Here is a 57,671-nt window from a genome sequence, read left to right as displayed (position 1 = left end):
GAGCAGGCGGCCGTATGGTCGTATCCGCTTCGCGAGGGCGACGACGAGGAAGTGATCTTTAACATGGTTAACGCTCTGCTGCTTCGCGTTCACCAGTCCGGTCATCTGGCCGAGCTGAGCCCGCGCCGCCGCGAGCTGGTGAAGGAAGCGCTAGATTATTATAAAACCATTCGCGGCGATATCCGCGAAGCGCTGCCGGTATGGCCGCTTGGCCTGCCGGCGCATGGCGACGACTGGCTGTCGCTGGGCTTGCGCCGCGGCGACAAGCTGTACCTCGCCGTATGGCGCATCGGCGGCGAGTCGAGCGAGCTCGCTCTGCCGCTGCCGGAGCTCAGCGGCAAGCCGCTTGCTGCGCGCTGCGCGTACCCGGCAGCCGCGGGCGACACCGGCTGCAGCTGGGACGCCGCTGCAGGCGAGCTGCGCGTGACGCTGCCAAGCCCGCGCACCGCGCGCTTGTTCGAGCTGACGCTGGGCTAAGCCCCGCCAGCTTGGATTAAAGATTAGGCCACGGGCTAGTCCCGTGGCCTTTTTCTCGTTCAATAGCTAGTTAGTCGAAGACCGCCATCCGCCTAAGTAGCACGTTGTGCACTGGAGTAGTGCGGGTCCACCAGGTAAGTAGCTAGTTAGTTGAAGTACCGCCATCCGCCAATATAGCACTTTGTGCACTGGAGTAGTGCGTGTCCGCCAAGCAGCTAGTTAGTTGAAGTACCGCCGCCGTCCGCCTACGTTGCACGAAATGCATCATAAAGGCGCAACGCGACCCAGTAACCGAAATATCCTGCACGAAATGCAGGATATACGAGAAAATCTGCCCCGATAAGCTCGAATCGGGGCTATATCCTGCATTCTATGCAGGATAACTCGCACAGCCAGCCCTAGATGGACCAATATGCTGCATTTCGTGCAGCATAAATTAATAGGCCAGCTATGGGTGAGAGAGAAGGGGAGAGATTGAAATGGCGCGTCTCCGCCAAGTAGCTAGTTATTTGAAGCAGCCTCAATCCATATCTGCTTCAGGTGGACAAGGAATCGGTGAGGTTACAGATGCTCAATAGCCCGGTCGTTCAGCTCGTAATATCGAATCTGGACGCCGCGCTCGATCGGCTTCAGCATTCCTTTTGCAGATAGCGACTGCAGTCTTTTGCGCGCGGTGCGGAAGCTGACACGGAAATGATCGGATAAATCCTTGGGGCCGACACGTCCTCCCGTGTGAAAAGCAAACCGAAGAATGTCTCTCTCGGCCGATGGGAATAAAAGGCTCCCGGCGTTGTGCCGGCCTCGAATCATATGCGTACCGAGAACATGCTTCAACAGCATGATGCATATCTCCGGACGGTTCTGCACATCGTCGAAGGAGAAGTGAATCATCTTCCACCCCATTCCCGTGAGGAATGTATCCCGATTCAAGGAGTAGCTGAATTTCTCGCGGTCCATATCTTTCACATGGCTTTGGAAGCCGTCGCACTCGATAGCAAACATGCCTTGTGGGGGTAAATAAGCGAAGTCTACGAATTGCGATTTGCGATTCCAATCGTAAACCTCATATTCGGGATGCAAATGCTCGAAGCTGCCGAATAGCGGCCACCACACATTCTGGAGGAACAGCTTCTCGGCGAAGTTATGCCCTCGGGCCAACCTCCCCTTCCGTTCCCCCGTCCTTCCTTCCATATGAGTCTCCATAAATCGCCGATGCGCTTCTTCATACTCATCGTTAACCGTCATACACCTAACCTCCCCGAAAAATAAAAAAGAACGCCCCAATGCTGCCATAATGGCTAATGGCTTGGGACGTTCTTCGTCTGAAGATTAGTGTAGCATAGCTTTTTTGGGTTTAACAGTCTCATCCTATTGGCTTACAGGATATAATGCCCAAAATGCAGCATATAGGTCCATTTCGCGAATGCGGGGCAACTTATCCTGCACAGAATGCAGGATATAGCCCTAATTTGCACGTATCGGGGCTGCATTTCCCTGATATCCTGCATTTCGTGCAACGTAGGCGGGCGACGAGGTCATCAACTAACTGGCTACTGGACGGTGATCCATCATGATGATGCACAACGTGCAACCGTAGGCGGATATCTGCACTTCAACCACTCCAACTCATCCCCAATAGCCGGCCTCTTAACGATATAATGCCCAAAATGCAGCATATAAGCCCATTTCGCGCATGCGGGGCAACTTATCCTGCACAGAATGCAGGATATAGCCCTAATTTGCACGTATCGGGGCTGCATTTCCCTGATATCCTGCATTTCGTGCAGGATATTCCGGGTTACTGGGCTGCCTAGCACCTTTATGTGCATTTCGTGCAACGTAGGCGGAGGGCGGTAGCAGCACTCAACTAAATAGCTACTAGGCGGTGATCGCCGTATAGTGCATTTCGTGCAACCGTAGGCGGATATCGGGACTTCAACCACTCCAACTCATCCCCAATAACTGGCCTCTTATCGATATAATGCCCAAAATGCAGCATATAGGTCCATTTCGCGCATGCGGGGCAACTTATCCTGCACAGAATGCAGGATATAGCCCTAATTTGCACGGATCGGGGCTGCATTTCCCTGATATCCTGCATTTCGTGCAGGATATTCCGGGTTACTGGGCTGCCTAGCACCTTTATAGTGCATTTCTTGCAACATAGCGGACGACGAGGTCATCAACTAACTAGCTACAAGGCGGTGACCCGTCGTATGATGCACAACGTGCAACCGTAGGCGGATATCTGCACTTCAACCACTCCAACTCATCCCCAATAGCCGGCCTCTTAACGATATACTGCCCAAAATGCAGCATATAAGCCCATTTCGCGCATGCGGGGCAACTTATCTTGCACAGAATGCAGGATGTAGCCCTAATTTGCACGGATCGGGGCTGCATTTCCCTGATATCCTGCATTTCGTGCAGGATATTCCGAGTTACTGGGCTGCCTAGCACCTTTATCGTGCATTTCGTGTAACGTAGGCGGAGGGCGGTAGCAGCACTCAACTCACCTTAGCTACAAGGCGGTGACCCGCCGTATGGACGGACGGCGGCACCGCCGCCGAGAAGTGTCACCGAGCCCTGAGCGCCAATCGCCGCCATGGCACTTTGCGCCGGGAGGCGCGCGAGGTGCAGGGACTAGAAGGAGGCAATGATAGCCAACCTAATAAAAAACAGCAGTGCGATCCCCTCAAGGAGGGAATCAACACTGCTGCAGGCCACGCATACAACAAGCTTAGTCCAATACCGCCGTAATATGCTCTTTCGTAATCGCCCAGTGGGACGCGGACCATACTTTTGCTTTTTTGTCCAAATAGATGATTTGCGGCGATTCGTGCTTCACCGAAGTGTCTTCCGCGATTTGCAGCGATACAGGGCGGGACTCGATTACTTTAACGAGTACATAATCAGCGTCTTCGCGCGGGCTGCCGTTCAAATATTCGTTGAACTCGCGGTACGCGTTGGCGCTTACCGGGCAAGTTGTGCTGTGTTTGAAAATAACGGTTGGACGGTCGCTCGAAGCCTCGAACGTTTCGTTCCAGCCTTCCATAGAATCAATCTCGCGATATTGTGCCATAGGATTATACACTCCTTTTTATTGTAAATAGGTTTTTATTAGATACTTATTTCTGTATTATACCCCCGGACACGCAAAAAGTCATGCGCGCACAAGCAAGCTTCATGTATAATCAAATGCTGAAAGCAATCGTTAGGAACCTAAACCATTAACTATGTTTACCTCCGGGTATGAAGGAGTGCAGCCATCATGTCGGATCAAACGATCATCCGATTCGAGCAAGTGACAAAGCTATACGACGATCAGACGACCGTCTTGAGCGAAGTCAGCTTCGAGATTGAAAGAGGCAAATTCTATACGCTGCTTGGCCCGTCGGGCTGCGGCAAAACCACGATTCTTCGGCTGATCGCCGGGTTCATCGAACCGTCCAAGGGTCAGATCTATTTCAACGGCAAGGTGATTAACCGGATTCCGCCGAACGAACGCCAAGTGAACACCGTCTTCCAGGACTACGCGCTGTTCCCTCATCTTAACGTGTTCGAAAATGTCGCCTTTGGCCTTCGCATCAAGAAGCTGAAGAACGCGGCGATCACGGCCAAGGTAAAAGAAGCGCTTCGCTTCGTCAACCTGGAAGGCTACGAGACGCGCAATATCAGCGAAATGTCCGGCGGCCAGCGCCAGCGCGTCGCGATTGCCCGCGCCATCGTGAACGAGCCGGAAGTAATCCTGCTGGACGAGCCTCTCTCCGCGCTGGACCTGAAGCTCCGCACCGAGATGCAATACGAGCTTCGCGAGCTGCAGCGCCGTCTTGGCATTACGTTTATTTTCGTCACCCATGACCAGGAAGAGGCCCTCGCGATGTCCGACGAGATCTTTGTCCTGAACCAGGGCAAGATCGAGCAGTCAGGCACGCCAAACGATATTTACGATGAGCCGATTAACCGGTTCGTGGCCGATTTTATCGGGGAATCCAACATTGTGCCCGGCCGCATGAAACAGGACTTCGAGGTTGAATTCGCGGGCCGTGCGTTTGAATGCGTCGACCAAGGCCTTAACCCGAACGAGCCGGTGGAGATCGTCATCCGTCCGGAGGACCTCGAAATTACGACACTGGAGCAAGGCAAGCTGCAAGTGCGCGTCGACTCTCAGCTGTTCCGCGGCGTTCACTACGAGATCTCCTGCTACGATGAAGCGGGCAATGAATGGCTTGTCCACTCCACGAAAAAAGCAGCCGTAGGCGAGCAAATCGGCTTGTACTTTGATCCGGAAGCGATTCACGTCATGCGCTTCGGCGAGACGGAGGAAGAATTCGATAAGCGTCTGGACGCGTACAGCGAGGGTCAAGATGAGAACTAATACGCGCAACTTTTATCTCATTCCGTATCTCCTGTGGATCGCGCTGTTCGTTATTACGCCAATCGTGCTGGTCGTGTACTACTCCTTCTTCGACGTAGAGGGGAACTTCACGTTCGGTAACTACGAGAAGTTTTTCACGCCGGTCTATATGAAGATGACGCTCAGCTCGTTCTGGTACGCTTTTCTGATTACCGCGTTCTCGCTCCTGGTTGCCTATCCGGCAGCCTACCTGCTGACGCGAACCAAGCATAAGCAGCTATGGCTGCTGCTGATCATCCTGCCAAGCTGGATCAATCTGCTGCTCAAGGCTTATGCTTTCCTTGGCCTCTTCGGCACATACGGCGCGGTAAACGGGATGCTCAAATTCATCGGCATCGGTACGCAGCAGATCCTGTTCACCGATTTCAGCTTTATCTTCGTATCGGTCTATATCTTTATCCCGTTTATGATCCTGCCGATCTTCAACTCGCTGGAGGAGATGAATCCTTCGCTGGTGTTCGCGGCACGGGATCTTGGGGCATCGCCGTGGACGGCGTTCCGCCGGGTTATCTTCCCGCTGACGCTGAGCGGCGTGAAGTCCGGCTGCCAGGCGGTCTTTATCCCCGCGCTGTCGCTCTTTATGATTACGCGCCTTATCGCGGGCAATCGGGTGATTACGCTCGGTACGGCGATTGAGCAGCATTTTCTCGTGACCCAGGACTGGGGCATGGGCGCTACGATCGCGGTGTTTCTCATTATCGCGATGGCGGTTATTATGCTGCTCACGGGCAGCAGAAAGAGAGGGCTGCAGAATGAAAACCGCAAAGCTGTCTAATGTGTACCTGATCGCCGTATTTATCATTCTGTACGCGCCGATCTTCTATCTGATCTTCTATTCGTTCAACAGCGGGGGAGCGATGCGCGACTTCGAAGGCTTTACGTTCGAGTGGTACCAGGAGGTCTTCGCGGATACGCGGCTGCTCATTATCGTGCTGAACACGTTTGTTATCGCGCTCTTGTCGTCGGCTATCTCGGTTATTTTCGGCATTGCTGGCGCTTTAGCCATACATTACGTAAGAAGACGCCAGCCGAAAAACGCGCTGCTGTCGCTCAATAACGTGCTGATCGTCAGCCCGGACGTCATTATCGGCGCTTCGTTCTTAATCATGTTTACCATTATCGGCATTAAGCTTGGCTTCGTGTCCGTGCTGCTGTCGCATATCGCGTTCAGCGTGCCGATCGTCGTCATTATGATTCTGCCGAAGCTGCAGGAGATGAGCCCAACGCTGATCGACGCGGCCCGCGACCTTGGGGCAAGCAGCTGGCATGTGCTGACGCGAGTTATTATTCCGTTTATCAAGCCTGGCATCTTCGCCGGATTCTTTATGGCGTTAACGTATTCGCTGGACGATTTCGCGGTGACCTTCTTCGTGACGGGCAACGGCTTCTCCACCTTATCGGTCGAGATCTACTCGCGGGCCCGCCAAGGGATTGCGCTCTCCATCAATGCGCTGTCGACTCTGATCTTCCTGTTCACCATTCTGCTGGTGATCGGCTACTACTTCATCAACCAGCGGAATAACCGGACTTCGGCGCGATCGGAGGGACGGGGATGAAATCTTTAGTTCAGACGTTTATCGCCGTGCTGATCGTTTCCTTCGGACTCATGTACCTGACCTCCTACCTCAATTCGAGCGCGGGCTATACGGGCAAGGATACGCTGACGATCTACAACTGGGGCGATTACATCGATCCGGAGCTGCTGGATGAATTCCAGAAGGAGACGGGCATCAAGGTGATTTACCAGACTTTCGATTCCAACGAAGCCATGATGACCAAGATCGAGCAAGGGGGCACGACGTTCGACGTCAGTATTCCTTCGGAATATGCTATTGACAAAATGAAAGAGGAAAATCTTCTCATTCCGCTCGACAAGAGCAAGCTGCCGAATCTGAAGTATATCGATCCAAGCTTCCTTAACCTGAGCTTTGATCCGGATAACAAGTACTCGATTCCTTACTTCTGGGGAACGGTTGGAATTGTCTACAATCCCGATCTGACCGACCTTAAGTTCCATAGCTGGGATGACCTCTGGGATCCAAGCCTGAAGAATCAGATTCTGCTGCTCGACGGGGCTCGCGAGGTCATCGGAATGGGGCTGAACAGCCTTCATTATTCGCTGAACGATACGAATGAAGAGCATCTGCAGGCGGCCAAGGCGAAGCTTGGCACGCTGACTCCGAACGTGAAGGCGATCGTGGGCGACGAGATCAAGCTGCTGCTCGCGAACGAAGAGGCGGCGGTGGGCCTTGTATGGTCCGGCGACGCGTCGGAGATTATGAGCGAGAACGAGAAGCTTGATTACGTCGTGCCGGAGGAAGGCTCGAACCTGTGGTTCGATAACATGGTCATTCCGAAGACGGCGAAGAACATCGAAGGCGCGCACAAGTTCATTAACTTCATGCTCGATCCGGAGCATGCCGCGCAGAATGCCGAGTATGTCGGTTACTCTACGCCTAACGCCAAGGCGCTTGAATATTTGCCGGAGGAAATCTCGGGCGACAAACGTTTCTACCCGGACAAAGAGCTGACCGAAAAGCTTGAGGTTTACAAGAATCTCGGCAAAAAAATGCTCGTGCACTATAACGAATTATTTCTAGAATTTAAGATGCATCGCAAGTAAAATTTTACATTTATTGGTATAACCGTGCTGACGATCGACCAGAGTCTCTTATTTGTGACAGAATAGGACCTCTATCGGCGGATGGCACGGTTTTTATTTTGTCGATTGGGAGAAGGAAATTTAATTTCCAGCGTTAAATATCGACTGAAAACGCTACCAAACTGGGAGAATATCCCGTAAAACTAGTACAAACCGATCATTTTTTGTCGAAAACTAGGAAATATTGCGAAAGTGCTGATTCGCCAGTTCTATTCTGCTATAATGAGCATCAAGTATTTTCCTAGGTACATTTTAGCAATTGCAAGCATATAGGCACAGATTTCCCAAGGATCCCTATGGCGGAAACGACCAATTTTGGAATCCTATTAACAGAAATGGGTATCGAATTGGCAATCAACTAGAGGGTAGGGCGCTCACTCTAGTCATTTTGTCGCGTTATTAGTGTCTATATATACCAGTATCTGGTATAGGATTACAAGAGTTACATACTGTCACAACTATCAAACTATGAGGTGAACTTACGAAATGACGATCAAAAAGAAGCTTATCGTATCCACAATCGCAGCAAGCATGGCGGCAACCGCATTCGCAGGTATTCCGTTGAGCAGCAAGGGATTGGCAGAAAAGCTGGGATTTAATAATACGGCTTACGCGGCTGCTGCATTCCCAAATACAGATATCGTGAACTATGCTAACAAACTGTATGCCGCACTTGATTCGGTTGATGGCGGACTTGAGGCCGTGCGTGCACTGCGTACGAAATTTGCAGCGTTAGATGAAACTGATTTGAAATATATTGCTGTTCCAATTACAAGCGAAGTTAATCTTAAACTTGGCGCAGATTTCTCGTCTGAGGATAAAGATGCGGTAGCGGGCCTGGTTTCGGATATCATCGCCTTCACTTACGATCCGAACCTGACGGAGCTTGAGACTATTCGCAATACGAAAGCATACCGGGACGTTCTGTTGGAGCTGGCTGCTGGCGCAGGCTTGAAAACGGAAGAACTGGAAGCCTTGACAGTTGATGATGTTGCTGAATACTTCTTGGCTTTCCAAGAAAAACTCATTGGCTTAATTGAGGACTTGGGCGCGGATAATCTGACAGAGCTGCTGCTTGTGCTGAATGACGATACGAAGAGAGCCGAGTTAATCGAAGAGGCCTTTACAGCTTTGAAGTCCGAAGGGCTTCTGGTTCAGAAGATTTTGTCCGGGTACCACATAACTCCATTGGACCTAAGCATTGTGGTTCAGCGTGTGCAAGAGAAAGTAGGAAAAGATGCTATTCTTAGCGCAGGTGCTGCTTTGTACTTGGCTATCCAGAAAATGAACGAAACGACTTCCCCTGGCGGTGGCGGCGTTATCGGCGGCGGAGAAGAGACACCTACGGTTGAAATTCCGAAGGATGTTACAGCACTCATCGACGACATCAAGAAAAAGCTTGCAAATGCAACGGACGCTGAGAAAGCGGCAATCCTTGCAGAAGCGGTTCAAAAAGCAACTGCGCTCGTAACGAAGCTGTCGACATTTGATCTGTCTAGCGACGTGAAAGTATCGAACGGTCAAGCTTCCGTGCAAGTAAGCAGCTCGTCCGTATTGTCCGCTATCGCGGGTATCGGCGAGATCCTGAAGAACGTGAAAGCACTGGCTCCTGGCGTTACGGTTCCGGCACCTGTTCTGAACCTTAACCTGGGCAATGTTGCGCAAGACGGTGTGAAGATCGGTCTCAACGATGCCGTTATCCAAGAAGCAATCAAAGCGGGTCTTGGCGGCATTAACCTGACGGTTAACGGCCTGAGCGCAACGCTTCCGGTTGGCGGTCAATTCAACGGTCCGGTTGACTTCAACATCAACAAATCGAAAGCTGATTCCTCGACAACCGGCGAACGGAAAGCAGCTTCCGACGTTTATAGCTTTGGCCTGACGATTGGCGGCAAAACGGTAACTTCGTTCGAACAGCCGGTTAAGGTTTCCATTCCTCTCGGTAACGTAGACGGCGTGGACAAAGAGCTTCTGTCGCTCGCGAAGATCGTTGACGGCAAGCTTGTATTCCAAGGCGGTACGGTAGAAGGCAACCTGATTGTGGAGCATCGCGATACGTTCTCCCAATACGTTGTTGTTGAGAACAAAGTAAGCTTCACGGACATCGCTTCCGTAGAGTCGTGGGCTGGCCGTGCAATTGAAGTAATCGCTGCGAAAGGCGCCATCGAAGGCAAGAAAGCCGGCGTATTCGCTCCGAAAGATAACGTAACCCGTGCAGAGTTCGCAAAAATGCTGACTCGCGCTCTTGATATCGATAACAGCTCCGCGAAAGAAAGCTTTGCGGACGTGAAGGATACGGACTGGTCCGCACCTTATATCGGCGCAGCGGCTAAGCTTGGCATTATCCAAGGCCGTTCGGCTTCGAAGTTCGATCCTAATGCGCAAATCACTCGCGCAGAGATGGCGACTATGATTGCTCGCGCATTGAAAGTAACGAAAGGTGCTCAAGACGTAACGGACGTGACTGCAGCACTGGAAGGCTTCAAAGATGCTGGCTCGATCAGCGCTTCCCTGAAAGCCGGCGTAGCCTTCGCTTCGAAGAACGGCATCGTAATCGGCAACAACGGCAAATTCTCGCCGAATGCTTCCGCAACTCGCGCTGAAGCTGCGGTTATGATCTACCGTGCAGTAAACTTTAAGTAATGAATAGGGCTTATGACCTTCCTCTCAGATGCAGCAGTTGGGAGGAAGGTATTTTTTCGCTAATTTATAACAAAAGTTGGTTTATTTACAAAATTTGTCTACAAAGTTTAGGTCTAACGTAATACAATCATCATAGGCAACTAGGCATTCAGGAGGGGGCTAATAGTGTCCGAGGAACTAGACTTAAGAGAGTACTTCCTTATCGTGAGGAAGAGATTGCTGCTTATTGTTATTTTTGTACTTGTATGTACCGTTGCATCGGGTGTGTACACCAAGATATTCAAGGACCCCATCTACGAGGCATCTACCAAGATCGTCGTGAACCGCACGAATGAGTCCTTAGCCGTGGGAGCATTGGACATTAACGCAATCAACTCCAACATCAAGATGATCGAAACCTATAAAGAAGTCATTAAGACGCCGGCGATTCTTGGAAAGGTTGCTGAGAAGTATCCGCAGCTGGGCTTATCCGCCAAGGAACTGGCCAAGAAGATCAAGGTTAGCTCTGTAAACGACACGCAGGTTATGACTCTGGCTGTACAGGACGTCTCCTATCGCCAGGCCGCTGAGATCGTTAATGCCATCTCGATTGTCTTTCAACAGGAAATTCCTAATATTTTTCAAGTTCAGAACGTATCCATCCTGAACGAAGCGATATTGGATGACCAGCCTGCACCGGTATCGCCGAATGTCACGCTGAACATTATCATCGCTTTTGTCGTGTCCCTTATGATTGCGGTTGGTATTGCGTTCCTGCTGGAATACATGGACGACACGATTAAGACGGAAGCCGATGTCGAGCGTTATCTGGGTCAGCCAACTCTGGCCATGGTTGCGAGGGTGGAAGCAAGCGAATTCCAGACGGGATCTTCACGAGCAGAGAACAGACAAAAGGCAGGAGGGCTGGAGAATGTCACAATCGGAGAATAAACGCCGCCTGATTACCGTCGCCAACCCGCGTTCGCCGGTATCGGAGACATACCGTACGCTTCGGACGAATATCGAGTTCGCTGCGATTGATTCCGCCATGCAGGTCATTATGGTATCTTCTGCAGGACCAGGCGAAGGCAAGTCTACAACCATTGCCAATCTGTCCGTAGCCTTTAGCCAGTCCGACCGCAAGGTTGTTCTGATTGATGCCGATATGCGCAAGCCAACGGCTCATAAGACGTTCCAGATCTCGAACCGGTTCGGCTTGTCGTCCGTCATCTCCCAGCAAAGCACCCTGCAAGAGGTTATCCAAACGACGGATGTTCCGAATCTGGACGTTATTACAGCGGGACCGATTCCTCCGAATCCGGCAGAGATGCTGGCATCGAAGCGGATGACGGCCCTGTTGGATGAGCTTCGTACGATGTACGACATCGTTCTGGTGGATACGCCGCCACTCTTGGCCGTAACGGATGCGCAGATTGCGGCAACGAAGAGCGACGGGGTTGTTCTTGTTGTCGATCAAGGCCGGGTGAAGCGCCAGTTCGCGCAGAAGGCGATTCAGAATCTGCAGAACGTCAATGCCCGCATTCTTGGCGTCGTACTCAATAACGTGAAGCGCCGGTCGAATGAAGAGGCTTATTACTACTACTATAGTGCTGATGTGAAGTAGGGAGAGCGGCTACAACCACCGCTCAAGGTAAAGTCTGCTGCACCTTTATCACTGCAGGCACTCGGTCACGCTGTGGGTTTTACAAGCAAACCTTAGGCATTATTGCCAGGGGTGTGATGTGAGGAGGGGTTAAATGCCCCTAATTTATAACTAAATGTTCGAGCTATGTTTTTCTGCCGAAGAAAGACATAGCTCGTATATTTATACGCAACAGTTATCCAATATCCACCACATACATAGACAAAAAATAGAGAGAGAAAAAGAAAGAAAAGAGAGGGAACAAAACATGACGAAAGTGAAAAAGGCCATTATCCCGGCCGCAGGCCTTGGAACCCGGTTCCTGCCCGCGACCAAAGCGATGCCCAAGGAAATGCTGCCGATTGTAGACAAGCCCACGATTCAGTACATCGTGGAAGAGGCAGTCTCATCGGGAATCGAGGACATTATTATTGTGACCGGCAAGGGCAAACGAGCAATCGAAGATCACTTCGACAGCGCCTTTGAACTGGAGCACAATCTGATGGAGAAGGGCAAGCTTAAGCTGCTCGACGAAGTGCAGAAGTCCTCGAGAGTCGATATTCATTATATCCGCCAGAAGGAAGCGAAGGGTCTTGGGCATGCCGTATGGTGTGCGCGCAACTTTATCGGAGACGAGCCGTTTGCCGTGCTTCTTGGAGATGACATTGTGGATTCCAAGGTTCCATGCACGAAGCAGCTGATGGACCAGTTCGAACAGACGGGCAAGTCGGTTATTGGCGTGAAGCCGGTTCCCATGAATGAGACCGAACGTTATGGCATTGTGGAATACAGCGAGAAGAACGGGCTGTTAAGCTTGGTAGATCGTTTTATCGAAAAGCCGGCACCGGGAACAACGGAATCGAATCTTGCGATTATGGGCCGTTATGTTCTCACTCCGGATATTTTCAAGTTCCTGTCCAAGCAAGAGAAGGGTGCCGGCGGCGAGATTCAATTGACGGACGCCATCCAGAAGCTCAATGAGTCACAAGGCGTGTACGCCTATGAGTTCGAAGGCAGACGATACGATGTAGGCGAGAAGCTAGGTTTTATTACGACAACGCTTGACTATGCCTTGCGTAATGAGTCCCTTAAGGGACCGCTGCTGGAGGCTATGAAGGGAATTTTAGAGCGGGAGCTTATCCATAAATTCAAGTAAACAGGGGGAGACAACAGCATGGCGTTATCGCCTCTTCGGAAAGAATCCGAGATGACTATAGACAGCCATTTATCTATTGCTCAACGTGTTCAAGCCAAGACAAGAAGCACGAAACGCACTTATCTGATGATCAAGCGCATGATGGATCTGGTTGGCGCGGCATGCGGGATCCTATTATTATCCCCGTTGCTGCTGGTAATTACCCTGCTGATTAAGCTGGAGAATCCGAAAGCACCGGTGTTCTTCTATCAGACACGGGTAGGCATTAATGAGAAGAAATTCCGGATGTACAAATTCCGGTCCATGGTCCCGAACGCCGAGGACTTATTGAAGGACCTCTTACATAAGAATGAGATAGAAGGTGCCATGTTCAAGATGAAACATGACCCGAGAATTACAACCGTTGGAAGATTTATCCGACGGACCAGCATTGACGAGCTTCCTCAACTGTGGAACGTCGTTCGCGGCGAGATGTCGCTTGTTGGCCCGCGTCCGCCTCTTCCAAGAGAGGTAAATGAATACAGCAGCTATGATAAACTCCGCCTTCGCGTGAAGCCAGGCTGTACCGGACTGTGGCAGGTAAGCGGCCGGAATGAGCTGAGCTTCAAGGAAATGGTGGAGCTGGATCTTGAGTATATAGAGAAACGAACTGTGTTATTTGATCTGCAGATTATCGCAAAGACTGCTAAAGCGATGGTTGGATCGGATGACGCATATTAGGAGAAGGAGTGGATAGAGAGTGGAACTCAATTCGAAGATTTTTGTAGCAGGACACAGAGGACTAGTAGGATCTGCTATTCTAAGAGCTCTTGAAGAGAAGGGTTATACCAATCTGGTCTATCGCACCCGTGCTGAACTCGATCTGCTCGACAGAGATCGGGTTCTTTCTTTCTTCGAGGAGGAAGGTATTGATTATGTATTCCTGGCAGCAGCCAAGGTTGGCGGCATAGTCGCTAACAATGAGTATCCGGCAGATTTCATCCGCGACAATATTATGATTCAGACGAATGTTATCGATGCCGCATACCGCAACCAGGTGAAGAAGCTGCTATTCCTGGGATCAACTTGTATCTATCCGAAGTTCGCGCCTCAGCCGATGAAGGAAGAATACCTGCTGACAGGCGTACTTGAACCTACCAATGAGCCTTACGCCATCGCGAAGATCGCTGGCATTACAATGTGCCAATCCTACAACCGTCAATACGGAACGAAATACATCTCGGTTATGCCAACCAATATGTATGGACCTAACGATAACTTTGATCTTAAGACCTCGCATGTGCTTCCTGCGCTTATTCGCAAATTCCATGAAGCGAAGGTGAATCACTCTCCTGAGGTGGAAGTATGGGGAACGGGAACACCTCGCAGAGAATTCCTTCACTCCGACGATCTGGCCGATGCTTGTCTCTTCTTGATGAATACCTACGAAGAGAATGAGATCGTGAATATCGGCGTTGGTGAAGATAACTCCATCAAAGAGTTAGCTTATATGATTAAGGATGTAGTGGGCTATGAGGGCGAGGTTGTATTTAATACATCCGCTCCGGACGGTACGCCACGTAAGCTTGTAGACGTCACGAAGATTAACGGACTGGGCTGGAAGGCAACGATTCCTCTTGAAGAGGGAATTAGAGCCGTTTACGAAACCTTTCAGAATGAATATCTGGTACGGCAATAAGATTACAAAGAGAGATTATAGGGAGTGGAAACGATGGTTAAGCGCGCATTAATAACAGGTGTAACAGGACAAGACGGTTCCTATTTGGCAGAGTTCTTATTGGAGAAAGGTTACGAGGTTCACGGTGTTATCCGCCGCAGCTCCTCCTATAACCAAGAACGTCTGGAAGATCTTCTTACAGAAGAAGAGGCAAGATCTATTCTTAACAACCAGAACTTCCATCTTCATTATGGCGATGTTACCGATGCTCTTAACATTACACGCTTAATCGGTGAGATCCAGCCGGATGAGATTTATAATCTCGCTGCACAATCGCATGTACGCGTATCCTTCGATATGCCTGGCTATACACTTGATGTTGACGGCAAAGGAACACTGAATATTCTTGAAGCAGTCAAATTCCTTGGCCTTACAGAGAAGACTCGCGTATACCAGGCTTCCACTTCCGAGCTTTACGGGAAGGTTCAAGAAGTCCCTCAGAAAGAAACAACTCCATTCTATCCTCGCTCTCCTTATGGCGTTGCGAAGATTTATGGCTTCTGGATTACGAAGAATTATCGCGAATCCTATAATATGTTCGCGGTTAATGGCATTCTGTTCAATCATGAGTCTGAACGCCGTGGTGAAACATTTGTTACCCGGAAGATTACTCTTGCTGCAGCACGCATTGCAAAAGGCAAACAGCAGAAGCTGATGCTTGGTAACCTGGATTCCTTACGTGACTGGGGTTATGCCAAGGATTATGTAGAATGCATGTGGCTGATCCTTCAACATGATAAACCGGAGGATTTTGTTATCGCTACAGGCGAAATGCACTCGGTACGAGAGTTTGTGGAGTTGGCCTTTAAGCATGTAGGCATCCAGATTGAATGGCAAGGTAACGGCGTAGAAGAGAAGGGCATTAATACGAAGACAGGTGAAGTAATTGTTGAAGTCGATCCTACCTTCTTCAGACCGGCCGAAGTGGATCAATTGCTGGGCGATCCAACTAAAGCCAGAACGTTATTGGGCTGGAACCCTACGAAGACTTCCTTCGAAGAGCTCGTAAGCGTAATGGTGAAATACGACATGGCCAAAGTAAGCTCCGAAGAAGGCAGCAGAAAGATGTTCGATGGGGTGCTAGTGTAGAGCATGACAACCGAACCGAATATAAAGAAGAAGCTGCTTATCTATGCTCATTATTATCACCCGGACGTTGCATCAACCGGCCAGATTCTGAAGGAGCTGGCCGAAGGGATGCTTGATCCCTTTGACATAACGGTTATTTGCGTTGTTCCTTCTTATACAGGTAGCGTAGCTGCGGAGTATAAAACCAAGATGTTCTACTATGAAGAGATTAACGGTGTGAAGGTGCTGCGAATCCGCGTACCGGAATTCAGCAAGAACAATAAGATGAGCCGAATCAAGAACATTCTGGCGTACTTTGTTGGGGCCATGCTGGCTACTTTCAAGGTAGGTAAGATGGATTACGTGTATTCTATCTCGCAGCCGCCTGTCCTTGGCGGACTTATTGGGGTATGGGGCAAGTGGATGAAGCGGGCCAAGTATATCTATAACATTCAAGACTTCAATCCCGAGCAGACGATGGCAGTTGGATACAGCAAGAACAAGCTAATACTGAATGCCATGTTGTGGTTCGATAAATTCAGCTGCAAATGCTCGGATAAAGTCATTGTAGTTGGCCGAGATATGGTGGAAACCGTGAAACAACGTTTTAAGGGTAAGAGGGTTCCGAATCATTCCTTTATTAATAACTGGATTGATGAGAAGGAAATCTATCCATTACCAGATGATCATGAACAAGTGGTTGCTTTTAAGAAGCAGTATGGCTTAGAGAACAAATTCGTCATTATGTACTCAGGCAATATTGGCCTGTACTACGACCTTGAGAATATTATGCATGTCATTAAGGAGTTTAAAGAACAGGATGATATTGTATTTGCTTTTATCGGCGAAGGTTCAGTCTTGAGTAACTTGGTTGACTATAAAGAAGAGCATGATCTCAAGAATGTAACCTTTATTCCTTATCAGAAAAAGTCAGATTTAATCTACAGTCTGAATGCTGGAGATATTCACTGGTGTATTAATGCTAAAGGAATAAAAGGAGTATCCGTTCCTAGCAAATTATATGGAGTGTTAGCGGCAGGTAAACCGATAATAGGTGTTCTAGAAGAAGGTTCTGAAGCAAGGATGATTATTGAAGAAATAGGATGCGGGTTTGTAACAGAACCGGGTAACTACAGTGAGGTTGCAAGAATAATTCAGAGATTAATAGATGAAAAACAAATTGTAAGTTCAATGGGAGCCAGAAATAGAGAGTATTTGGTTAACAACCTGGCCAGGGATGTTTCTGTGAAAAAGTATATTAAAGAGATCTTGGATTGTTAAATGCTGTATAGTCATTATTTTAATGATTGGGGCAAAGAAAATGGGGAATATGGCTGACATAACCGCAATAATTCTTACTAAGAACGAAGAGATAAATATTAGAGACTGTATTTTATCTATTAAAAAGGTTTGTAAAAGAATTGTAGTAATTGACAGTTTCAGTACTGACCGAACTATTGAAATCGCTGAAAGCCTTGGAGCTGAAGTCTATCAAAATAAATTTATTAATTATGCCAAACAGTATATATACGGTGTTGAGGTTGCGAATATTCAAACTGTTTGGACCCTGCGCATTGATGCGGATGAGAGATTGACGACTGAATCTGCAGCTGAACTTGCTAGTATTGCTGATATGAACATGAATACAGATATTAACGGCATCGTGTTGCGATTTAAGAAAAATTTTCTTGGAAGAGATTTATATCATGGTGGAGTTTATCCATGGAAGAAGATGAATGCATATAAGACTAGATATGGGTCTATTGAGGATAGATCCATGGATGAACATATTGTTCTTTCCCAAGGCAAGGTAGTTCATATGAAAAAAGATTCATTACATTATGACTTTAAGAATATCGAGTATTGGATAAATAAACACAATTGGTATTCGTCCAGGGAAACGGTAGATTATTTTGATAATCTTAATGAAAGTAAAAGTAAAACTGATTTGGATTTAAAAACTTGGTTTAAAATGAAATTCTACTATAAGCTTCCAATGGGTGTTAGAGCCAGACTCTATTACGTATATCGTTATTATGTACGGCTAGGATTTTTAGATGGAAAAGAAGGACAAATTTACGCTTTCTTACAAGCTTATTGGTACAGGTATTTAGTTGATGTAAAAATATTCGAATGCGAGAAAATGGAAACGAGATATGAGGGTGTTGGGGAACTTAAATGAGAAATACCCCGTTAAAAGGTAATGATATGCCAATAAGACTGGGGATTTTTAAATGATAAAAGTATTAGTTGTTGTTAAAACCTTAGAGGTTAACGGAGTAAGCAATGTGATAATGACTTATTCTAGAAATATAAATAGAGAATTAATTGAAATGGGATTTGCAACAAGTGAACACATAGCTGAGTCCTTTAAGTCTGAGATTAATAATAATGGTGATAAATTATTTGTTATAAATAATAGGGATTCAAACCCAATCAAATACATTTATAAATTAGCATCAATTGTTAGAAGAAATAAGTATGATATTGTTCATGTTCACGGTAATAGTGCTCTTATTACAATGGAACTTCTAGCTGCAATGCTTGGGGGAGCAAAGGTGAGGATCGCACATAGTCATAATACCACGTGCAATCACCTACAACTCGACAAGATGTTAAGACCACTTTTTAATCTATGCTACACTAAAGGAATAGCTTGTGGTCGAGCTGCTGGGGAATGGATGTTCAGAAAAAGGAAATTTACAACGATACATAATGGGATTGATTTGGGAGAATTCACTTTTTCTGAGAAAAGTAGAGACGAAATAAGATCTCAACTTGGACTTCAAGGAAAAATGGTGATTGGTCATGTTGGTGCTTTTAATTATCAAAAGAATCATGAGTTTTTAATTGAACTATTTCAAAAACACTTGAACATCAAGAAAGATTCTACATTGCTCTTAGTTGGAGACGGTCAACTTCGTGAAGAGATGGAAGACAAGGTGAGAAAGAAAGGTATTGAGGATAAAGTTGTTTTTTATGGTATTTCTAATGATGTTAAAAGCTTAATGATGGCAATGGATGTGTTTGTTCTTCCTTCAAGATTTGAAGGCTTACCTTGTGTTCTAGTAGAAGCTCAAGCCCTTGGATTGTCATGTATTGTTAGTGATGCAGTTTCTCAAGAAGCTGCATTAACGGATAACATAGCTTTCTTACCTTTAGCAGCAGACTTGGATGAATGGTGTGATAGAATAATTAATTTCAAAATTCCGGATAGACAAGTTGGATCTCAAATTGCACATGCTCAATTAGCTGATAAAGGTTATGACATAGAAATTAGCACTAAAGCACTAGAGGCGATATATTCAAATACTACTAAAAAAGTGGAGTGGGGAGCACAGTGAGTAATAATGTATACAAATGTTACGAATAAAAAAATAGCCTTTGTTGTTGGTAGGCTTGGGGGCGGTGGAGCTGAAAGAGTATTAATGCTTTTAGCAGATGCATTTCATGAGCACAGCTATGATGTAACGATAGTTGCATATACAGAATATCAACAAGAGTATTCAACTAATTGCAAGATTGTAAAATTAAATCCAACGGATACAGCTTTGAGTAAGTTTCAACAAGTAGCTGTCTTAAGAAAGGCCTTAAAGGAAATTGATGCGGATGTGGTTATATCTTTTGAATATCCACTAAATATGAAGACAATTTTGGCGGCCTTTGGTTTAAAATCTAAAGTTATTGTTTCTGAACGGAATGATCCGAATGAGATTAATAATAGAAAGAAGCTAAAGATTGCGCGAGATCTATTATATCGTATTTGTGATACTTTAGTATGCCAGACATATGATGCAAAAGAGTATTTCTCGAAAAAAATTCAGAAAAAGTCGGTTGTCATTGCTAATCCAGTGAAACGTGATTTACCTATTTGGAATTTATTTGACTCTAATGAATATATTATTAACTTTTGTCGGTTAGAGAAACAAAAAAATATTCCTTTATTGATTGATGCCTTTGCTGGTTTTGTTAAAGAGTATCCAAACTATAAATTAATTATCTATGGTGAAGGGTCAGAAAAGTCGAATATTATAGAAAAAATAAAAAGTGAAAATCTCCAATCGGTTATAGAAATTAGAGACTTTTCATTAGGGGTTCATCAAGCAGCTTCAAAGAGTCGAATGTTTGTATCTACTTCGGATTACGAAGGTTTGTCAAATTCAATGTTGGAAGCAATGGCGATGGGGATGCCTGTAATTTGCACGGATTGTCGAATTGGTGGTGCAAAGATGATGATAAAAAATAATGAAAATGGTATTTTGGTGCCTTGCGGGAATAGTCTTATGGTATTAAATGCAATGAAATCCATCGCTGCCGACCCTGCATTTGCAAAAAAATTGGGGGAAGAAGCGTTACATGTACGTGAAAACTTAGACTTGAATAATGTGTTTAAAAAATGGGAAATGATTATCCATTCCAAGCTTTAGTATTCTAGTGGGAGGTAACATGAGATTGGGGTTTAGTAGTAAGGGAATACTAAGCATATTGTTCGCATTATATTTATGTTCATATTTATTGGTGAATGTTAGTTTGATTAGAGAGATTTGTGCCTTTTTATTTTTTGGAACTGCAATATTGATATATATTGCAAATAAAATTGTTCGAATAAAAGCATATTTTTTATTAGAATTTTTATTTCTTATTTATGGTTCATTACAATTAATGGCGGGTATTCCGACAGATGTTGTTGCAAGCTATAAGAGATTGATGATTATTGCAACTTTATTTTTAATAAATGTTGGAACATTTTGTTATATTTTATATGTTGATAATTTCGATAGAATTATTAGAGTGTTTACCAAAACCATATTATTCTCGAGTGTATTTTTGACATTTAATTTTTATAAATCAATATTGCAAGATGGACGCTTGACGGCTAGTGACTCATCAATTTCATTACTTGGACCTTTTTGGGGCGGAATAAGTTCAACTGGCCTTAGTGCTATAATTTCAATTAGTTTTTCATTCTACTATATAAATTATTATCAAAAGGAAAATAAGCTTAAGTTTAATTTTATTACTATCCTTCATATTGTTCTTTTAATTTTAACGGGTAGCAGAAAAGTGCTACTTCTTGTATTAGTCGTAATGATTTGTGTTCCATTCTTTAATGATAAAAGAGCCAAAGTTGTTAAAATAATTAAGTATTCCCTGTTTGCCTTTTTATGTTTAGGAGGTGGTTATTACATTTTTATGAAAGTGCCTTATTTATATAATGCTTGGGGTTCGCGACTGGAATCTGTGGTGTTATTTTTTACAAATGGCACAGTTGATGATGCTTCTATTGAAGCGAGAGTAGGACTAATTTCAATTGCAAAACAAGCTTATAGTGAAAAACCAATTTTCGGGTGGGGGCTTGATAATTTTGTTTCCGTCTTTACTCATGGCTATTATGCACATAATAACTTTTGGGAATTGTTATCTACTTGTGGGTTAGTAGGTTTTATTATTTACTATACTAGATATTTATACTTATTTAAATCTTTGATTAGCATTAGAAAACAATCTGGATATTCTGAGAAAGCCATTATTAATTCATATATAATCGTTTTTGTTATTTCAGTGGTTATGGAGTATTGGCAGGTAACTTACTTTTATTCCATAATTATGGTTTGTTTTGTGCTAATGATCGGACACGTTGAACAATTAAAGCAAACTAACAAGAAAAATGATATTTCCGTACCGGACTCTATCGGTACCAGTAGTGTAATTACGAAAAACATACCGGACAATACGAAGGCATCCCAGCTAAACCGATTCGTTTAATAACGAGCAACATATGCAGCTGAACCTATTTTAGTAAACTCTTGATGGTAAATTCATTGTAATGCCGATGCTCTTAAAGGATTATGCGGCCTTAGAGAGGAGTAACAATTATCTATGCAAAGAAACAGATTAATTAAGAAGACTGGTTTGTATTTAATTGGGAATTTATCGTCAAGAATTATGTCCGCTATAATAATACCGATATATGCATTCTTTATTCAAGCCAATGATCTTGGTTATTTCGATTATGCGCAGACCATTATGGGTATTGTAATTCCTATAATATTTGTAGCTATATGGGAAGCGATACTGCGATTTTTATTGTATGAAAACGATGATTTGTATAAAGCAAAAATTCTTGCAACATCTGTAGGTTTCATTATCTTTATTATGGGCATTTTTGTAATAGGTTTGATAATATATGGATCCTTTTTTGCAACTGAAACTAAGTCAATTTGCTTTATCGGATTAATGTTTATTTCTAATGGTATCTCTCAAATATGGCTATACTATGCAAGAGCCTTTGGGGATAATAAACTTTACATTACGGCAGGTTTAGCGGGAGCCGTTATACAATTTGTTTCAGTTCTGATGTTTATTTGCATATTGAGATTTGGGCTTAATGGGCTATTTATTACTTCGATATTAGGACAATTTTCAATATTTGTAACGATAGAGAAGCGATTGCATATTTTAAGTAAGTTTAAATTTAAATATTTTGAATTTAGAATGTTAAAGAGCTTGTTGAAATTTTCTTCTCCGTTAGTTTTGAACTTATCTTTTGCCTGGATATTGTCGGGGTTTGGGAGGTTTCTAATAGTTAATTATTTTGGAAACGAAATGAATGGGCTCTTTTCTTTTGCAAATAAATTCTCAATTCTTATTACAATGATGGGTTCAATTGTTACAATGGCTGTTATAGAAGAAGCAATAATTACTGCGAAAACAAAGGGGTTTGACTCAGAATTTACAAAAACAATTGAATTTATTTTTAAAATTTTTATGGAATTGACCCTGCTTGCTGTACCGGCTATTAACATATTCTATGCATTCATAAAGAGTACAGATTATTATGTTTCATATAATTATGCTTCATGGCTGCTCCTCGTTGCTGTTTTTACAACTATGTCTTCAAATATAGGTTCAGTTTTTCAAGCGATAGATAAAACCCAATACCAATTCATTACAACGATGATTGGAGCCATTGTATCAGTCTTGACATCATACGTTTTGATTTCAGTTATGGGGATATACGCTGTCATTCTAGGTCAAATACTAGGGGCATTATTAATGTTGCTTTCTAGATATGTGATAATTAACAAATACATTGATTTTAAAATTAAGTGGAAACCGATTTTAATAAAGTCTGGCTTGTTTATAGGTATAGTAATAACAAGTATAAATTCATTGCTCCTCGTTAATATCATTATTTTATTAGTAATTACTGTAGTGTTGAGTTATTTAAACAGTAACTACTTGTTAAATGGCTATAATTTAGTAATGAAAAAACTAAGAAGTGTGTAGTCCAATGTAAAGTTGTAGATTAAGAGGAATAAGGATATTGGGGGCATTGAGTCTTACACTAATTTATTTGTGCGGATATTGAAACAATAATCGGTTAAATTATCATATTATATCGGTTTCCACCTAGTGTATGAGCTTGCTTCTAATGATCTTACCACACGCTTATTTGTGACATGCTTTCTTTAAGTTCTACATATTAGTTATTAGGAGTCTAAGAAACATCAATCAAAAAGCCAATCATTTTTTTGGGGATAATCTCTTACGGTCTTATTTGGTGAATCAGAACATTGATCATTGACTGTATCGTTATAAATCTCCTTGAGAAAAAAAGGGAGTTACTAATGAATAACTAATTATTGTTCCTATACTGCTTGCTAACATAAACACATTTTGCATTGTGAAACCATTAATAAATTTTTTTCTGCGAGAGAAAACACAATAAAATGCTTCTGCCAAATAACTAAGCGGTAGAAATTTTTTTTTATTTTATTCAAACCTCTTCGACAAAAATTCACGGCAATATGATGAGAATTGTATCAAGTGTCAAAGTGAGCAATTCTTTTAGGGGGATTAGTATGGAACGAAATGGCAGGTTATCGGAGTTGGATGCACTTAGGGGACTAGCTGCATTGGCTGTGATGCTGTACCATTACACTGCACAGTATCCTAAATTATTTCACGATAAAGATTCTGACCTGTTTATTAACTTTTCCTGGGGATATCTCGGAGTCCAATTGTTTTTTATTATCAGTGGATTTGTGATCTATATGACGCTAAACAGTACAAGGAGTACCAAGGATTTTTTTGTAAAGCGTTCGATCCGGTTATATCCGGCGTATATTGTTGCGGTAGTGTTGACGTTTACTCTAACAACACTGTACCAATTACCTGGTAGAACTGTAGGTCTCTCTGAAGCCTTAATTAATCTATCTATGTTACAGGAGTTTATAGGGATAAAAAGCGTGGATGGTGTGTATTGGACGCTAAGAGTTGAAATGACTTTTTATCTATTCGTTGGAGCATTACTTTTGATTCCACGGCTAGTCAAGAATATTGAGGTGGTTGCACTAATTTGGCTGCTTTTTTGTTGTATGGTCAAAGTAATAGATTATTGGGTAGATTCTAAAATCACTGGTGGCTTGAACTTTATTACAATCGGTGATTACTGCAATTTATTTATTTCAGGGATAATGTTCTATCGAATAAGGCAAGGGAACAACTCTGGACTGCCACACGTCATGATTGCTTTGTGTTTATTATACCAGTTCATTTTTAGTGAATTGATTACTGCGATTGCAGTACTTATATTTTTCGCAATCTTTTATTTACTGATTTTTAACAAAATGACGTTCATTGATATCAAACCATTGGTCTTTTTAGGTAGTATTTCGTACTGTTTATATCTTATTCATCAAAACATTGGATATATTATGATCCATTCACTTGAGAGATGGGGGATCAACAGCCAGATTGGTTTCATTGCACCGATCGCTGTTTGCATTGTGATTGCCTATTGCATTACAAAGTTTATCGAGCAACCGGTTCAGAATTTTATTAAAAAGAGATTGGGCTCTTCTTCAAAACCTGTGAAAACTATTCAGAGTCAGCGAGTAAATAGTTAGGTCGCTGCTGCTGGAACTGGTTGGGCGCGGTCAGGCGATTCGAGATTTTGCAAACGATAACTAATAGACAAGCACGACGAATTTAGATGCGGGGATGTAATGAAAAATGAGTATGCTCATGAGGAAAATTCTTAAGAAAACTAAAATAAATAAATTGATTCTTAATAATAAAGTTTCATATAAGTTGATAGCATCAACCATTAATCAATGTGATACATCGTATAGCTTAGAGTATTCTAGGAACGTATTAGAACATCTTTCCCCTAAACCATCTGGATCAAGTTATTCAAATAATGAAATTAAACAGGTAGTGTATGATTTGCAAATAATTATCCCTGCATACAATGTTGAACAGTATATCGATGATTGCCTAACTACCGTCCTCAACCAAGAAACGGATTATTCTTATTTGGTTGTCGTTATTAACGATGGATCTACAGATAGAACTAAGGAAATACTAGAAAAATATGAAGGAAACAGAGTAAAGGTTATTAATCAAAGCAACAAGGGATTCTCCGGAGCTAGGAATACTGGATTACAAGAAATAAACAGTAGATATCTAATGTTTGTTGATTCAGACGATAGATTAGAAAAAAACGCAATACAGCTATTATTAAAAGCGGCATATAAAAATGATTCCGATGTTGTTGAAGGTGGGTATTATAGATTTAAAAACAAACATACAATAATAAGCAAAACTTATCATGCTAACGAAGATGATATAAAAGCCTTAGGAAATCTACGTGGATTTCCATGGGGGAAAGTATTCAAGTCATCATTATTTGAGAATATAAAATTCCCTGAGGGGTACTGGTATGAAGATGTAATTTTTTCATATTTAGTTTTTCCAAGATGTAAAAAATCATCTACTATAAGTGATATTGTATATTGGTATAGAAGAAACTCATCAGGGATTTCTTTTACCTCCTATAAAAGTAATAAATGTGCGGATGCCTACTGGATAATTGAGCAAATGTTAGAAGACATGAAAAAACTTAATATTAAAAAAACACAGGATATTTATGACAACACTTTGAAACAAATTTATTTGTGTTTTGCGAGAACGCAATTAATGCCTGAAGAGATTAAAAAAAGCTTGTTTACTCTATTAGCCAACATGATACATTCTGAATTTACTGATTTTAAAACAAAGAAAAAAGAATACAAAGTTCTTGAAATTGCATTGAGAAATAACGATTATATTTCATTTTTTATGTTTTGTACCTTTTATTAATGATAAATCGAGACTAGCAATACTTAACTGTGCATTTGACCAATTATAAAAGAGCCTTAAAAAGAATAAAAGTAAACTGGGGGGGAACTTATGAAGTTCGAAAATACAACTATATTGATTACAGGTGTTGCAGGATTCATTGGTTTTTATCTTGCCAAGCAAATATTAGAGTCGAATGATTCTACGGTGTCTATTATTGGTGTAGATAATGTAAATAGTTATTACGAAAGCTCTTTAAAAGAAAATAGAATATCATTACTACAGAAAATCTCATTAGAAAATGAAAATGGACAATTTACTTTTGTTAAGTGTTCGATAGCAAATAAACTTGAGATAGATGAAATATTTGTTAAGTATAAACCAAGCATTGTAGTAAACCTTGCAGCTCAAGCGGGAGTAAGATATAGTATCTCAAATCCAGATGCTTATATTGAATCGAATGTTGTGGGGTTTTTCAACATTCTTGAAGCATGTCGACATTCATATGATAAAGGTCAGAAGGGTGTTGAACATTTGGTGTATGCATCCTCGTCTTCAGTGTACGGTTCGAATGAAAAAGTACCATATTCAACTGAGGATAAGGTAGATAATCCAGTTTCTTTGTATGCTGCTACAAAGAAATCTAATGAACTATTCGCTCATTCATATTCTAAATTGTATGGTATTCCATCAACTGGATTGAGATTCTTTACAGTATATGGCCCGATGGGAAGGCCTGATATGGCTTATTTTAGTTTCACTAACAATATTGTGAAAGGGAAGAAAATACAACTCTTTAATAATGGTGAGATGTTTAGAGACTTCACTTATATCGATGATATAGTTGCTGGTATTATAAATGTCATGAAAAAGAGCCCAGAACCTACGTCCGATGGTGTAAAATATAAGGTTTATAATATTGGTAACAATCAACCGGAAAGCTTATTTAACTTTGTAGAGACGTTGGAAAAATGCTTGATAGCAGAGGGAATTATTAGCGAACCAGTAGAAAAAGAATTTTTGCCAATGCAGCCTGGTGATGTTTATCAAACATACGCTGATGTTGATGACCTCGTAAGAGACTTTGGATTTAAACCGAATACAAGTTTAGAGGAAGGTTTAAGTCGATTTGTGAAATGGTATAAACAATATTATTTGCAATAAATCTGAAAGCTTGGAGGTTTCGATATATGAAGTTAGTCCTCCTCTCCGGAGGCTCTGGCAAGCGTCTCTGGCCATTGTCCAACGATGCCCGGTCTAAACAATTTCTTAAAGTTCTTGAAAACGCTGATCAAGAACTTGTCTCCATGGTACAACGAGTATGGGGCCAAATCAGTGAATCGGGTTTCGCCGATTCAAGTTACATCGCTACTGGCAAAGCCCAGATCGAAATGATGCATAATCAGATCGGACCATCTGTGCCGCTAATAATTGAGCCTGAACGTAGAGATACGTTCCCGGCCATTGCATTAACAGCTTCTTATTTATATTCTGTCGCCCAGGTTGATCTGGACGAAGTCATAGCAATCTTACCAGTGGACCCTTACGTGGAGGGCCACTTTTTTTATGCCGTTAAACAGTTAGAGGCTACTATTCAGGAAACAAATGCTGATTTGGCGTTAATTGGTGTAAAGCCGACCTACCCGTCAGCAAAGTATGGTTACATAATCCCAGAGCTTGAGCAGTCAGCTCATAATGATGCTCTTAAAGTAAGTCACTTCCAAGAGAAACCTTCCGAAGAAGCTGCTGCTGGTCTTATTAAGCAGCAAGCTTTGTGGAACTGTGGCGTATTTTCTTTTAAGTTGGGATACCTCATTAATATCCTGAAAGAGAAGGGGTATCCGCTTCAATATAATCAGCTAGTCGAGCAATATCATGAGCTGCCCAAGATTAGCTTTGATTATGAAGTGGTTGAGAAGACGAATAATATCGTTGTAGTACCTTATTACGGTTATTGGAAAGACCTTGGTACCTGGAATACCTTAACGGAAGAGATGGGAAATAATCAAATTGGTAGAGGAATTATAAGTGAAGATTGTATAAACACTCACTTGGTTAACGAACTGAACATCCCGGTTACGGTTCTTGGGGTATCGAACGTGGTTGTAGTTGCTAGTCCTGACGGTATTCTTGTTACGGATAAGAGTGCAAGTCCTCGGATTAAAGAATTTATTAATTATGATCAAGGCCCAATGTTTGAGGAGAGAGAATGGGGCTGGGTTAGAATACTGGACAATGAGCGTTACGAAGATGGTCGTACAGTAATAACCAAGAGGGTAGCAGTTAAAGCGGGCAGGAATTTTAGTTATCTCATGCACTTAAACCGCGAGGAAGTATGGACGGTTGTGAAAGGTGAAGGGGAGTTCGTGCAAAACGGCGTGCCGATGAAGGTAAAAGCCGGTAATGTTCTGCATATTCCAATAAAGACTTTGCACAGTCTTAAGGCAATTACCGATATGGAGATGATTGTTGTTCATAGCGGATATGAGGATGAAGATAAGGTAATGGAGCTGTATTCCACCTGGTTGGAAATGTCCGAACACTGCCTTAATATTTCAATGAGATAATGAACACGAAAACGATCGCTTATTATGTTTCCGATTATGGTTTTGGCCACGCTACAAGAAGTATTGCTGTCATTCGTGCTTTGTTTCAAGTTGCTGACCAGCCTTATAGACTCGTCATATGTTCTTCAGACACGGTATTAGCCTTTATTAAGGCTTCACTTTCCAATTATCGAGAAGTAATCGAGTATCGTCAATGCATCTCAGACGTGGGTTATGTTCTTAAGCCAGACAGCATTGAACCTGACACAGTGGCCTTTGCAGCAAAGTATCACAAGTATATGGAGAACCTGCCTCATGAAGCAGCAAGAGAGTCTGATTTTCTTCGAACGGCTGGGGTTGATCTTGTGATCTCGGATATTTCTCCTATTGCCTTTGTAGCTGCAAGACATGCTGAAATACCCTCGGTAGGAATATCTAATTTTACTTGGTATACGGCTTACTTGGAAATGATCGATCATTCTGCTCTGCAGCCATTATTTGAAGTCTATGCTGCAATGGATTATTTTGTGAGCTTGGAAGGTGCTGTTGAACCGGATTGGGGGAGACAAGGAACTCTTCAAGCGGATTTCTTCAGCAGGGAAGTGGATCAGCAGGAAGTAAGTCGTATTTTGCATACCATTAATCCTGGCAGGCAGAAGAGAGCCGTCTATTTCGGTATTGGAATGAGTATAAATGTACAAGATTTGGCCGCATTAAAGCTGTGGGAGGATGATGCTTATCTCTTTATTGTGTCAAGCAACATGAAGGTGGAGCATAAGAATATTATAGCTATTCCGGCTTCCTATACGGAGTCGCAAAATTATGTTGCAGCATCGGATCTTGTTATCAGTAAGCCTGGATGGAGTACGGTCGGAGAAGCGGTGGCGCTTCGAAAGCCATTGCTCCTGCTTCATCGGAGCAAGATGAAAGAAGATAAGAATACCATTCTGGCTCTTCAAGACCGTCACCCTTATCGAATGATAGAGTGGGGGCAGTTAAAGGCGGACAACATGCAAGACTTTATAGATAGAGAGAATTTCTTTGAAGATACTCGGCAACGTAATGGAGCAGTTCATATTGCTGAATATCTCAAACAAATTGTAGGGAGTGAGTGAGGATGAAGCTGGCGGTAATTGGTACAGGATATGTTGGCTTAGTCTCTGGGGTGTGTTTCTCTGAACTGGGCAATGAAGTTATTTGTGTAGACAATGCGACATCAAAGATCGAGTTATTGAATAATGGTGAAGTTCCTATTCATGAGCCTGGTCTTAAGGAACTGATTGCAAGCAACACGGAAGCGGGGCGATTGTCCTTCACAACGGATCTGGGTGCTGCCGTGAATGCTTCAGAGATCATTATTATTGCTGTTGGCACCCCTTCCTTGCCAGATGGAAAGGCCAACTTGGCCTATATTGAGCAAGCAGCAGAGGAAATTGGCCGTGCCATTAATGGATACAAGGTTGTTGTTGTGAAAAGTACGGTGCCGGTGGGCACAAATGAGAAGGTTGCAGCTATCATTCGGGATTATGCGACGGAATCTTTTGACTTTGCTTCTGTTCCTGAATTTCTGCGAGAAGGAACAGCTGTTAAGGATACATTGAATCCGGATCGAATTATTATCGGAACGGAAAGTGAGCGCGCAGCTGAAATGCTTACTGCGTTGCATCGTCCATTGACTGATCAAATTACCATTACTGATGTGCGCAGCTCGGAGATGATTAAGTATGCTTCGAATGCTTTCTTGGCTACAAAAATCTCCTTCATCAATGAGATCGCCAATATCTGTGAGAAGGTAGGGGCGGACGTGGAGGAAGTGGCCAAGGGAATGGGGATGGACCGGCGTATCGGTTCTTCTTTCCTGAAGGCGGGTATCGGATACGGCGGATCTTGCTTTCCGAAGGATACGCAAGCTCTCATTCAGATCGCGGGACAGATGGATTATGATTTCAAGCTGTTGAAATCCGTAGTTGAAGTGAACCGGGATCAACGCTTTAATGTCATTCGGAAGCTGGATGAACTGCTGGGAGACGTTACGGGAAGAACGATTGGGATCTGGGGGTTGGCCTTCAAACCGGAAACGGATGATGTGCGTGACGCTCCAGCCTTTGAGATTATGGAGACCTTACTGGAGCGGGGAGCATTGGTTAAAGCCTATGATCCTATTGCTTCGAGTAACTTTGAAAAGGCCTTTAACCGTTCTGAGGTGGAATACTGTAATTCTGCTCAAGAAGCTGCCGAAGGTGCAGATGCGCTGTGTATTCTAACGGAGTGGAAAGAGTTTATTAATATCCCATTGTCGGATATTCAGAAATGGTTAAAAACGCCGAACCTCATTGACGGCCGAAATATTTATCGGGAAGAAGATTTGGAAGAGACGCCTTTTGCCTATTATTCCATCGGAAGACCAAAGATGAATAACGGAGTGAAAGAGACGAATCCTATTCTTTCTTTTTAAAATTATTAATATGTAGATAGGAGACACCATGGAAACGCCACGTAAGCAAAAAACAAAAAAGAAGCTAAAGCCTTGGATGAAGTGGGTAATCGGTACCGCTTCATTTTTTGTTGTTGTCGGACTGATCTTTATAGGAGTCGCTTACTATTACATCAAATCCATCGATATTAAGGATATTGCATCTCGTCATAGCAGTGATGTAGCGGATAGTACTGGTGAGGTGATGTCAGAGCCTAAGAAGCTGCCAGCTATTATCGAGAAACCAGTCGAAAAAGCTAGCCAGCTTATTGGCGGTGACAAGATCGACAGTGCAGATGCCCTTGATGTAGCAGCCATTCTCTTGAATTCGGGTCTTAGCTTGAAGCAGATTTCTTATCTGCAGGGTAATGCTACTACAGATTTACCGGTTGAAGAGAAGCAGAAAATCCGAGATTTGTTATTAACCAAACTCTCCGATGAAGAGATTGCCTTATTGAAATCAATCACTAAACAATATGGAATTGGGCTTAATATTCTTAACCCCGATTATCCAATTGAGTGGGTGGGCGAGAGAGATCCACAGAAGATGAAAGAAAATAATGAGGCTTGGAAAAAGATGCAACAACATTCCAGTGGCTCAACTAAAACTGCTGGCACTGGGGCTCAATCAGATAATAAGCCTACCGAATCCAGCAAGCCAACAGAACCAGAAAAAACACCAACGCCAGAGCTTACCACTGACTTGAAGCAGGTTAAGCAATCCATCGATTCCAAGACAGAGTCGCAGTTAGCGTCGTTGTCTGGAACCTGTAAGGCTAAAAGCAACGCCATTCTGCAGCAGATCGTTGGCAGTGCGGACGGAGTTACGGTAGAGGATCTGCAAAATAAATATCTAGGTAAAGTCATGGAGGCCGAGGGCTCTTGTGATGCGCAGTTCCAGGGCATTGTGAGTCAAGCGGCCTCTAGTTATGCTGATGCAGGAATTGATAGCGGTGCAATGCCGGATTGGAATGCGAAGTATGAAGCAAGCAAGCAAAGCGTACGAGCATCCGCGATTAGCGCTATTGCCAAGGCTATTAAATCATAATAATTAAGAGGAGAATCCAAATGATGAAAAATTTACGCCATTACACACTCATGCTGTTAATTGTCGCTTTATGTACCGTTCTGCCACTGACAGCCGGTGCAGCATCCAGCTCGGTTACGATCAAGACGCAAGCCGTTAACCTGAAGTTCGACGGACAAGCGCTTGCTTTACCGGACGGACAATATGCTTTTATTTATCAAGACCGCACTTATATCCCGGTTCGCTTCATCTCTTACGCACTGCAGAAGTCTGTGAAGTGGGATCAAAAGACATCTAAAGTAACGGTATCCGAGCCAACTGCTGCGGAGAAGGAAGCTCTTGCGAAGCTGCTTGCTGGAGCAGCTGCTGGCGGTGCACAGCCTGCTGCCGGTAAGAGCATTACGATTAAGCCGGTTCAAGCTACGCTTGTATTCGATGGACAGGCAAAAGCTCTTCCTGCAGGTCAATCTCTCTATTCGATCAATAACAGCATTTATGTTCCGCTTCGCTTCATGTCCGAAGCTGTAGGAACGGATATTAAGTGGGATCAGAAGACCAACAGCATCACAGGCGAATCCGCGGCATACAAAGCGGCACAAGCTGGCGGAAATAATGGTGCTGGAGAAGGTACTAATCCTGGAACAGGTACTGGTGGCGGCACAGATCCGGTTGGAGAAGTGAAACCTACTTATGACGAGTTGGCAGCAAGTGCCGAAGCTAAATTTACAGCGCTCGAATCGAAATGCACTGCTGCATTGAGCAGTTTATACTTCCAGCACCAAGCAGCGACAGATGACTCGGTGAAGGCTAGCCTGGAGGCTACCGGTAGACAAACAATTGATCAGTGCAAGGCTGACTTCAATACTCTCGTTACGAACACGAAAGCCGAATTAACAAAGTATGGCTATAGCTCGGATGAACTGATTGCGGCAATTACGAAGCGTTTTAATGAGGATATGGACACCATTAAGAAACTTGCTGGCGGTATGTTAGGTTAATCCAAAAACTCCCCCGATGGCTTCACTGAAGCCATCGGGGGAGTTTTTCTATTGTCTATGATCTTATGAATGGCAGTAAGAGATTATCGGAACAGCCGAGAGCGTTTGTTGTTTCGGTATTTGTACCAGTAGTCGCCGTTCTCGTCTTTAAATACTCGTATGCCTACCATCTTAAAGGGTGTCCAAATCTCGGAGAACATCAAATAGCCAGCCATTCTCTAACCTCCTAAAATGAATGATTACACAAATGGCCTTATTCAAGGACATTCGTGATGGTTCATGCTTCGTAAGCATGGGCTTAACAGAAATCTAACGTTCGCTAGATTTATAATACCAAAGAATGGATACTGAAAACAATAGTTTATAGGACTTTTTACTCAAATTTACATTACCTTAGTCTTGTTTTTCGTGGGGAAGGCGATAGATTTCCATTTCCTTCATGAATCTGCTACAATAACAGACCAGAGATAGATAATGGGCGGTCGGATTGTGTCGAAGGAGTGTTGAGGATTAATGTTAAAAAAGGATAGAAAAAATTCTATAATATGGTTTTTTGTTGTATTTTGTTGGATTTTTTTCATATTTACTTTATCTTCTGAATCTTATAATCAGCAGTCAATAAAACCTGCATTAAATAAATGGGTGACCCAAGAAGAGCTGGCTCAGAAGCTTCCGGATACCTCCATTACCTATCATGGCAGCACGGTAGTGGCCAAAAAAGACCCGTATGGCTTCGTGGAGTTCTTCTTCCGCAAAGGGGCGCACTTGTTCATGTACGCCGTGTTATGCGTGTCGCTGTACATGTTCATCCGGAATCTGATGCTCCGCAGGCAGATGGTGCTGCCGGTTATTATGGCACTGATCCTGACGGGCGGGATCGCGGCCCTCGATGAGACGAATCAGCTGAGCAAGGTCGGGCGGACGGGGAATCCGACGGATGTGATCGTGGATTTGACGGGCGGCTGCATTGGCCTCATCATCTGCATTACGATTAATTATTGGCTGGAACGAAGACGCCGGCGGCCGGAATACCGGTTCGTCCGGAAGTTCTAAAGCCGGCATGAATTGCGGCAGCCTTTCGCTGATGTGGCGGAAGGCTGTTGTTTTTGCTTATTATGGATATGCTGTGAGTAAGATCAACTAGAGGGGTGTGTCGAGAAGCAGTGGACGGTGCTAATAACTTAACGCTTCATACGGATAAATATCAGATTAATATGATGTACGCCCATTGGATAAATGGCACGGACGGGGAAGGCGCCGTGTTCGAGGCTTTCTTCCGCAAGCTGCCGTTCGGCAACGGTTATGCGGTCTTCGCCGGCCTCGAGAGAATCGTGGAATTCATCCGGCATCTGAAGTTCGGGGAAGAGGAGCTCGCTTATCTGGCGAGGCAGGAGGAGAATTACGATCCGGGCTTCCTGGAGGTGCTCCGGCAGTTCCGCTTCAAGGGAACGGTGCATGCGGTGGAGGAAGGCTCGCTGGTATTCCCGAATGAACCGATCGTGCGGGTGGAAGGCACGATCTTCGAGACGCAGCTGGTGGAGACCGCGCTGCTGAACTTCATGAATTACCAGACGCTTATCGCGACGAAGGCCTCGCGGATCAAGCAGGTCGCGTCGGGAGATATTCTGCTGGAGTTCGGAACGCGCCGGGCGCAGGAGGCGGATGCGGCGGTATGGGGCGCGCGCGCGGCTTATATTGCCGGCTTCCATGCAACCTCGAATATGCATGCCGGCATGATGTTTGGCATTCCGACGAAGGGAACGCATGCCCATTCCTGGGTGCAGGGGCATGAAACCGAGGAGGAGGCTTTCCTGGCCTACGCGAAAGCCTTGCCGGATGGCGTTACGCTGCTCGTGGATACGTACGACACGCTGAGAAGCGGGGTGCCCAACGCGATTAAGACCGCGCGTTATCTGGAGAGCATCGGCAAGCGGCTTGGCGGCATCCGGCTCGACAGCGGCGACTTGGCGTATCTGTCCAAGGAAGCGCGGAAGCTGCTGGATGCGGCAGGGCTGCAGGATGCGAAGATCGTGGCGTCGAACGATCTCGACGAGACGCTGATCTTCAACCTGAAGGCGCAAGGCGCCAAGATTGATACTTGGGGCGTTGGCACGCAGCTCATTACGGCGGCCGACCAGCCGTCGCTTGGCGGCGTGTACAAGCTGACCGCCCGCAAGCGTGACGGGCAATACATACCGGTGATCAAGATCTCGGGCAATCCCGAGAAGGTATCCGCTCCGGGCAAGAAGGACGTGTACCGGATCATGAACAAGTCCACGGGACTTGCCGAAGCGGATTATATCACGCTGCATGAGGAGACGGCGATCTTAAGCGGCGAGCGGATCAAGCTGTTTGATCCGGTTCATCCGTATATCCACCGGTACATCAGCGATTATGAAGCGGTTCCGCTGCTGAAGCCCATCGTGGTGGAGGGCGAGATCGTGTACAAGCTTCCGCCTCTCGAAGAGATCCGCAGCTTCCACGAGCATCAGCTCAGCCTCTTCCGGCCGGAAATTCTCCGCAAGCTGAATCCGGATCTGTATCCGGTTCACCTAAGCGAGCAGGCTTGGCAGCTGAAGACGGAGCTGATCAAGGCGCATCAAGAGTAGAGCTGCCCAAGCCGCCAGCGCTTCTCGCATGGCATCAGCCATGCGAGAAGCGCTGGCGGTATTTGCGCGGCGAGATGCCTTCATACTTGGCGAAGCAGGAGGTGAAGTAGGCGGCGGAGTTGAAGCCGACCTCTTCGGCCACCCTTGCGATCGTATAGTTCGTCTGCAGGAGCAGCAGCTTCGACTGCTGAATGCGGAAGCGCAGCAGGAAGTCGAACGGCGAGCAGCCGAATTCCTTCTGCATGCATCTGGCGATATATACGGGATGGAAGTTGATGCTCTCGCCAAGCTGCTGCGCCTTGATATCCTCGCGGTAATGCTTCCTTAAGTACGAGGCGGCCAGCTCCGCGCATTGCGAGGTTGGCGTCGTGCCCTGCGTCTCGATGGAGGCGGACAGCTGCTCGAAAATCTCCTGGAACAGCACCTGCTGCTTCCAGCTGACGCTGCCCAGATGGTTGCCGTGGCCCAGCTCCATCAGCTGCTGGATCTGCTCGACGATCTTGGCGGGCTGAAGCAGCCTGGTATACTGCGGCACCTGCTTGATGAAGGTTTGCGTAGTGAAAATTTGGGGATTTAAGCCATGCGGCTCCCTGCTTTGAATAATCCGCGGAGCATATTCCTCCGAAGCTGCCCACCGGCCCGTTGTCTGGAAGTGAAGCCAGTAATAGGCGGAGGGCTCTTCGCATTCTTTTGTCGCGTAATGATGATTGTCCGGCCCCAGGATTAAGGCCTCCCCAGCCCGTACCTCAAACGTGGAATCGCCCTCCCCCATAAAGAGACAGCCCTCCGTAACGACAAGCAGATCGAATACGCCGATCCGGTATCTGCTGGGATGCTTGAACCCGGCCGAGCTCTTCGTATAGCCCGATGCGATGTAGTGCGGAAGCGGCGGAACGGTAAAATGAAACAGCGTCATGGCGGCACCTTTTTATACCTCTTGCGGAGGTTTGAATTTTGAAAGTTTCGGTTGTAAAACTGATACATTATCCGAAGTATAGCATCTATAATATGAAATTGCATGACTATTATAGTGGCGTATTGGAGTTGCCGTTTACTTAAACATCGGCTGCAGCAGGTGTACGCTCGGGAGGATTATAAAATGCAAAAGCGTGAACATCACAAGTTTTCGCTATGGATGCTTGCATGGCCGATATTTATTGAGTTATTCCTGCAATTTCTGTTAGGGGCGGCCGATACGCTGCAGGTGAGCAAGATCTCGGATAATGCGGTTGCCGTCGTCGGGTTCTCGACGCAGCTGTTCAGCGCCTTGATGACGCTGTTCATGACGGTGGCGAGCGGGGCGGGTATTCTGATCGCGCAGCGGATTGGCATGCGGAAGAATGAAGACGCGCGTACGATCGCGATCATGTCCGTGAAAGTCAGCGCGATTATTGGCCTCTTCATCAGCGTGCTGCTGTATGTGTTCCCGGGGCCGATTGCTTCCGCGCTTCAGCTTCCGGATGAATTGTTGCCGCTGGCCAAGACGTATATCTCGATCGTTGGCGGCGGGATGGTGCTGGTTGCCGTGATGGCGGCGCTGAGCAATGCGATCCGCAATACGGGCAATACGAAAGGCCCGATGTATACGGCCATTGGCATGAACGTCATTCATGTCGGGATGAACTACGCTTTTATTTTCGGCAAATTCGGATTTCCGCAGTGGGGTCTGAAGGGGGTAGCGATCTCAACGGACATCAGCCGCCTGCTCGCGGTAATCGTGCTTCTGGTGATGTTCCTTGGCGCCTTCGAACGCCAGATTTCGCTTCGCGACTTCAAGCTGTTCGACGGCAAGCTGTTCAAGGAAATTCTGAAGATTGGCTGGCCGCTTGGCATTAACATGTCCTGCTGGGTCTTCTCCCAGCTTCTGATCTATACGTATATCGCGCAGCTTGGGGCGGTGGAGCTGTCGGCGCGTACGTATATGAATACATTGGAATCGTTCTGCTTCATGCTTGGTTATTCGCTTGCGCTCGCGCTCCAGATTCAGATCGCGCATCTGTACGGGGCGGGCAAGGTGCAGGAGGCTTACAAGAACTCCTACCGCGCGCTGTGGATCGGGCTTGCGATCGTGACGGTGAACGCGCTGGTGCTGTATTTGATCGGCGGCACCATTCTGAAGATCTTCACGAAGGATCCGGCGATTATCGCGATGGGCGTCTCCCTGCTCGGAATGAACCTGCTGCTGCAGCCGGGCAAAATGCTCAACATGGGCATCGGCAACGCATTAAACGCGGTTGGCGACACCCGTTACGTGATGTGGACCTCGATTACTTCGATGACCTTGATCGCTACCGTTCTTTCTTATATATTTGGGATAACGCTGGGATGGGGACTTGTTGGCATCTATGCGTGCATGATTATGGACGAATACATCCGCGGCATATGGGTGCTTAGGCGATGGAGACAGAAGAAGTTCATGAAGACGGGCCAGGAGAAGCCGGCTGCCGCCCTGCATAACGGCGCGGGAGGCACGGGCGCTACGTTAGAGGCCTAACAGACAGTAAACGGGGGATATACGATTTATGTTGATTATGAATGAGAAAATAAAAGCGGCCGAGGTGCGCCTCACCGGTCTCGACGGTGAATCGCTGGGCATCGTATCGCGGGAAGAAGCGCTTCAGATGGCGAAGCAGCTGAAGGTGGATCTCGTCTGCGAATCGCTGATGAGCAGTCCGCCGCCGTGCAAGCTGATCGTGCGCGGCGGCGCCAAGCAGCAGGCGAGCCAGCAGAAGAAGGCGGAGAAGCTTCAAAGCCAGCCCGCGAAGGTGAAGGAGCTGCGGCTTAGCGTCGATATCGAGCAGCATGATTACGACACGAAAGAGCGTCAGGCGGCGAAGCTGCTGGAAGCGGGCAACGCGGTCCAGCTGGTCATCCGCATTCAGGGCAAAGAGGGAGCCAGAGCGAAGGAGCTGCTGGAGAAGCTGCTGACGGATCTGAAGCCATACGGCACGAAGCAGACCGGCATTCAGCTTAGCGGCAAGCAGGCGGCGGTTCAAGTGAACCCGAATTAATTGACAGTCATGCTTATCCCATATATGATAATGATTATCAACTAGCGAAAAGAGGCTGCTTCGTCAATAGGAGAAGCAGCCTATGTTTTCGTGTTCGCGATTATTCTAAGAGTCTGGCGGATGAACGATTCGCTGGCTCTATTTTTCGAGAAAAGGAGATCCAGATGCTTAAGAAGTTTTTTGCTTATTACCGGCCTTATCGTAAGCTGTTCCTGCTCGACTTCTGCTGTGCGGTCGTTCTGGCCGTTCTGGAATTATGCTTCCCGCTGGCGGTCAGCCATGTCATTGATACGCTTCTACCGGAAGGGAATCTGAAGTTAATCATCGGCGCCTGCGCGATTCTGCTTGCGGTTTACGTGCTGAACACGTTCCTGTCCTTTGTCGTGACTTATTGGGGACATATGCTTGGCATCAATATCGAGACGGATATGCGCAAGAGGCTGTTCGATCATGTGCAGAAGCTCAGCTTCCGATTCTTCGACAATACGAAGACCGGCCATCTGATCTCGCGCATGACCAACGATCTGTTCGAGATCGGGGAAGTGGCGCATCATGGTCCGGAGGATATGTTTATCGCCGTGATGACTCTGATTGGCGCGTTCGGCATTATGGCGTACATTAACCTGCCGCTGACGATCATGACGTTTATCGTCGTGCCGATTATTCTGGTGCTTGTTCTGTACTTCAATGGAAAGATGACGAAGGCTTCCCACCGTCTCTTCGGGGATATGGCCGACTTTAATGCCCGCGTCGAGGACACCGTTGGAGGTATCCGCGTCGTTCAGGCTTTCTCGAACGAGAAGCATGAGAGCAAGCTGTTCGCGGGCAACAACAGCCGGTTCCGTCAGGCGAAGCTGATCTCTTACAAAATCATCGGTCTCAACTCGTCCATTACCTATTTCCTGATGAGGCTGGTTACGCTGTTTGTCTTGCTGGCCGGTACTTGGTTCGTTATTAACGACAATCTGCATTACGGGGAATTCGTTGCGTTTGTGCTGATGACGAATATTTTCTTCAAGCCGATCGAGAAGATTAATGCCGTTATCGAAAGCTATCCGCGCGGGATCGCGGGCTTCCGCCGTTACGTGGAGCTGCTCGAGACCGAGCCGGATGTGGCGGACGCTCCAAACGCGAAGGCGGTTGACCGTCTCCACGGCGATATCGAATACAAGAGCGTGACATTTGGTTACGAAGGCGAAGCGAAGGTGCTGAAGGATATCAGCCTGTCGATCAAGGCGGGCGAGACCGTCGCATTCGTTGGTCCGTCCGGCGCCGGCAAAACAACGCTCTGCAGTCTGCTGCCGCGCTTCTATGAAGTGGACGGAGGCAGCATCTCGGTGGACGGCCACGACATCCGCGATCTGCAGCTGGAATCGCTCCGCAAGCAGATTGGCATCGTCCAGCAGGATGTGTTCCTGTTCGCCGGTACGATCCGCGACAACATCACCTATGGCAAGCTTGGCGCATCCGACGCGGATATTATGGAAGCGGCGCGCCGCGCGAGATTGCAAGAATTTATTCTTTCCCAGCCTGATGGACTGGACACGGTAGTCGGGGAGCGGGGCGTGAAGCTGTCCGGCGGCCAGAAGCAGCGGATGGCGATTGCGCGCATGTTCCTGAAGAACCCGCCGATCCTGATCCTGGACGAAGCGACCTCGGCGCTGGATACCGAGACCGAGCAGGCGATCCAGCAGTCGCTGGCCGAGCTGTCCGAAGGCCGGACAACGCTTGTCATAGCGCATCGTCTGGCGACGATCAAGAACGCGGACCGCATCGTGGTGGTGACCGAGAACGGCATCACCGAGGAAGGCCGTCACGAGGAGCTTGTGGCAACGGGAGGCATTTACAGCCGTCTGCACCAGGCGCAATTTGGAGCATTATAGGGGTACGAATAGGGCTTGCCAACGCGGCAGGCCCCTTTTTACGAAAATTTTGCTCCATTCTGTAACTTTTTTTCGCAAAAATGCTACATTTAATGGCATTAATAATGTTACGATAGCCCCAAGTTAATCTCTTAGAGAGATCGTTGGAGGAGGTAGAGGACTTGGAACCGGAAATTCAAATGGGCAAAAGCCTGGCCCAGACCCATCCAGGCGTCCCCATATCATTAATTAAGCTTCTTAGGCCAAAACAATGGACGAAGAATGCGCTGGTATTCGCGGCTCCCGTATTCTCGCTCAGCTTATTGCACTGGTCGTTGTTTTGGCAGGCTATCATCGGATTTTTCCTATTCTGCTTCGTATCCGGGTGCGTGTATATCCTTAACGACTTCTTCGACAGGGAAGCCGACCGCAACCATCCGGAGAAGAGGCATAGACCTATCGCTTCGGGCGCGGTCAACCCTTATGTCGCATTGGTATTCGGCTTCCTGCTCCTTACGACCTCACTTACAACGGCCTTTATCTTCAACCCTCTCTTCAGCGGACTGCTTCTTGTGTACTTCCTCATGAATGTCGCTTACTCCATGAGACTTAAGCATGTTGTAATTATGGATGTGATGATTATCGCCTTCGGCTTCGTGCTTCGCGCGATCGGCGGCGGATTAATGATTGATGTTCCCCTTACGCCTTGGTTCCTCGTCTGCACGATGCTCTTATCCCTGTTCCTTGCGATCAGCAAGCGGAGGCATGAAATCTTTCTTCTTCAGAACGAGAAGGAGGGGCACCGGAAGGTGCTCGAGAAGTATTCCATTCAGCTGCTCGACCAGATGAGCAACATCGTTACGACCGCTACGATTATGGCTTATTCGCTGTTCACCTTCACCTCCGGCCGGACGGTTCAACTGATGTGGACGATTCCGTTCGTTATCTACGGGGTGTTCCGTTACCTGTATCTGGTCCATATGGAAGGGAAGGGCGGCAAGCCGGATAAGGTGCTGCTCGAGGATAAGCCTATTCTGGTTACGGTTGTGCTCTACGGTATTTCGGTTATCTTGATTCTACTCTTCCTGGAATAAGTGGTGATACTCATGTGGAATATGATATGGATTCTGGTGTCCGTTATTATGGGCGCGGCGGGGCAGGTGCTGCTGAAGTTCGGAGCGATGCATCCGAACGAGTCGATGTCCGGGCCGCTGCGCATGCTCAACTTCTATAATGCCGGAGGCATCTTCCTGTACGGGGCAAGCGCGCTGATCTGGATGTTCGTGCTGCGCAAGGTGGATCTCAGCTACGCGTATCCGTTTGTCAGCCTGGCTTATATTATCGTGCTGGTGGCTTCTTATTATTTCTTCGGCGAATCCATCAATACGTACAAAATCGCGGGGCTTGTCCTCATCGTGGGCGGTATTGCCTTCATATCTAGAGCATAGCGGGGAGTGGTTGTTCTGCCTTATTTTCTGGCACCTCTCATCGGGTGGTTCGTATCCGGAGTCTTGAAATTCGCAATCAATTACATTCGATTCGGCAAGGAAGCGAAGCAGCGCGTCGGTAACGGCGGATTCCCAAGCACGCATACGACGGTGGTGACGACGCCGTCCATGCTGATCGGCTTGTCGGAGGGCTTCAACAGCCCGATGTTCGCTCTTGCCGCCGCCGTTACGTTTATCGTCATTATCGATGCTACAGGGCTCCGGAGGGCGGTCGGGCGCCATGCGGTAGCCATCAACCTGATGACATCGGATTCTTCGGCTGTCCAGCCTACAAAATTACGGGAGAGCATGGGACATACGCGGCTCGAGATCGTCGGGGGTCTCTTGCTGGGCATTCTGCTCGGTTATCTTCTATACGGAATCGCGGGTTAACGCATGGCTTATCCGCATTCGGTCGCAGATCATGTTGATGTCTCCAAGGTTAGGAGTGCTAGCTTACATATGACTACGGTAACTGCCAGGGCGCATCTGATGAAAGGAGCCTTTATTCTATCCGGAACGGCGATGACGGGGCTTGTCTCTTTGAAAGGCACGGCTTTCCATGTCGCAATCGGCGTTGTGTGCTCCTTTCTTATTTTGTGCTGGGCAGCCTATAAGTCCGGGTATCTCGACAAGGTGATCCCGGCCATTCGGAAGAAGGACAGCCTTCTGCCTCTTCTCTTTGCTGCCGCGATCGACGTCAGCATGATTGACTATTTCTACAAGCAGAGAACGCTGAAGAACGTGAGGGAAATGCTCCGGGATACGGGCTATATGCCGTACGGCGACGAGATTGCCGCGGCGATCTCGATTATCGTGGGAATCGCGGCTTTCTATTTCCTGTTCTTATGCGTCTATCTGCTGTGGCCTAAGCTGGCCGCGGTGGCTCTGGAGTTCGCAAGAAATTTGACCAAGCTGGAGAAAAGGTACCTGATCATATCCACGGCCTTGCTTGCCGTTGTCGTGATTATCGCGTTTAACGTGAGCAGCGTGTTCTACGAGACCCGTGATCAGAGCGGGGAGATTGTCCGATTCGACGTCGTGTACACGACCGATACGGCGGATCTGGTGGACAGCAACGTGTACCTGAACATCAGCTCCGTGCAAAACGATCTCAAGCAGCCGCTGTTCGGCCTGTTCGCTTTGCCATTCGCGATTGTTGGCATGGTCGCCTCGAAGCTGCTCTTCTTCGTTCCGTACAGCTATCCGATTATGATGCAGATCATTCAGGTATTCCTGCTGCAGATGGCGATGGTTCTGATCAGCCGGATGCTGAAGCTGAGGTCCATCGATCAGTTGATTCTCCTGTTGTTCCTGAATGCGTCTTATCCGGTATTGATGTTCTCTCTGAATATGGAGCAGTATATCTTCTCGCTATTCTGGCTAATTCTCTTCCTCTATTCCTGCCAGTTCGGCTGGGGGCCGAAGGTGTATTATTTCATCGGTGCGGCGGGCTCGCTTCTGACAAGCGCGGTATTGTTCCCGTTGTTATCGAGGTCGAAGGAGCTAAAGGGAATGGTGAAGGATGCGGGCAAGGTGGCGCTGCAGGCGCTTGTGATCCTGATCCTGTTCGGACGATTGCCCTTGTTGCTTGAGGTCGTCTCGTCGTTCAAGGAGAACATGGAGTTTACGGGGGCAGCCATCAGTTCCGGGGACAAATGGCTGCAGTATGTGAACTTTGTAGCCTCCTGCTTCGTGAAGCCCGGCGCCGGCGTTGACCGGTCAACCTTCGAGCATGTCTCTTATCAGCTTCATGCGGTTCATTCGTTGAATATTCTCGGCTTGGTACTGATGATTCTGGCCGCAGCCGGCTTCCTGCTGCATTACAAGCACCGTTTTATGAAAATTTGCGTCCTATGGGTTAGCTTCTCCTTCCTTATGCTGTGCGTGGTGGGCTGGGGAACGGCTGAGAACGGACTTATTCTGTACAGCTTGTACTTCTCATGGGCTTTCATGGCTCTGCTCTACATGCTGATCGATAAGCTATTGGCCCGGAACCACTGGGTGAAATATTCCGTTCATGCCCTGCTGCTTATCGTCATGATCGGGCTGAACGCCCAAGGCCTGTACGATCTGATTCGGTTTGGAGCGGAGTATTATCCGGTATAAGAGTTGAGTTGCCATATTAGGAGGAGTCAAGATGCCAGTCAGAAGTTCGGTTCTTCGTCTGCTGTTTATTGCTTCGGGAGTCTGCATGACGGCCCTGCTTACGTTGAGGGGAACGGCCGTGAATGTGCTTATCGGCCTGTTATGCTCGCTCTTGTTATTGTATTGGTTAACGTATAAGCGCCAGGTCGTGGAAAAGGTAACCCGGGAGCTGAGTGCCGGACGGATTTTCTTCGCCGCCTTGTTTACGCTTGTCGGCGTGTATTACCTGACGCAATACTCGTACATCAAGTACAGCAAGCTCTCCGGCGAGATCCTTGATCGTATCGGCGTCGACATAGGCGGTCACAACGATAAGGTGATTTCCATTGGGCTGGGGATCTGCTCGCTTATTGCGGCATTCCTGGTGCTCTGCTGGTTCCTGCCGAAGTTCTATGCAACGGCGAAGGAGCTGATTGGAGGCCTGGACCGGCTGGAGCGGCGGTATTGGATTATCGCAAGCGTAGCCATGGCGGTTGCTATTCTGGTTATCTATAACCTGACGAACGTCTTTTACGGAGCGCATGACGCAGCCGGCAAAATCATCCCGTATGACGTCGTGTATACGGCGGACTCGATTGACCAGGTAGAAAGCAATACGTTCCTGAATATCGGCACGTACGAGAATGATATTCGTCAGCCGTTGTTCGGCCTGTATGCCGCTCCGTTCGCGCTGATTGCGATGATCCTGTCGAAGGTGCTCTTTTTTATCCCGAACAGCTATCCGATTATGATGCAGATCATCCATGTGATCGTCATGCAGTTCGCCATGATTCTGCTCGCCCGAATGATGAAGCTGCAGTCGACGGACAAAATTTTCTTCCTGCTGTTCACGTCCTTCTCCTATCCGTTTCTCCTGTTTATGTTCAATATCGAGCAGTACATATTCGCCGTATTCTGGCTGATTATCTTCATCTACTCGTATCTGTTCCAATGGGGGCGGAGAGATTTCTTCTTCATAGGCGCGGTAGGCTCCTTGGTGACAACGGGCATTCTGTTCCCGCTCTTGTCCGAGGCGAGGAAGCTGAAGGAATGGATCAAGGATATGGCGGTGAACGCCTTCAAGTTCCTGGCTGCGGCTACGCTCTTCGGGCAGCTTCCGGTTATTCTGGAGACCCATACGGAGTACAAGGGATTGATGGCATTCTCCGGTGCGGAAGTAACGACGCTCGACAAATGGTATCAATACGTCAACTTCTTCGCCTCCTGCTTCGTATGGCCAAGCGCCGGCGAGGACCGGACGACCTTCGAGCATGCCTCCTATCAGCTTAGAACGGTAGATTCGCTTAATATTCTCGGTGTAATTATTCTGGTGCTGGCTGTCATCGGCTTCGTGCTTTACTACAAAGACCGCTTCGCGCAGATCTGCATGTTCTGGCTCGCCTTCTCCTTCGTCATTCTATTCGCGGTAGGCTGGGGGACGAAGGAAAACGGTCTGATTCTGTATTCCTTCTATTATTCATGGGCGCTCTTCGCGCTGATCTTCAAGCTGGCGAATCGTCTGCTTGCCCGGGTGCAGCCGCTCAAGTACGGCGTGTTCGGACTGCTGCTTGGCGTGATGGCGGTCATTAACCTTATCGGTATTTATGATTTGATTGATTTCGGGATTCGCAACTATCCGGCTTGATGGATGGGGCGGAAAAGAGTCTGTCCGCAGCAGCAGGAACGGTTCGCCGTTCTTTCTGCCGCAGGGCCAGGCTCTTTTTTGCTATGCGGGCAGCAGCCGGTTGGGAGAAAGAGGCCTTGCATCCACATGTCGCGCATTGACGATCGGGGCATTGCATAGTACATTGGACTGAAACTAACAACTAGATAGTGCGAGAGATAGAGAGGAGAGGACTATATTGTCGGCAACGGCTGTAAAAGAATTATCCCCGCTGGTAGCGGCGCTTGAACTGAAGCCTCATGTGGAGGGCGGCTGGTACAAGGAGATCTGGAAGGCGAATTTTGAAATTCCGCAGGCGGTACTCGGCGAGCCGTATTCCGGACCGCGCTTTGCGGCATCCTCGATTTATTTCCTGCTTCATCCGGAGGAATTCTCCGACTGGCATACGGTTCATTCGGATGAGCTGTGGCTGTGGCATTCCGGAAGTCCGCTTATGCTGACGCTTGGCGGCACGGGCGAGAGCCCTGAAGTTCGCAAAGAGATTATTGTTGGAGGCGACGTTGCGAATGGCCAGCATCCGCAGGCGCTTGTTCCCGCAACCGAATGGCAGATGGCGCGTCCGCTTGGCGATGAGCCGGTTCTGGTGTCCTGCATCGTAGCGCCGGGCTTTCATTACGATGACTTCAAGCTGATCGAACGTAAATTTTAATGCGACCGGCAGAAAAGCTCTGGACGAAAAATTTCATTCTGCTGGCGTTCTCTAACTTATTCTTATTCTTCGGTCTCGAAATGCTGCTTCCCACCCTTCCGCTCTTCGCGGACGAGAAAGGGGGCAGCGGATCGCAGATCGGCATGATGCTGGGCATCTTCACCTTCTCGGCCGTTGTGTCGCGTCTGCTCATTGGCATCGGGCTGAAGCATTTCGGCAAGCGCAAATTGCTCTTGATCGGCGTAACGATCTGTCTTATCGGCATGGCGTGTTATTATGCGGCCAACTCGATCTCGGCATTGCTTGCGCTCCGCGTCGTTCACGGCTTTGGCTTCGGTATTGCCACGGCCTTGTACGGCACGCTGGTATCCGACGCGATTCCTGCCGAGCGGCGGGGAGAGGGGATGGGCTACTTTGCGATGGGCAATGCCGTATCCTTCTCGATCGGGCCGATGCTCGGGTTATGGCTGCTGGATCAATACGATTACGCAGGCTTATTCGGAGCCGGAGTAATCTTCCTCGCGATTACCTTGGTGCTGACCTTGCTGGTTCGGCAAAAAAGCGCTCAATCCGTCGAGATTGCCGCGGCTGAAGCGGCCGCTGCGGCGGAGCTTCATGCGGCGGGGGTGAAGCCTTCGCCATGGGCTGAAATTATCGAGCCTAAGGTGCTTGTGCCTTCGATGCTTGGCTCGCTGGTTGGCTTTGCGTTCGGCGGCATGCTTAGCTTTGTAACCTTATTCACCAAGGACATCGGGATTACGCAGACCGGCTACTTCTTCTTGGTTGTAGCGATCAGCGAGGTGCTGATCCGGTTTATCAGCGGTCCGTTGTTCGATCGCAAAGGACCGTTCTGGGTATTGTTCCCCACGGCGATCCTTTGTATAATCGGCTGCGTATTGCTCTATTACACCGATTCCATGGCGATGCTGCTGCTCGCCGGCGTATTCTACGGCGCCGGCTTTGGCGCGATGTTCCCGGCCTTGCAGGCCTGGGTTATCAACCTGGTGCAGCCGGAACGCCGCGGCGTTGCAACCGCGACGTATTACAACTTCTTCGATATCGGCATCGGGCTCGGCTCGATATTGCTCGGCGTGGTTGTAACCGCGACAAGCTACACGACGATGTTCCTGCTGTCGGGTATTCTGTACATTATTTATCTTGCTGTGTATTTCATTTACCTGAGCCGCCAGCGCGCGCGGGCTCAAGCGTAACTTGGAAAGAGCGGTGCCCTGGTCGGGGCACCGCTCTTTTTGTTGTAAGGCGTTGGTGACTTACTACATTGCACGAAGTGCAGCATAACGGGCGAGAAAGGCGGCTGCTCGAGAGATATGCTGCACAGATTGCAGCATATTGCGCGAAATGAGCCCGTATTGGCTCGTTTTGTCCGAATATCCTGCATTCCGTGCAGGATAGGACTAGTTACTGGGCTCAAATGCTTCAATATGCTGTATTTCGTGCAACGTAGGCGGATGGCGGTACTTAAAGCTAACTAGTTAGTTGATCTGTCGAAATGCAGCATATAGAGCGGGAATGGTGAGGGAGGAGATTATATTGCACGAAGTGCAGCATAACGGGCGAGAATGGCGTCTGCTCGAGAGATATGCTGCATGGATTGCAGCATATTGCGCGAAATGAGCCCGTATTGGCTCGTTTTGTCCGAATATCCTGCATTCCGTGCAGGATAGGATTAGCAACTGGGCTCATATGCCCCAATATGCTGTATTTCGTGCAACGTAGGCGGATGGCGGTACTTAAAGCTAACTAGTTAGTTGATCTGTCGAAATGCAGCATATAGAGCAGGAATGGTGAGGGAGGAGGTTATGTTGCACGAAGTGCAGCATAACGGGCGAGAATGGCGTCTGCTCGAGAGATATGCTGAACAGAGTGCAGTATATTGCGGAGAAATGAGCCCGTATTGGCTCGTTTTGTCCGAATATCCTGCATTCCGTGCAGGATAGGATTAGTTACTGGGCTCAAATGCTTCAATATGCTGTATTTCGTGCAACGTAGGCGGATGGCGGTACTTAAAGCTAACTAGTTAGTTGATCTGTCGAAATGCAGCGTATAGAGCGGGAATGGTGAGGGAGGAGGTTATATTGCACGAAGTGCAGCATAACGGGCGAGATGGCGGCTGCTAGAGAGATATGCTGCACGGATTGCAGTATATTGCGCGAAATGAGCCCGTATTGTCTGCTTTTGTCCGAATATCCTCAGTCGGTGCAGGATAGGACTAGTTACTTGGCTCATATGCCCCATATGCTGTATTTCGTGCAACGTAGGCGGATGGCGGTACTGAAGCTAACTAGTTAGTTGATCTGTCGAAATAATGGTGAGGGAGGAGGCTATGTTGCACGAAGTGCAGCATAACGGGCGAGAAAGGTGGGAGGGGAGAGATATGCTGCACAGAGTGCAGTATATTGCGCGAAATCAGCCCGTATTGGCTGGTTTTGTCCGAATATCCTGCATTCCGTGCAGGATATGACTAGCCGCTGGGCTCATATGCTCCAATATGCTGCATTTCGTGCAACGTAGGCGGATGGCGGTACTTAAAGCTAGTCGCCCTTTAAGTTGGATTCTATCCAACGAAAGGAACTCAAAATCTTTCGTTGTTGCCTGCTGCGTTGAAGTTGCTCCAGCAGCTTGCGCCGATGGAAGCTGGTTTCAACCTTAACGAGCGGAGTTTACTGGATGAAGTCCAACGTAGCTTCAATTACTTAGCTATTTCGCATCCTTCTGCTGGATGAAATCCACCGTAGGAGGGGCTGCTATCTGTAGAGGTCGAGCAAGTCCGAGCTGGACACAAGACAAGGGCTGTACCCGCCGGGTACAGCCCTTGTTGCTTTGCCGTTTAAGCAGCGGGCAGCTTGATTTTTTGACCCGGGTAGATGAGATTCGGGTTCTTGATATGGTTCAGGTCGCGAAGCTTCTGCCAGGTGGTGCCATGCTTCTTGGCGATCGCCCAAAGCGTGTCGCCTTGCTTCACCACATAGACGGCCGGCTTTGCTGGCTCCGGTTTTGGCTCGGGCTTAGGCTCGGGCTTAGGTTCCGGTTTCGGTTCTGGCTTTGGTTCCGGCTTCGGCTGCGCAACAACCGGAGTCGCTGCCGCCGTAATGCGTCCTTCCACCTTGGAATCCGCGGTGCCAAGCTTCGTGATGTAAGCGATCAGCGCTTCATCCAGCGAACCGTACATGCCGGCTTGCGGATAGGGGCTGAACATCGTGTATTCGTCGCCGCCGGCAGCCATGAAGTCGTTGGTCGCCAGCATATAGTCGGCTTTCTCGTTTAGCGGCTTGCCGCCAACGGTAACGGAATGGACGCGCTGTCCTTTTGGCTTGGCCACGTCAATCTTGAAGGCGATGCCCGATACTTGAGGGAAACCGCCTTTCGAATTCGGATAATCGGATACGCCGTTCTCGAGAGCTGCCTTGATATCGGCGCCTTTGACCTTCAGAGATACGATCTGATTGCCGAACGGAAGGACGGTGATGATTTCGCCTTTTGTGATGGTTCCTTCATCAATAGAGGCACGGATGCCGCCGCCGTTGGTGATGGCAACGTCAGCTCCGGCCGCATCGCGAATGGCGTCGGCGACCAGATTGCCAAGGTTCGTTTCGCTGGTGCGGACCTGCTCGCGTTCGCCGTCCAGCTTCACGCTGGCCGTACCCACTTCTTCGGCCAGAATGCTTTCCTGGCTTTTCTGAATAGTGGCGACCATATCCGCGATCTCGGCGTTAGGGGCGATGCTCGCCGCGGTATCTTTATTCTCGAGCTTTGCTTCCTTCTTCACGACTTTGCCGCCGTCCACCCACAGATCCACGACGCCCAGGTACTTCGTGTATTCGCCGGCGCTTGCGATCAGCGTGTTATGCCCGGCCGTAAGGCCATGCTCCAGCACGGTATGGCTGTGCCCGTCGATAAAGACGTCGATGCCGTCTACGGCTTTGACGATCTTCAGGCTTGTATCGACGCTGGACGCGTCCTGGCCGATGTGGCCGACTGCGACGATGACGTCGGTCTTGTCTTCAAGCTCATCCACAATAGCCTGAGCCTCTTTGGTTGGATCGGCGAAGGTTAAGCCCTCAACGTTTTTCGGATGCGTCTTATAGGCGGTCTCCGGCGTCGTCAGGCCGAAAATACCGACCTTCACGCCGTCCACTTCCTTAATGATATAAGGCTTGAATAAAGACGTATTGTCTTTCGCGACTCTAACGTTAGCGCTGAGTACCGGGAACTTCATCATCTGCTCGAGCTCAAGCAGTCGCTTGTAGCCATAGTTGAAGTCATGGTTGCCCGGAACAAACGCGTCGTAACCCATCTTGTTCATGACCTGAACGACACTCTCGCCGTTCACCAGCGTGGCGAAGGTGGTTCCATGCGTGGCATCGCCCGCATCAAGCAGCAGGCTGTTCGGATTGGCCTTTCGGTAGCTGTCGATAATGCCGGCAAGCTTCGCGTAGCCCATTTCTCCCGAGGTTCCCTCCACGGCGCGCGCATGAGTGTCATTCGTGTGCAGAAGCGTGATGTGCTTGGCGGAAGCGGGAACTACTGTTTCATCTGCTGCAGCTGCAACGGTGCCGACAGACGCAGCAAAAAGCGAAGCGGCAAGCAGCGACCCCGCTGCCCACTTCATTTTTCTTAGCTTGATTAGCATTGTATCCCTCCACTGTTTATTTTTCTTTTATCGACAGTACGTATTCGGTATTTGGCATGGATCTCCTTTCAATTTCTTGTAAATTATCTGAAAATTTAACAAATTGGTCCTGAAGTCCTTGCCGCTCGAGCCCATCTCCTAGCATTCGACAACCGCTTTTTTCCTTTTGTGCAAAATTGTAAGGTTTGCTAAGTGAACAAATGTGCAAACCTGGCGGTGATTGCCGCATGCTGTTGCTCTGGCAGATGGGGGCACGTATAATAGTCCTGAAATATTGATATATTAATTCGAACTTATTCTCATAACTTAAGGGCAACTCTGCGAGAGGGGAAGACGGATGGAGGAGCTAAGTGATAAACGGGTAAAAATGCTTGAAGCGGCCCGGATGTATTACGAGCTTGACTACAATCAGCAGGAGATAGCGAAAAAGCTAGGGGTATCGCGGCCGACGGTTTCGCGTTTTCTGCAGCAGGCGAAGGAAGACGGTATCGTGCAGATCCGCATTATGGATCCGGCTTCCGATAACCAGGAACGCGCCCGCATGCTCAAGGAACGTTTCGGCCTAAAGGAAGCGATTGTGGCTTCCGTGCCGAAATACGAGGACGCCATGGTCAAAAAGGTCATCGGCGAGGCTGCGGCTAATTTTTTGAACGATACGGTTCAGGATGGCGATACGATTGCCGTCACTTGGGGAACAACATTATATGAAGTAGCCACTCGTCTGCCGAACAAGCATACGAAGCGGGTAAAGGTTGTGCAGTTGAACGGCGGCGTAAGCCATTCCGAGACCAATACGTACGCGTACGAGATCGCGCAGCTGTTCGCGAAGGCCTACCAGACGTCGCCGTACCTGATTCCGCTGCCGGCGATTGTGGACCATGCGGTCGTGAAGCATGCGATCGAAGCGGACAGGCATATCCGCAAAATCCTCGATATGGGCAAGCAGGCCAATATCGCGGTGGTTACGGTAGGGGCGCCGACGGAAGATTCGGTTCTGATCCGCGCGAATTATTTTTCGGACGAGGATCTGGGCATTATTTTGTCGCGCGGCGTTGGCGATATTTGTTCCCGGATTATCGATATTAACGGGCAGCTTTGCAGCGAGGAGCTGGATCTGCGGACAATCGGAATAGACTTGAACGAGCTCAAGAAGAAAGAATGGTCCGTTCTGGTTGCCGGAGGTCCAAGCAAGGTGGAAGCGATATACGGCGCGTTAAACGGCCAGTATACGAATACGCTGATTACCGACCAGATTACGGCGCAGCATTTGCTGGAGTTCAAGGGATAATAGAGTAGATAAATATGGAGGATGGGTATGAGTAATCAAAAAAATCTGTCGGCAGGGGAAGTAGCTGCTTACATTGATCATACTGCACTGAAAGCGGAAACGACAAAACAAGAAATTATCAAGCTTTGCGAAGAAGCCAAGCAGTATCGTTTTGCAACGGTATGCGTAAATCCGGGTTACGTCGCGCTTGCGGCGAAGGAGCTTTCCGGCTCTGGCGTTGGCATCACGACGGTTGTTGGCTTCCCTCTCGGGGCGACTACGACCTTTGCGAAGGCGGAAGAAGCGAAGGATGCGATTGCAAGCGGCGCGACCGAGGTCGACATGGTGATCAACGTTGGCCTGATCAAATCCGGCGATTTCGAAGGCGTGAAGCGCGACGTGGAAGGCGTGGTTCAGGCGTGCAAAGGGAAAGCCGTGTTGAAGGTTATCCTGGAGACGGGTCTGCTTACCGATGAAGAGAAGGTACGTGCCTGCGAGATCTGCAAGGAAGCGGGAGCGGACTTCGTGAAGACGTCGACGGGCTTTGGCAAAGGCGGAGCAACGGCGGAAGATATCGCGCTGATGCGCCGCATCGTTGGTCCGGATATGGGCGTAAAAGCTTCCGGCGGCGTCCGCGATTTGGAGACTGCTCTCAAGATGATTGAAGCAGGCGCAACCCGGATCGGCGCAAGCTCGAGCGTAGCGATTGTGACTGGCGGACAAGGCGAAGGATACTAAAAAGCGGGGGAAGGGGCGGCCGATTGCGGTCGTCCCTTCATTTGGGATTGACCCTTTGCGGAAGAGCAGGGTATCATGAAGGTAGTCGAACGGCCGGCTCGGTGGAGCTGGTTTTTTTGTTTGCGGATAGAAGATGAGGTGCCGGACCGGGATGGCCTGGTCGGACGTTATCATAGATTGATTGAGGTGAACCATGAGTTTGAAGACTTCATGGCGGGAGCAGTGGACGAGTAACGCGAGGATGAACGTACTGGCCGGCATTACGGCAACGCTGGCGCTTGTGCCGGATTCCCTTGCTTTCTCGTTTATGGCTGGCGTTCCGCCGGTCGTAGGCATTTACGCATCGATTTGTATCCTGCTTGTCATTACGTTTCTGGGCGGCAGACCGGGCATGATCTCGGCTGCAGCCGGCTCGATGGCCGTTCTTATGCTGACGCTGGTGAAAGAGCATGGCATCGAGTATTTGTTTGCGGCAACCGTGTTGACGGGCGTCATTCAGTTCCTGATGGGCGTGTTTAAGCTTGGCAAGCTGATGCGGTTTGTCCCTTCGGGCGTGCTGACGGGGTTCATTAACGCGCTGGCGATTATGATATTCCTGTCGCAGCTCCGTTATTTCAAGGGCGAGTCCTGGGTCATGTACGTGCTTGTTGCGGTAACGCTTGGCATTATCTATTTGGTGCCTCGCTTCTTCAAGGCGATTCCATCGCCGCTGATTGCCGTTGTGGTGCTGACGCTCGCGGTATGGGCGTTTGGCATGGGGGATGTTACGCGGATCGGCGATATCGCCGCGATTGACGCTTCGCTTCCGTCGTTCCTTTTCCCGGATGTGCCGTTTAGCCTGGATACGCTCTGGATTATTCTTCCGTATTCCTTGTCGCTTGCGGTGGTTGGTTATACCGAGACGATGCTTACGCATAACCTGCTGGATGAGATGACCGGGGAGAAGACGGATAAGAACCGGGAGATGAAGGGGCAGGGCCTGGCCAATATCGTAGCCGGATTTTTCGGCGGGATGGCGGGCTGCGCATTGGTCGCGGAATCGGTGCTTAACGTGAAGATGGGCGGAAAAAACCGCTTGTCGACGCTAGTCGCCGCGTTGTTCCTCCTGCTGCTCGTCGTGCTGCTCGGCGACCTGCTGTCGCTTGTGCCGATGGCTGCGCTGGTGGGCATTATGCTGATGGTGTGTATCGCGATCTTCGACTGGAGCTCCGTGTTCCGCTTGAACCGTCTGCCGCTCGGCGAGACTGTCGTGATGCTGGTGACGGTTGGCGCCGTGCTGCTCACGCATGACCTGGCGATTGGCGTTGTCGCGGGCGTATTCGTAAGCTTTATCGGCTTCGCGGTAAAAGCCTCCAAGGTGCATATTCACGACGAATGGAACGGATCAACGCGGACGTACCGCGTGCACGGACAGCTGTTCTTCGCTTCCGCCTCCGAGCTGGAGGAGCGGATCGCGCATGACTGCGAAGCGGAAGAGGTTCATATCGACCTCTCCGGCACCAAGGTATGGGATCACACGGCGAACCTCGCCGTCCGCAAGACGGTCGACCGCTTGCAGAAGAACGGAAAGCAAGTGACGGTAGTTGGGGTTTAGATGGTTTGGAGGGCCGCCCTTTTGGGGGCGGCTCTTTGTGTTCGGCTTTTGTTGTCCGTTCGTTGTACCTTTGTTGAGCCTTCCTCGTAGATCCCTCGTTACGCCTTTCTCGTTGTACCTTTGTCGAGCCCTAGCCAAGCTCCATATCAACAGGCAGAGCACTATCGTCCTCAATGGCGGCTGAATGAACGCTCAAACGCTCAAACGAGCACAGCTTGGGACGAAGGATTCCACTCTGTTGTCCGTTTAGTTGCCCGGTAGCAGAGTATCGAGCGGTTGGTAGTCTGGCAGCCATTTCGGGGGCACATGCTCCGGGCTCGGCGCGTATACGGACTTTAGCAGCCGGGTAATGGAATGTGCCTGCTTTTCAATAAGAATCTCCTTGATCTCCGAAGGCTTGACGGGGACCGCATGATCCGTTCTTCGGCCGAAGTCCGCGAGGGATACAAACATAGCCGGACTTTTCCGGTAGCTGCAGCTCTTCGGAAAACGGGGCGAGCTGCCCGAGTCGTATTTGGAAAACCGGACAGACTCTTCGTGCGCGAGCAGCAGCGAGCAGGCATCCAGCTCTAACACGGCGAAGGACTCTTCAGGCTCTCTCCGCATGTATGTCGTCAGCATCTTGAGGCAATCCCTTCTGGTCGGCCAGAAGAAGACATGCTTGTCTATAAAGGCCCGGAATTCTTCAACCGAGCAGTCTGTCTCCATCATCGCCTGAGGGATGCGAAGATGCGAATTTACCGTAATCGACGCTCCCTCGTACGATATTTCCTCTCTTGCGGTCCGTCGCTCGCCGGTCGATGCCGGCAGTAAATGATGGCTTGACCAGATAGCGTCGAAATAGGCGATAGCCTGAAGATTGCTTGCTCTCGTGAAGTGGTAAGCGGACTTTCTGCCTGTTGATTTCGTGATGAGGGCAATGTTTGTTTCGTTAATCGGCATCGAATAAGCCCCTTGTCATGAAAGATGGGCCCCTTATTTGTTGATAAACAGGGAACCGTCTTTTATAATCTCTGCGTAAAAAACCTCGTGTACGTTTTCGATACCGTGCTTTTTGAGTTCGTCATGCACCCATTGCTCGGTTAGGTTCAGCTCCTGCAAGTTTCTTTTGACAATCTTGCCGTCCGAAATGATTTCGGTTGGGAGGAAGGTAAACTCCGGAGTAGGAATATCCAGGTCTGCTCTCGTGACCGTTTGCTCGTATTCCTTCTTAAGCACGCTGATTTGTCCGTTTGGCTCAAGAATGGCATAATGAACCTCTTGAAAACTAAATACGTTCTTCTCCCTCAGCAGCATACTCAGATCATCGATATTCAAGCGAGTATTCCGAAGGGCGGATCTCAGAATCTGGCCTTCCTTCACCAAGATAGTCGGCTCTCCGTCCAGAACCACTCTTGCCTTGCCGGATTTCATGCTTATATACTCAATACCAATCGTTAGCACGGACCACCAGATTAAGCTGACGAGCCCGTTGAAATAAGGGGTTTCGCCTTCACCGGCAATATCCGCTGCAAAAGAGCCGATCGTGATTCCCGTAATATAATTAAAAAAGGTGAGATGGCCAAGCTGCTTTTTTCCCAGGATCCGCGCCAATACCAATAAAATAAAAAAAGTAAGCGAGGACCTCAGCAGCATTTCCCCGAATTCGACTTGCATAAAGTCTTCCATTGCTTACACCCTGTCCGTAAGATCTACTTGTTTCCAGTATGGGCTTAACGAATATCACGGATACATCCAATCATCCAAGAGGCAGGGGAGGGTATTGGGGCCGGCCAGCTATAAAAGAGGCCTTCCCGCATCCGGCAGGAAGGCCTCTATCGTTTATCGCTCGCAGCTGATCGTCAGGTTGGCGTTCAGTGCCTCGCCGGGTTCGAGCATAACAAGCTCCTCCTGGCGGTTCAGCTCGCCGGTCATGGCCATCCATGGCTCAACGCAGACGAAGGGCTTGTCCTGCACGGACCAGACTTGGACGTATTTGAAAATATCGTCATACGTCATGCGCACGCGAGCGCCGCCGCTAACCGGGAACGCGATCTCGCGTTTCTTGGCGCCAAGCAGGGTAACGGACTCCACCATGCCGTCCAGATCCAGCTCGCCGGTATAAGGCTTCTCGACCATATCGTTGTAGTCGAGGTAGGCAGTCGCATCGGTCTCGTACGGAAGCTTTTTCGAATCGGCATTGAAGTAAGGGTGGAAGCCGGCGTAGAACGGCATCGCTTCGCCTTCCGTCAGGTTGCGGTATTGCTGGCGGATATGAAGCTCGCCATTCACCAGCGCGTAAGTGAAGCTCACCTCGAAATCAAACGGGTAGCTTTGTTTGGTCTCCTCATTACTCTTCAGCACAATGGTAATCGAAGCCTCGCCATCGGTATCGGTGCCGGCAACCTCCCAGGCGGAAGTGCGGGCAACGCCATGGTTAGCCATCTCGTACGATTTGCCGTTCCAGGTATAGCTCTTGTTCTCGAGCTGGCCGCAGATCGGAAACAGGATCGGATTGCCGCCGCGGATATTCGCAGTAGGATGCTCAAACGTTGCTTTGTCCAGGTAAAACACTTCGAGTCCATGCAGCTGGCAGCCAATAACGATGCCTCCGCGCTCCGGACATACAAGAATGCGGGAGGATGTGCTTTCCTCAATTAGTTCGTAGATCTTAAACGTATCGGTATAGCTGTTCACTTGAAACTGGCTCATATGGCCCTCCTATGTATCTAATTTACTAAATCCATCATACCATAAATAAGCAAAAAGGCTGTCCCAGAGGGGACAGCCTTCCGAATTATTTCGCTGCGTTCGTCGAAGCGTTGCCAGCCGCCGCACTTGCTTCAGGGCTTGCTTCCGCGCTTGCCGCCGGGGACTCTTCAGCCGCAGCGGGATCAAGCGTATTCGTGATTTTCGCTTTTGCTTTCAGGTCGGCCATCCAGCTCGAGGAGAGCTCGCTTACTTTTTGCGTAACCAGCTGGTACTTGATGTCTTCCCTCTTTTCTTCCAGCGTAGGAGTTACAGCCGCTTTCTCATCTGTTTTCTTGATGATGTGGTAGCCGTAGCTTGTCTGAACAACGCCG

The 57,671-nt window shown here is 47.8% G+C and carries 50 protein-coding genes (2 of these 50 cut by a window edge); 41 read left to right on the top strand and 9 right to left on the bottom strand.

The genetic code is table 11. From position 1 onward, the window contains the following. A protein-coding gene (locus tag EV294_RS23640; protein WP_132311339.1) for a glycoside hydrolase family 36 protein crosses the window boundary here: on the top strand, window positions 1–477 show its 3' portion. Its footprint begins 1,641 nt before the window's first position; the window shows 477 of its 2,118 coding nt (coding positions 1,642–2,118); its start codon lies off the left edge, out of view; its stop codon occupies window positions 475–477. Window positions 478–1,038: 561 nt separating this feature from the next. Here the strand turns inward: EV294_RS23640 and EV294_RS23635 are convergent. Together EV294_RS23635 and ytxJ are read right to left on the bottom strand one after the other, a co-directional pair. Continuing rightward, entirely contained in the window at window positions 1,039–1,722 is a 684-nt protein-coding gene (locus tag EV294_RS23635) for a hypothetical protein (protein ID WP_132311337.1), read from the bottom strand. A 1,495-nt stretch (window positions 1,723–3,217) separates the two neighbouring features. Continuing rightward, on the bottom strand, window positions 3,218–3,559 hold the full coding sequence (ytxJ, locus tag EV294_RS23630; RefSeq protein ID WP_132311335.1) for a bacillithiol system redox-active protein YtxJ: 342 nt from the start codon (window positions 3,557–3,559) through the stop codon (window positions 3,218–3,220). A 189-nt stretch (window positions 3,560–3,748) separates the two neighbouring features. Between ytxJ and EV294_RS23625 the strand changes: the two genes are divergently transcribed. The 25 genes from EV294_RS23625 to EV294_RS23505 all read left to right on the top strand — a co-directional run bounded on the left by EV294_RS23625 (window position 3,749) and on the right by EV294_RS23505 (window position 32,930). Next, on the top strand, window positions 3,749–4,855 hold the full coding sequence (locus EV294_RS23625) for an ABC transporter ATP-binding protein (RefSeq protein ID WP_132311333.1): 1,107 nt from the start codon (window positions 3,749–3,751) through the stop codon (window positions 4,853–4,855). Further along, a complete protein-coding gene (locus tag EV294_RS23620) occupies window positions 4,845–5,669 on the top strand; it encodes an ABC transporter permease (RefSeq protein WP_132311331.1) in 825 nt (274 codons plus the stop codon). Before EV294_RS23625 ends, EV294_RS23620 begins: the two co-directional genes overlap by 11 nt. Beyond that, window positions 5,647–6,450, top strand: a complete 804-nt coding sequence (locus tag EV294_RS23615) for an ABC transporter permease (RefSeq protein WP_132311329.1) — start codon at window positions 5,647–5,649, stop codon at window positions 6,448–6,450. The genes EV294_RS23620 and EV294_RS23615 overlap by 23 nt, the downstream gene beginning before the upstream one ends. After that, entirely contained in the window at window positions 6,447–7,517 is a 1,071-nt protein-coding gene (locus tag EV294_RS23610) for an ABC transporter substrate-binding protein (protein WP_132311327.1), read from the top strand. Before EV294_RS23615 ends, EV294_RS23610 begins: the two co-directional genes overlap by 4 nt. A 525-nt stretch (window positions 7,518–8,042) precedes the next feature. Beyond that, the gene (locus EV294_RS23605) at window positions 8,043–10,199 is read left to right on the top strand and encodes an S-layer homology domain-containing protein (RefSeq protein ID WP_132311325.1); all 2,157 of its coding nucleotides are present in this window, start codon (window positions 8,043–8,045) and stop codon (window positions 10,197–10,199) included. 165 nt (window positions 10,200–10,364) lie between these two features. Then, window positions 10,365–11,129 carry a YveK family protein gene (locus EV294_RS23600; protein ID WP_132311323.1) on the top strand — a complete coding sequence of 255 codons (765 nt, stop codon included), beginning with the start codon at window positions 10,365–10,367 and terminating at the stop codon, window positions 11,127–11,129. After that, window positions 11,110–11,802 carry a CpsD/CapB family tyrosine-protein kinase gene (locus EV294_RS23595; protein ID WP_132311321.1) on the top strand — a complete coding sequence of 231 codons (693 nt, stop codon included), beginning with the start codon at window positions 11,110–11,112 and terminating at the stop codon, window positions 11,800–11,802. The genes EV294_RS23600 and EV294_RS23595 overlap by 20 nt, the downstream gene beginning before the upstream one ends. Before the next feature lie 286 nt (window positions 11,803–12,088). Beyond that, a complete protein-coding gene (gene galU, locus EV294_RS23590) occupies window positions 12,089–12,976 on the top strand; it encodes a UTP--glucose-1-phosphate uridylyltransferase GalU (protein WP_132311319.1) in 888 nt (295 codons plus the stop codon). A gap of 18 nt (window positions 12,977–12,994) precedes the next feature. Continuing rightward, complete coding sequence (locus tag EV294_RS23585) at window positions 12,995–13,696, top strand: sugar transferase (protein WP_132311317.1); 702 nt, start codon at window positions 12,995–12,997, stop codon at window positions 13,694–13,696. 19 nt (window positions 13,697–13,715) lie between these two features. Further along, window positions 13,716–14,654: a GDP-L-fucose synthase gene (fcl, locus tag EV294_RS23580; RefSeq protein WP_132311315.1), complete on the top strand. Its 939-nt coding sequence runs from the start codon at window positions 13,716–13,718 to the stop codon at window positions 14,652–14,654. Window positions 14,655–14,687: 33 nt separating this feature from the next. Beyond that, window positions 14,688–15,782 (top strand): GDP-mannose 4,6-dehydratase, encoded by a 1,095-nt coding sequence (gmd, locus tag EV294_RS23575; RefSeq protein WP_132311313.1) that lies wholly within the window; start codon window positions 14,688–14,690, stop codon window positions 15,780–15,782. A 3-nt stretch (window positions 15,783–15,785) separates the two neighbouring features. After that, on the top strand, window positions 15,786–17,042 hold the full coding sequence (locus EV294_RS23570; RefSeq protein WP_132311311.1) for a glycosyltransferase family 4 protein: 1,257 nt from the start codon (window positions 15,786–15,788) through the stop codon (window positions 17,040–17,042). Window positions 17,043–17,082: 40 nt separating this feature from the next. Then, entirely contained in the window at window positions 17,083–17,943 is an 861-nt protein-coding gene (locus EV294_RS23565) for a glycosyltransferase family 2 protein (RefSeq protein ID WP_207918185.1), read from the top strand. A gap of 52 nt (window positions 17,944–17,995) precedes the next feature. Then, window positions 17,996–19,105, top strand: coding sequence for a glycosyltransferase family 1 protein (locus EV294_RS23560; protein WP_132311309.1), 1,110 nt, complete (start codon window positions 17,996–17,998; stop codon window positions 19,103–19,105). 6 nt (window positions 19,106–19,111) lie between these two features. Continuing rightward, entirely contained in the window at window positions 19,112–20,188 is a 1,077-nt protein-coding gene (locus EV294_RS23555; RefSeq protein WP_132311307.1) for a glycosyltransferase, read from the top strand. Between the two features lie 19 nt (window positions 20,189–20,207). Beyond that, window positions 20,208–21,527, top strand: coding sequence for an O-antigen ligase family protein (locus EV294_RS23550; RefSeq protein ID WP_132311305.1), 1,320 nt, complete (start codon window positions 20,208–20,210; stop codon window positions 21,525–21,527). Between the two features lie 114 nt (window positions 21,528–21,641). After that, window positions 21,642–23,051, top strand: a complete 1,410-nt coding sequence (locus tag EV294_RS23545) for a lipopolysaccharide biosynthesis protein (protein ID WP_132311303.1) — start codon at window positions 21,642–21,644, stop codon at window positions 23,049–23,051. A 575-nt stretch (window positions 23,052–23,626) separates the two neighbouring features. Then, window positions 23,627–24,673, top strand: a complete 1,047-nt coding sequence (locus EV294_RS23540; protein WP_165930790.1) for an acyltransferase family protein — start codon at window positions 23,627–23,629, stop codon at window positions 24,671–24,673. Between the two features lie 106 nt (window positions 24,674–24,779). Continuing rightward, complete coding sequence (locus EV294_RS23535; RefSeq protein ID WP_132311299.1) at window positions 24,780–25,907, top strand: glycosyltransferase; 1,128 nt, start codon at window positions 24,780–24,782, stop codon at window positions 25,905–25,907. A 90-nt stretch (window positions 25,908–25,997) separates the two neighbouring features. Next, window positions 25,998–27,050: a GDP-mannose 4,6-dehydratase gene (locus EV294_RS23530; protein WP_132311297.1), complete on the top strand. Its 1,053-nt coding sequence runs from the start codon at window positions 25,998–26,000 to the stop codon at window positions 27,048–27,050. Window positions 27,051–27,076: 26 nt separating this feature from the next. Then, window positions 27,077–28,453, top strand: coding sequence for a sugar phosphate nucleotidyltransferase (locus EV294_RS23525; protein ID WP_132311295.1), 1,377 nt, complete (start codon window positions 27,077–27,079; stop codon window positions 28,451–28,453). After that, a complete protein-coding gene (locus EV294_RS23520; RefSeq protein WP_132311294.1) occupies window positions 28,453–29,547 on the top strand; it encodes a glycosyltransferase in 1,095 nt (364 codons plus the stop codon). The genes EV294_RS23525 and EV294_RS23520 overlap by 1 nt, the downstream gene beginning before the upstream one ends. 2 nt (window positions 29,548–29,549) lie before the next feature. Then, window positions 29,550–30,887: a UDP-glucose dehydrogenase family protein gene (locus EV294_RS23515; RefSeq protein WP_132311292.1), complete on the top strand. Its 1,338-nt coding sequence runs from the start codon at window positions 29,550–29,552 to the stop codon at window positions 30,885–30,887. 28 nt (window positions 30,888–30,915) lie between these two features. Next, a complete protein-coding gene (locus tag EV294_RS23510; RefSeq protein ID WP_132311290.1) occupies window positions 30,916–31,953 on the top strand; it encodes a hypothetical protein in 1,038 nt (345 codons plus the stop codon). Window positions 31,954–31,973: 20 nt separating this feature from the next. After that, window positions 31,974–32,930 (top strand): stalk domain-containing protein, encoded by a 957-nt coding sequence (locus EV294_RS23505; protein ID WP_132311288.1) that lies wholly within the window; start codon window positions 31,974–31,976, stop codon window positions 32,928–32,930. Window positions 32,931–33,013: 83 nt separating this feature from the next. On the opposite strand, the gene EV294_RS30930 is transcribed toward EV294_RS23505, so the two are convergent. After that, on the bottom strand, window positions 33,014–33,145 hold the full coding sequence (locus EV294_RS30930) for a hypothetical protein (protein ID WP_012772419.1): 132 nt from the start codon (window positions 33,143–33,145) through the stop codon (window positions 33,014–33,016). Window positions 33,146–33,443: 298 nt separating this feature from the next. Here EV294_RS30930 and EV294_RS23500 point away from each other — a divergent pair, with 298 nt between their 5' ends. Then, window positions 33,444–33,983, top strand: coding sequence for a VanZ family protein (locus EV294_RS23500; RefSeq protein WP_132311286.1), 540 nt, complete (start codon window positions 33,444–33,446; stop codon window positions 33,981–33,983). A 110-nt stretch (window positions 33,984–34,093) separates the two neighbouring features. Further along, window positions 34,094–35,539 carry a nicotinate phosphoribosyltransferase gene (locus EV294_RS23495; RefSeq protein ID WP_132311284.1) on the top strand — a complete coding sequence of 482 codons (1,446 nt, stop codon included), beginning with the start codon at window positions 34,094–34,096 and terminating at the stop codon, window positions 35,537–35,539. Between the two features lie 34 nt (window positions 35,540–35,573). Here the strand turns inward: EV294_RS23495 and EV294_RS23490 are convergent, their stop codons facing one another. Continuing rightward, window positions 35,574–36,455 (bottom strand): AraC family transcriptional regulator, encoded by an 882-nt coding sequence (locus tag EV294_RS23490; protein ID WP_132311282.1) that lies wholly within the window; start codon window positions 36,453–36,455, stop codon window positions 35,574–35,576. A 183-nt stretch (window positions 36,456–36,638) separates the two neighbouring features. On the opposite strand from EV294_RS23490, the gene EV294_RS23485 reads away from it, so the two are divergent. From EV294_RS23485 to EV294_RS23440, 10 genes are all read left to right on the top strand, one after another. Beyond that, entirely contained in the window at window positions 36,639–38,033 is a 1,395-nt protein-coding gene (locus EV294_RS23485) for an MATE family efflux transporter (RefSeq protein WP_132311280.1), read from the top strand. Between the two features lie 28 nt (window positions 38,034–38,061). Continuing rightward, window positions 38,062–38,550 carry a translation initiation factor IF-3 gene (gene infC / locus EV294_RS23480; protein WP_132311278.1) on the top strand — a complete coding sequence of 163 codons (489 nt, stop codon included), beginning with the start codon at window positions 38,062–38,064 and terminating at the stop codon, window positions 38,548–38,550. Between the two features lie 164 nt (window positions 38,551–38,714). After that, the gene (locus EV294_RS23475) at window positions 38,715–40,433 is read left to right on the top strand and encodes an ABC transporter ATP-binding protein (protein ID WP_132311277.1); all 1,719 of its coding nucleotides are present in this window, start codon (window positions 38,715–38,717) and stop codon (window positions 40,431–40,433) included. A gap of 179 nt (window positions 40,434–40,612) precedes the next feature. Further along, on the top strand, window positions 40,613–41,506 hold the full coding sequence (locus EV294_RS23470; RefSeq protein ID WP_132311484.1) for a decaprenyl-phosphate phosphoribosyltransferase: 894 nt from the start codon (window positions 40,613–40,615) through the stop codon (window positions 41,504–41,506). 12 nt (window positions 41,507–41,518) lie between these two features. Continuing rightward, complete coding sequence (locus EV294_RS23465) at window positions 41,519–41,860, top strand: EamA family transporter (protein WP_165930789.1); 342 nt, start codon at window positions 41,519–41,521, stop codon at window positions 41,858–41,860. Between the two features lie 15 nt (window positions 41,861–41,875). Continuing rightward, window positions 41,876–42,292 carry a divergent PAP2 family protein gene (locus EV294_RS23460; protein ID WP_132311482.1) on the top strand — a complete coding sequence of 139 codons (417 nt, stop codon included), beginning with the start codon at window positions 41,876–41,878 and terminating at the stop codon, window positions 42,290–42,292. A gap of 69 nt (window positions 42,293–42,361) precedes the next feature. After that, window positions 42,362–44,008, top strand: coding sequence for a hypothetical protein (locus tag EV294_RS23455; RefSeq protein ID WP_132311273.1), 1,647 nt, complete (start codon window positions 42,362–42,364; stop codon window positions 44,006–44,008). A gap of 31 nt (window positions 44,009–44,039) precedes the next feature. Next, window positions 44,040–45,671 carry a hypothetical protein gene (locus EV294_RS23450; protein ID WP_132311271.1) on the top strand — a complete coding sequence of 544 codons (1,632 nt, stop codon included), beginning with the start codon at window positions 44,040–44,042 and terminating at the stop codon, window positions 45,669–45,671. A gap of 217 nt (window positions 45,672–45,888) precedes the next feature. Next, window positions 45,889–46,359 (top strand): cupin domain-containing protein, encoded by a 471-nt coding sequence (locus tag EV294_RS23445; RefSeq protein WP_132311269.1) that lies wholly within the window; start codon window positions 45,889–45,891, stop codon window positions 46,357–46,359. Next, a complete protein-coding gene (locus tag EV294_RS23440) occupies window positions 46,359–47,570 on the top strand; it encodes an MFS transporter (RefSeq protein ID WP_132311267.1) in 1,212 nt (403 codons plus the stop codon). Before EV294_RS23445 ends, EV294_RS23440 begins: the two co-directional genes overlap by 1 nt. Before the next feature lie 1,637 nt (window positions 47,571–49,207). On the opposite strand, the gene EV294_RS23435 is transcribed toward EV294_RS23440, so the two are convergent. After that, window positions 49,208–51,010 carry a 5'-nucleotidase C-terminal domain-containing protein gene (locus EV294_RS23435; protein ID WP_132311265.1) on the bottom strand — a complete coding sequence of 601 codons (1,803 nt, stop codon included), beginning with the start codon at window positions 51,008–51,010 and terminating at the stop codon, window positions 49,208–49,210. A 337-nt stretch (window positions 51,011–51,347) separates the two neighbouring features. On the opposite strand from EV294_RS23435, the gene EV294_RS23430 reads away from it, so the two are divergent. The 3 genes from EV294_RS23430 (at window position 51,348) to EV294_RS23420 (ending at window position 54,609) form a co-directional block, all read left to right on the top strand. Further along, window positions 51,348–52,298 carry a sugar-binding transcriptional regulator gene (locus EV294_RS23430; RefSeq protein WP_132311263.1) on the top strand — a complete coding sequence of 317 codons (951 nt, stop codon included), beginning with the start codon at window positions 51,348–51,350 and terminating at the stop codon, window positions 52,296–52,298. 27 nt (window positions 52,299–52,325) lie between these two features. After that, window positions 52,326–53,015 carry a deoxyribose-phosphate aldolase gene (deoC, locus tag EV294_RS23425; protein ID WP_132311261.1) on the top strand — a complete coding sequence of 230 codons (690 nt, stop codon included), beginning with the start codon at window positions 52,326–52,328 and terminating at the stop codon, window positions 53,013–53,015. A 193-nt stretch (window positions 53,016–53,208) separates the two neighbouring features. Next, complete coding sequence (locus EV294_RS23420; protein ID WP_132311259.1) at window positions 53,209–54,609, top strand: SulP family inorganic anion transporter; 1,401 nt, start codon at window positions 53,209–53,211, stop codon at window positions 54,607–54,609. A 246-nt stretch (window positions 54,610–54,855) separates the two neighbouring features. Here the strand turns inward: EV294_RS23420 and EV294_RS23415 are convergent, their stop codons facing one another. The 4 genes from EV294_RS23415 to EV294_RS23400 form a co-directional block, all read right to left on the bottom strand. Continuing rightward, entirely contained in the window at window positions 54,856–55,551 is a 696-nt protein-coding gene (locus tag EV294_RS23415) for a DUF7002 family protein (RefSeq protein ID WP_132311257.1), read from the bottom strand. A 33-nt stretch (window positions 55,552–55,584) separates the two neighbouring features. Beyond that, window positions 55,585–56,277: a DUF421 domain-containing protein gene (locus EV294_RS23410; protein WP_132311255.1), complete on the bottom strand. Its 693-nt coding sequence runs from the start codon at window positions 56,275–56,277 to the stop codon at window positions 55,585–55,587. Between the two features lie 153 nt (window positions 56,278–56,430). Beyond that, window positions 56,431–57,300 (bottom strand): aldose epimerase family protein, encoded by an 870-nt coding sequence (locus EV294_RS23405; protein ID WP_132311253.1) that lies wholly within the window; start codon window positions 57,298–57,300, stop codon window positions 56,431–56,433. Between the two features lie 85 nt (window positions 57,301–57,385). Next, window positions 57,386–57,671, bottom strand: partial view of a foldase protein PrsA gene (locus EV294_RS23400; protein ID WP_132311251.1) — the 3' end only. Its footprint extends 899 nt past the window's final position; the window shows 286 of its 1,185 coding nt (coding positions 900–1,185); the start codon falls outside the window, past its right edge; its stop codon occupies window positions 57,386–57,388.

Source organism: Paenibacillus sp. BK033 (genome assembly GCF_004345425.1).
Classification (GTDB): Bacteria; Bacillota; Bacilli; order Paenibacillales; family Paenibacillaceae; genus Pristimantibacillus.
This window is presented reverse-complemented; position numbering and strand designations above follow the sequence as displayed.

Bases quoted from the DNA above. Each gene is read 5' to 3' on its own strand.
- EV294_RS23475 (WP_132311277.1), top strand. From the start codon at position 38,715: ATGCTTAAGAAGTTTTTTGCTTATTACCGGCCTTATCGTAAGCTGTTC.
- EV294_RS23545 (WP_132311303.1), top strand. From the start codon at position 21,642: ATGCAAAGAAACAGATTAATTAAGAAGACTGGTTTGTATTTAATTGGG.
- EV294_RS23525 (WP_132311295.1), top strand. From the start codon at position 27,077: ATGAAGTTAGTCCTCCTCTCCGGAGGCTCTGGCAAGCGTCTCTGGCCA.
- EV294_RS23620 (WP_132311331.1), top strand. From the start codon at position 4,845: ATGAGAACTAATACGCGCAACTTTTATCTCATTCCGTATCTCCTGTGG.
- EV294_RS23420 (WP_132311259.1), top strand. From the start codon at position 53,209: ATGAGTTTGAAGACTTCATGGCGGGAGCAGTGGACGAGTAACGCGAGG.
- EV294_RS23610 (WP_132311327.1), top strand. From the start codon at position 6,447: ATGAAATCTTTAGTTCAGACGTTTATCGCCGTGCTGATCGTTTCCTTC.
- deoC (WP_132311261.1), top strand. From the start codon at position 52,326: ATGAGTAATCAAAAAAATCTGTCGGCAGGGGAAGTAGCTGCTTACATT.
- EV294_RS23470 (WP_132311484.1), top strand. From the start codon at position 40,613: ATGGGCAAAAGCCTGGCCCAGACCCATCCAGGCGTCCCCATATCATTA.
- EV294_RS23490 (WP_132311282.1), bottom strand. From the start codon at position 36,455: ATGACGCTGTTTCATTTTACCGTTCCGCCGCTTCCGCACTACATCGCA.
- EV294_RS23595 (WP_132311321.1), top strand. From the start codon at position 11,110: ATGTCACAATCGGAGAATAAACGCCGCCTGATTACCGTCGCCAACCCG.
- infC (WP_132311278.1), top strand. From the start codon at position 38,062: ATGTTGATTATGAATGAGAAAATAAAAGCGGCCGAGGTGCGCCTCACC.
- EV294_RS23570 (WP_132311311.1), top strand. From the start codon at position 15,786: ATGACAACCGAACCGAATATAAAGAAGAAGCTGCTTATCTATGCTCAT.
- EV294_RS23530 (WP_132311297.1), top strand. From the start codon at position 25,998: ATGAAGTTCGAAAATACAACTATATTGATTACAGGTGTTGCAGGATTC.
- EV294_RS23535 (WP_132311299.1), top strand. From the start codon at position 24,780: ATGAGTATGCTCATGAGGAAAATTCTTAAGAAAACTAAAATAAATAAA.
- EV294_RS23500 (WP_132311286.1), top strand. From the start codon at position 33,444: ATGTTAAAAAAGGATAGAAAAAATTCTATAATATGGTTTTTTGTTGTA.
- EV294_RS23485 (WP_132311280.1), top strand. From the start codon at position 36,639: ATGCAAAAGCGTGAACATCACAAGTTTTCGCTATGGATGCTTGCATGG.
- EV294_RS23520 (WP_132311294.1), top strand. From the start codon at position 28,453: ATGAACACGAAAACGATCGCTTATTATGTTTCCGATTATGGTTTTGGC.
- EV294_RS23465 (WP_165930789.1), top strand. From the start codon at position 41,519: ATGTGGAATATGATATGGATTCTGGTGTCCGTTATTATGGGCGCGGCG.
- EV294_RS23635 (WP_132311337.1), bottom strand. From the start codon at position 1,722: ATGACGGTTAACGATGAGTATGAAGAAGCGCATCGGCGATTTATGGAG.
- ytxJ (WP_132311335.1), bottom strand. From the start codon at position 3,559: ATGGCACAATATCGCGAGATTGATTCTATGGAAGGCTGGAACGAAACG.
- EV294_RS23455 (WP_132311273.1), top strand. From the start codon at position 42,362: ATGACTACGGTAACTGCCAGGGCGCATCTGATGAAAGGAGCCTTTATT.
- EV294_RS23565 (WP_207918185.1), top strand. From the start codon at position 17,083: ATGGGGAATATGGCTGACATAACCGCAATAATTCTTACTAAGAACGAA.
- EV294_RS23440 (WP_132311267.1), top strand. From the start codon at position 46,359: ATGCGACCGGCAGAAAAGCTCTGGACGAAAAATTTCATTCTGCTGGCG.
- EV294_RS23585 (WP_132311317.1), top strand. From the start codon at position 12,995: ATGGCGTTATCGCCTCTTCGGAAAGAATCCGAGATGACTATAGACAGC.
- EV294_RS23515 (WP_132311292.1), top strand. From the start codon at position 29,550: ATGAAGCTGGCGGTAATTGGTACAGGATATGTTGGCTTAGTCTCTGGG.
- EV294_RS23435 (WP_132311265.1), bottom strand. From the start codon at position 51,010: ATGCTAATCAAGCTAAGAAAAATGAAGTGGGCAGCGGGGTCGCTGCTT.
- EV294_RS30930 (WP_012772419.1), bottom strand. From the start codon at position 33,145: ATGGCTGGCTATTTGATGTTCTCCGAGATTTGGACACCCTTTAAGATG.
- gmd (WP_132311313.1), top strand. From the start codon at position 14,688: ATGGTTAAGCGCGCATTAATAACAGGTGTAACAGGACAAGACGGTTCC.
- galU (WP_132311319.1), top strand. From the start codon at position 12,089: ATGACGAAAGTGAAAAAGGCCATTATCCCGGCCGCAGGCCTTGGAACC.
- EV294_RS23430 (WP_132311263.1), top strand. From the start codon at position 51,348: ATGGAGGAGCTAAGTGATAAACGGGTAAAAATGCTTGAAGCGGCCCGG.
- EV294_RS23450 (WP_132311271.1), top strand. From the start codon at position 44,040: ATGCCAGTCAGAAGTTCGGTTCTTCGTCTGCTGTTTATTGCTTCGGGA.
- EV294_RS23560 (WP_132311309.1), top strand. From the start codon at position 17,996: ATGATAAAAGTATTAGTTGTTGTTAAAACCTTAGAGGTTAACGGAGTA.
- EV294_RS23615 (WP_132311329.1), top strand. From the start codon at position 5,647: ATGAAAACCGCAAAGCTGTCTAATGTGTACCTGATCGCCGTATTTATC.
- EV294_RS23555 (WP_132311307.1), top strand. From the start codon at position 19,112: ATGTATACAAATGTTACGAATAAAAAAATAGCCTTTGTTGTTGGTAGG.
- EV294_RS23540 (WP_165930790.1), top strand. From the start codon at position 23,627: ATGGAACGAAATGGCAGGTTATCGGAGTTGGATGCACTTAGGGGACTA.
- EV294_RS23415 (WP_132311257.1), bottom strand. From the start codon at position 55,551: ATGCCGATTAACGAAACAAACATTGCCCTCATCACGAAATCAACAGGC.
- EV294_RS23410 (WP_132311255.1), bottom strand. From the start codon at position 56,277: ATGGAAGACTTTATGCAAGTCGAATTCGGGGAAATGCTGCTGAGGTCC.
- EV294_RS23625 (WP_132311333.1), top strand. From the start codon at position 3,749: ATGTCGGATCAAACGATCATCCGATTCGAGCAAGTGACAAAGCTATAC.
- EV294_RS23505 (WP_132311288.1), top strand. From the start codon at position 31,974: ATGATGAAAAATTTACGCCATTACACACTCATGCTGTTAATTGTCGCT.
- EV294_RS23550 (WP_132311305.1), top strand. From the start codon at position 20,208: ATGAGATTGGGGTTTAGTAGTAAGGGAATACTAAGCATATTGTTCGCA.
- EV294_RS23510 (WP_132311290.1), top strand. From the start codon at position 30,916: ATGGAAACGCCACGTAAGCAAAAAACAAAAAAGAAGCTAAAGCCTTGG.
- EV294_RS23605 (WP_132311325.1), top strand. From the start codon at position 8,043: ATGACGATCAAAAAGAAGCTTATCGTATCCACAATCGCAGCAAGCATG.
- EV294_RS23405 (WP_132311253.1), bottom strand. From the start codon at position 57,300: ATGAGCCAGTTTCAAGTGAACAGCTATACCGATACGTTTAAGATCTAC.